Source organism: Sphingomonas sp. RS6 (genome assembly GCF_054489705.1).
The window spans coordinates 394,014-447,123 of sequence record NZ_JBTMWM010000002.1 but is presented as its reverse complement, the minus strand read 5'-3'; the positions used below and the strand labels follow the sequence as shown (position 1 = coordinate 447,123).

At 67.9% G+C, this 53,110-nt stretch carries 64 protein-coding genes (2 of these 64 only partly in view); 40 read left to right on the top strand and 24 right to left on the bottom strand.

What is annotated here, in order from left to right:
* The 7 genes from uvrC to ACX40Y_RS06920 form a co-directional block, all read right to left on the bottom strand.
* On the bottom strand, positions 1–812 hold the 5' end (the start) of the coding sequence (gene uvrC, locus ACX40Y_RS06950; protein WP_459118808.1) for an excinuclease ABC subunit UvrC. It extends 1,111 nt beyond the left edge of the window; 812 of the gene's 1,923 nt are visible here — the first part of the coding sequence; it begins with the start codon at positions 810–812; its stop codon lies off the left edge, out of view.
* A gap of 247 nt (positions 813–1,059) precedes the next feature.
* Positions 1,060–1,266 carry a hypothetical protein gene (locus ACX40Y_RS06945; protein ID WP_459118807.1) on the bottom strand — a complete coding sequence of 69 codons (207 nt, stop codon included), beginning with the start codon at positions 1,264–1,266 and terminating at the stop codon, positions 1,060–1,062.
* 37 nt (positions 1,267–1,303) lie between these two features.
* Positions 1,304–1,855 (bottom strand): F0F1 ATP synthase subunit B family protein, encoded by a 552-nt coding sequence (locus ACX40Y_RS06940; RefSeq protein ID WP_459118806.1) that lies wholly within the window; start codon positions 1,853–1,855, stop codon positions 1,304–1,306.
* Positions 1,848–2,342: a F0F1 ATP synthase subunit B family protein gene (locus tag ACX40Y_RS06935; RefSeq protein ID WP_459118805.1), complete on the bottom strand. Its 495-nt coding sequence runs from the start codon at positions 2,340–2,342 to the stop codon at positions 1,848–1,850. Before ACX40Y_RS06935 ends, ACX40Y_RS06940 begins: the two co-directional genes overlap by 8 nt.
* Before the next feature lie 22 nt (positions 2,343–2,364).
* Positions 2,365–2,577, bottom strand: a complete 213-nt coding sequence (locus ACX40Y_RS06930; protein ID WP_010544368.1) for a F0F1 ATP synthase subunit C — start codon at positions 2,575–2,577, stop codon at positions 2,365–2,367.
* A 69-nt stretch (positions 2,578–2,646) separates the two neighbouring features.
* A complete protein-coding gene (locus ACX40Y_RS06925; protein ID WP_459118804.1) occupies positions 2,647–3,429 on the bottom strand; it encodes a F0F1 ATP synthase subunit A in 783 nt (260 codons plus the stop codon).
* Positions 3,426–3,710, bottom strand: a complete 285-nt coding sequence (locus tag ACX40Y_RS06920) for an AtpZ/AtpI family protein (RefSeq protein ID WP_459118803.1) — start codon at positions 3,708–3,710, stop codon at positions 3,426–3,428. Before ACX40Y_RS06920 ends, ACX40Y_RS06925 begins: the two co-directional genes overlap by 4 nt.
* Before the next feature lie 254 nt (positions 3,711–3,964).
* Between ACX40Y_RS06920 and radC the strand changes: the two genes are divergently transcribed.
* Complete coding sequence (radC, locus tag ACX40Y_RS06915) at positions 3,965–4,648, top strand: RadC family protein (protein ID WP_459118802.1); 684 nt, start codon at positions 3,965–3,967, stop codon at positions 4,646–4,648.
* 224 nt (positions 4,649–4,872) lie between these two features.
* Positions 4,873–5,862 carry an alpha/beta fold hydrolase gene (locus tag ACX40Y_RS06910; protein ID WP_459118801.1) on the top strand — a complete coding sequence of 330 codons (990 nt, stop codon included), beginning with the start codon at positions 4,873–4,875 and terminating at the stop codon, positions 5,860–5,862.
* A gap of 66 nt (positions 5,863–5,928) precedes the next feature.
* Here ACX40Y_RS06910 and ACX40Y_RS06905 read toward each other — a convergent pair whose 3' ends face one another.
* On the bottom strand, positions 5,929–7,446 hold the full coding sequence (locus ACX40Y_RS06905; protein WP_459118800.1) for a hypothetical protein: 1,518 nt from the start codon (positions 7,444–7,446) through the stop codon (positions 5,929–5,931).
* Positions 7,447–7,628: 182 nt separating this feature from the next.
* On the opposite strand from ACX40Y_RS06905, the gene ACX40Y_RS06900 reads away from it, so the two are divergent.
* The 4 genes from ACX40Y_RS06900 (at position 7,629) to ACX40Y_RS06885 (ending at position 13,893) form a co-directional block, all read left to right on the top strand.
* A complete protein-coding gene (locus tag ACX40Y_RS06900; protein ID WP_459118799.1) occupies positions 7,629–10,115 on the top strand; it encodes a transferrin-binding protein-like solute binding protein in 2,487 nt (828 codons plus the stop codon).
* Positions 10,112–11,428 (top strand): surface lipoprotein assembly modifier, encoded by a 1,317-nt coding sequence (locus tag ACX40Y_RS06895; protein ID WP_459118798.1) that lies wholly within the window; start codon positions 10,112–10,114, stop codon positions 11,426–11,428. The genes ACX40Y_RS06900 and ACX40Y_RS06895 overlap by 4 nt, the downstream gene beginning before the upstream one ends.
* Before the next feature lie 255 nt (positions 11,429–11,683).
* On the top strand, positions 11,684–12,313 hold the full coding sequence (locus ACX40Y_RS06890) for a PEPxxWA-CTERM sorting domain-containing protein (RefSeq protein ID WP_459118797.1): 630 nt from the start codon (positions 11,684–11,686) through the stop codon (positions 12,311–12,313).
* 206 nt (positions 12,314–12,519) lie between these two features.
* Complete coding sequence (locus tag ACX40Y_RS06885) at positions 12,520–13,893, top strand: protoglobin domain-containing protein (protein ID WP_459118796.1); 1,374 nt, start codon at positions 12,520–12,522, stop codon at positions 13,891–13,893.
* Positions 13,894–14,278: 385 nt separating this feature from the next.
* Here ACX40Y_RS06885 and ACX40Y_RS06880 read toward each other — a convergent pair whose 3' ends face one another.
* Both ACX40Y_RS06880 and ACX40Y_RS06875 read right to left on the bottom strand, forming a co-directional pair.
* Positions 14,279–14,632: a restriction endonuclease gene (locus ACX40Y_RS06880; protein ID WP_459118795.1), complete on the bottom strand. Its 354-nt coding sequence runs from the start codon at positions 14,630–14,632 to the stop codon at positions 14,279–14,281.
* 107 nt (positions 14,633–14,739) lie between these two features.
* On the bottom strand, positions 14,740–18,213 hold the full coding sequence (locus ACX40Y_RS06875) for a class I SAM-dependent DNA methyltransferase (protein WP_459118794.1): 3,474 nt from the start codon (positions 18,211–18,213) through the stop codon (positions 14,740–14,742).
* A gap of 88 nt (positions 18,214–18,301) precedes the next feature.
* Between ACX40Y_RS06875 and ACX40Y_RS06870 the strand changes: the two genes are divergently transcribed.
* The gene (locus ACX40Y_RS06870; protein ID WP_459118793.1) at positions 18,302–18,580 is read left to right on the top strand and encodes a UvrB/UvrC motif-containing protein; all 279 of its coding nucleotides are present in this window, start codon (positions 18,302–18,304) and stop codon (positions 18,578–18,580) included.
* Positions 18,581–18,599: 19 nt separating this feature from the next.
* Here ACX40Y_RS06870 and ACX40Y_RS06865 read toward each other — a convergent pair whose 3' ends face one another.
* On the bottom strand, positions 18,600–19,763 hold the full coding sequence (locus tag ACX40Y_RS06865; protein ID WP_459118792.1) for a hypothetical protein: 1,164 nt from the start codon (positions 19,761–19,763) through the stop codon (positions 18,600–18,602).
* 208 nt (positions 19,764–19,971) lie between these two features.
* Here ACX40Y_RS06865 and uvrA point away from each other — a divergent pair, with 208 nt between their 5' ends.
* The 12 genes from uvrA (at position 19,972) to ACX40Y_RS06805 (ending at position 29,264) form a co-directional block, all read left to right on the top strand.
* Complete coding sequence (gene uvrA / locus ACX40Y_RS06860) at positions 19,972–22,902, top strand: excinuclease ABC subunit UvrA (protein WP_459118791.1); 2,931 nt, start codon at positions 19,972–19,974, stop codon at positions 22,900–22,902.
* A 61-nt stretch (positions 22,903–22,963) separates the two neighbouring features.
* On the top strand, positions 22,964–24,049 hold the full coding sequence (locus ACX40Y_RS06855) for a TIR domain-containing protein (RefSeq protein ID WP_459118790.1): 1,086 nt from the start codon (positions 22,964–22,966) through the stop codon (positions 24,047–24,049).
* Between the two features lie 125 nt (positions 24,050–24,174).
* On the top strand, positions 24,175–24,369 hold the full coding sequence (locus tag ACX40Y_RS06850; RefSeq protein ID WP_459118789.1) for a DUF433 domain-containing protein: 195 nt from the start codon (positions 24,175–24,177) through the stop codon (positions 24,367–24,369).
* Between the two features lie 272 nt (positions 24,370–24,641).
* Positions 24,642–24,839, top strand: a complete 198-nt coding sequence (gene relB, locus ACX40Y_RS06845) for a type II toxin-antitoxin system RelB family antitoxin (protein WP_459118788.1) — start codon at positions 24,642–24,644, stop codon at positions 24,837–24,839.
* 7 nt (positions 24,840–24,846) lie between these two features.
* Positions 24,847–25,242: a cupin domain-containing protein gene (locus ACX40Y_RS06840; protein ID WP_459118787.1), complete on the top strand. Its 396-nt coding sequence runs from the start codon at positions 24,847–24,849 to the stop codon at positions 25,240–25,242.
* A 289-nt stretch (positions 25,243–25,531) separates the two neighbouring features.
* Positions 25,532–26,824, top strand: a complete 1,293-nt coding sequence (locus ACX40Y_RS06835; RefSeq protein ID WP_459118786.1) for a hypothetical protein — start codon at positions 25,532–25,534, stop codon at positions 26,822–26,824.
* A gap of 120 nt (positions 26,825–26,944) precedes the next feature.
* Complete coding sequence (locus ACX40Y_RS06830) at positions 26,945–27,157, top strand: cold-shock protein (RefSeq protein WP_459118785.1); 213 nt, start codon at positions 26,945–26,947, stop codon at positions 27,155–27,157.
* Positions 27,158–27,231: 74 nt separating this feature from the next.
* A complete protein-coding gene (locus ACX40Y_RS06825; RefSeq protein WP_459118784.1) occupies positions 27,232–27,432 on the top strand; it encodes a hypothetical protein in 201 nt (66 codons plus the stop codon).
* 216 nt (positions 27,433–27,648) lie between these two features.
* Positions 27,649–27,819, top strand: a complete 171-nt coding sequence (locus ACX40Y_RS06820) for a hypothetical protein (RefSeq protein WP_459118783.1) — start codon at positions 27,649–27,651, stop codon at positions 27,817–27,819.
* Positions 27,820–27,895: 76 nt separating this feature from the next.
* The gene (locus ACX40Y_RS06815) at positions 27,896–28,285 is read left to right on the top strand and encodes a hypothetical protein (RefSeq protein WP_459118782.1); all 390 of its coding nucleotides are present in this window, start codon (positions 27,896–27,898) and stop codon (positions 28,283–28,285) included.
* Between the two features lie 67 nt (positions 28,286–28,352).
* Positions 28,353–28,769 carry a glycine zipper 2TM domain-containing protein gene (locus ACX40Y_RS06810; RefSeq protein WP_459118781.1) on the top strand — a complete coding sequence of 139 codons (417 nt, stop codon included), beginning with the start codon at positions 28,353–28,355 and terminating at the stop codon, positions 28,767–28,769.
* A 69-nt stretch (positions 28,770–28,838) separates the two neighbouring features.
* Positions 28,839–29,264, top strand: a complete 426-nt coding sequence (locus tag ACX40Y_RS06805; RefSeq protein ID WP_459118780.1) for an OsmC family protein — start codon at positions 28,839–28,841, stop codon at positions 29,262–29,264.
* A 505-nt stretch (positions 29,265–29,769) separates the two neighbouring features.
* Here the strand turns inward: ACX40Y_RS06805 and ACX40Y_RS06800 are convergent.
* Complete coding sequence (locus tag ACX40Y_RS06800; protein ID WP_459118885.1) at positions 29,770–30,204, bottom strand: cupin domain-containing protein; 435 nt, start codon at positions 30,202–30,204, stop codon at positions 29,770–29,772.
* Between the two features lie 112 nt (positions 30,205–30,316).
* Between ACX40Y_RS06800 and ACX40Y_RS06795 the strand changes: the two genes are divergently transcribed.
* Both ACX40Y_RS06795 and ACX40Y_RS06790 read left to right on the top strand, forming a co-directional pair.
* Positions 30,317–30,664, top strand: coding sequence for a glycine zipper 2TM domain-containing protein (locus ACX40Y_RS06795; RefSeq protein WP_459118779.1), 348 nt, complete (start codon positions 30,317–30,319; stop codon positions 30,662–30,664).
* Positions 30,665–30,801: 137 nt separating this feature from the next.
* Positions 30,802–31,230, top strand: a complete 429-nt coding sequence (locus ACX40Y_RS06790) for a hypothetical protein (protein WP_459118778.1) — start codon at positions 30,802–30,804, stop codon at positions 31,228–31,230.
* Positions 31,231–31,303: 73 nt separating this feature from the next.
* Here ACX40Y_RS06790 and ACX40Y_RS06785 read toward each other — a convergent pair whose 3' ends face one another.
* The 3 genes from ACX40Y_RS06785 to ACX40Y_RS06775 form a co-directional block, all read right to left on the bottom strand.
* Entirely contained in the window at positions 31,304–31,678 is a 375-nt protein-coding gene (locus ACX40Y_RS06785; RefSeq protein WP_459118777.1) for a hypothetical protein, read from the bottom strand.
* A gap of 139 nt (positions 31,679–31,817) precedes the next feature.
* Complete coding sequence (recN, locus tag ACX40Y_RS06780) at positions 31,818–33,479, bottom strand: DNA repair protein RecN (RefSeq protein WP_459118776.1); 1,662 nt, start codon at positions 33,477–33,479, stop codon at positions 31,818–31,820.
* 80 nt (positions 33,480–33,559) lie between these two features.
* The gene (locus ACX40Y_RS06775; RefSeq protein ID WP_459118775.1) at positions 33,560–34,372 is read right to left on the bottom strand and encodes an outer membrane protein assembly factor BamD; all 813 of its coding nucleotides are present in this window, start codon (positions 34,370–34,372) and stop codon (positions 33,560–33,562) included.
* Between the two features lie 124 nt (positions 34,373–34,496).
* On the opposite strand from ACX40Y_RS06775, the gene ACX40Y_RS06770 reads away from it, so the two are divergent.
* Both ACX40Y_RS06770 and ACX40Y_RS06765 read left to right on the top strand, forming a co-directional pair.
* A complete protein-coding gene (locus tag ACX40Y_RS06770; protein ID WP_459118774.1) occupies positions 34,497–35,339 on the top strand; it encodes a class I mannose-6-phosphate isomerase in 843 nt (280 codons plus the stop codon).
* A gap of 83 nt (positions 35,340–35,422) precedes the next feature.
* Positions 35,423–35,962 (top strand): glycine zipper 2TM domain-containing protein, encoded by a 540-nt coding sequence (locus tag ACX40Y_RS06765; protein WP_459118773.1) that lies wholly within the window; start codon positions 35,423–35,425, stop codon positions 35,960–35,962.
* Between the two features lie 55 nt (positions 35,963–36,017).
* Here the strand turns inward: ACX40Y_RS06765 and ACX40Y_RS06760 are convergent, their stop codons facing one another.
* Positions 36,018–36,245, bottom strand: a complete 228-nt coding sequence (locus ACX40Y_RS06760; RefSeq protein WP_459118772.1) for a hypothetical protein — start codon at positions 36,243–36,245, stop codon at positions 36,018–36,020.
* Between the two features lie 66 nt (positions 36,246–36,311).
* Positions 36,312–37,145: a 23S rRNA (adenine(2030)-N(6))-methyltransferase RlmJ gene (locus ACX40Y_RS06755; protein ID WP_459118771.1), complete on the bottom strand. Its 834-nt coding sequence runs from the start codon at positions 37,143–37,145 to the stop codon at positions 36,312–36,314.
* A gap of 416 nt (positions 37,146–37,561) precedes the next feature.
* On the opposite strand from ACX40Y_RS06755, the gene ACX40Y_RS06750 reads away from it, so the two are divergent.
* Entirely contained in the window at positions 37,562–37,978 is a 417-nt protein-coding gene (locus tag ACX40Y_RS06750) for a hypothetical protein (protein WP_459118770.1), read from the top strand.
* A 116-nt stretch (positions 37,979–38,094) separates the two neighbouring features.
* Here ACX40Y_RS06750 and ACX40Y_RS06745 read toward each other — a convergent pair whose 3' ends face one another.
* Together ACX40Y_RS06745 and ACX40Y_RS06740 are read right to left on the bottom strand one after the other, a co-directional pair.
* The gene (locus ACX40Y_RS06745; protein WP_459118769.1) at positions 38,095–38,496 is read right to left on the bottom strand and encodes an endonuclease domain-containing protein; all 402 of its coding nucleotides are present in this window, start codon (positions 38,494–38,496) and stop codon (positions 38,095–38,097) included.
* A gap of 126 nt (positions 38,497–38,622) precedes the next feature.
* A complete protein-coding gene (locus ACX40Y_RS06740; RefSeq protein WP_459118884.1) occupies positions 38,623–39,177 on the bottom strand; it encodes a pseudouridine synthase in 555 nt (184 codons plus the stop codon).
* Between the two features lie 303 nt (positions 39,178–39,480).
* Between ACX40Y_RS06740 and crcB the strand changes: the two genes are divergently transcribed.
* Genes crcB through ACX40Y_RS06715 form a run of 5 tightly spaced genes read left to right on the top strand, consistent with a single transcriptional unit; the run spans position 39,481 to position 42,526 of the window.
* The gene (crcB, locus tag ACX40Y_RS06735) at positions 39,481–39,861 is read left to right on the top strand and encodes a fluoride efflux transporter CrcB (protein WP_459118768.1); all 381 of its coding nucleotides are present in this window, start codon (positions 39,481–39,483) and stop codon (positions 39,859–39,861) included.
* Positions 39,858–40,961: an RluA family pseudouridine synthase gene (locus ACX40Y_RS06730; RefSeq protein ID WP_459118767.1), complete on the top strand. Its 1,104-nt coding sequence runs from the start codon at positions 39,858–39,860 to the stop codon at positions 40,959–40,961. The genes crcB and ACX40Y_RS06730 overlap by 4 nt, the downstream gene beginning before the upstream one ends.
* A gap of 13 nt (positions 40,962–40,974) precedes the next feature.
* Positions 40,975–41,634 (top strand): HAD-IA family hydrolase, encoded by a 660-nt coding sequence (locus ACX40Y_RS06725; RefSeq protein WP_459118766.1) that lies wholly within the window; start codon positions 40,975–40,977, stop codon positions 41,632–41,634.
* Positions 41,631–41,852 (top strand): hypothetical protein, encoded by a 222-nt coding sequence (locus tag ACX40Y_RS06720; protein WP_459118765.1) that lies wholly within the window; start codon positions 41,631–41,633, stop codon positions 41,850–41,852. The genes ACX40Y_RS06725 and ACX40Y_RS06720 overlap by 4 nt, the downstream gene beginning before the upstream one ends.
* A complete protein-coding gene (locus ACX40Y_RS06715; protein WP_459118764.1) occupies positions 41,849–42,526 on the top strand; it encodes an ATP12 family chaperone protein in 678 nt (225 codons plus the stop codon). The genes ACX40Y_RS06720 and ACX40Y_RS06715 overlap by 4 nt, the downstream gene beginning before the upstream one ends.
* Before the next feature lie 6 nt (positions 42,527–42,532).
* On the opposite strand, the gene gmk is transcribed toward ACX40Y_RS06715, so the two are convergent.
* From gmk to fumC, 3 genes are all read right to left on the bottom strand, one after another.
* A complete protein-coding gene (gene gmk / locus ACX40Y_RS06710; protein ID WP_459118763.1) occupies positions 42,533–43,216 on the bottom strand; it encodes a guanylate kinase in 684 nt (227 codons plus the stop codon).
* 54 nt (positions 43,217–43,270) lie between these two features.
* Positions 43,271–43,489 carry a hypothetical protein gene (locus ACX40Y_RS06705; protein WP_459118762.1) on the bottom strand — a complete coding sequence of 73 codons (219 nt, stop codon included), beginning with the start codon at positions 43,487–43,489 and terminating at the stop codon, positions 43,271–43,273.
* Between the two features lie 66 nt (positions 43,490–43,555).
* Positions 43,556–44,947 carry a class II fumarate hydratase gene (gene fumC, locus ACX40Y_RS06700; RefSeq protein ID WP_459118761.1) on the bottom strand — a complete coding sequence of 464 codons (1,392 nt, stop codon included), beginning with the start codon at positions 44,945–44,947 and terminating at the stop codon, positions 43,556–43,558.
* A gap of 193 nt (positions 44,948–45,140) precedes the next feature.
* On the opposite strand from fumC, the gene ACX40Y_RS06695 reads away from it, so the two are divergent.
* Complete coding sequence (locus ACX40Y_RS06695) at positions 45,141–45,587, top strand: hypothetical protein (RefSeq protein WP_459118760.1); 447 nt, start codon at positions 45,141–45,143, stop codon at positions 45,585–45,587.
* A complete protein-coding gene (locus tag ACX40Y_RS06690) occupies positions 45,584–46,336 on the top strand; it encodes a TorF family putative porin (RefSeq protein ID WP_459118759.1) in 753 nt (250 codons plus the stop codon). The genes ACX40Y_RS06695 and ACX40Y_RS06690 overlap by 4 nt, the downstream gene beginning before the upstream one ends.
* Positions 46,337–46,375: 39 nt before the next feature.
* Here ACX40Y_RS06690 and ACX40Y_RS06685 read toward each other — a convergent pair whose 3' ends face one another.
* Positions 46,376–46,870 carry an SspB family protein gene (locus ACX40Y_RS06685; protein ID WP_459118758.1) on the bottom strand — a complete coding sequence of 165 codons (495 nt, stop codon included), beginning with the start codon at positions 46,868–46,870 and terminating at the stop codon, positions 46,376–46,378.
* Between the two features lie 71 nt (positions 46,871–46,941).
* Between ACX40Y_RS06685 and hisB the strand changes: the two genes are divergently transcribed.
* From hisB to ACX40Y_RS06655, 6 genes are all read left to right on the top strand, one after another.
* On the top strand, positions 46,942–47,529 hold the full coding sequence (gene hisB, locus ACX40Y_RS06680) for an imidazoleglycerol-phosphate dehydratase HisB (RefSeq protein WP_459118883.1): 588 nt from the start codon (positions 46,942–46,944) through the stop codon (positions 47,527–47,529).
* The gene (locus ACX40Y_RS06675) at positions 47,529–47,813 is read left to right on the top strand and encodes a YciI family protein (RefSeq protein WP_459118757.1); all 285 of its coding nucleotides are present in this window, start codon (positions 47,529–47,531) and stop codon (positions 47,811–47,813) included. Before hisB ends, ACX40Y_RS06675 begins: the two co-directional genes overlap by 1 nt.
* Positions 47,810–48,412: an imidazole glycerol phosphate synthase subunit HisH gene (hisH, locus tag ACX40Y_RS06670; protein ID WP_459118756.1), complete on the top strand. Its 603-nt coding sequence runs from the start codon at positions 47,810–47,812 to the stop codon at positions 48,410–48,412. Before ACX40Y_RS06675 ends, hisH begins: the two co-directional genes overlap by 4 nt.
* 205 nt (positions 48,413–48,617) lie before the next feature.
* The gene (gene hisA, locus ACX40Y_RS06665; protein ID WP_459118755.1) at positions 48,618–49,355 is read left to right on the top strand and encodes a 1-(5-phosphoribosyl)-5-[(5-phosphoribosylamino)methylideneamino]imidazole-4-carboxamide isomerase; all 738 of its coding nucleotides are present in this window, start codon (positions 48,618–48,620) and stop codon (positions 49,353–49,355) included.
* A gap of 259 nt (positions 49,356–49,614) precedes the next feature.
* The gene (hisF, locus tag ACX40Y_RS06660) at positions 49,615–50,376 is read left to right on the top strand and encodes an imidazole glycerol phosphate synthase subunit HisF (RefSeq protein ID WP_121074154.1); all 762 of its coding nucleotides are present in this window, start codon (positions 49,615–49,617) and stop codon (positions 50,374–50,376) included.
* Positions 50,377–50,438: 62 nt separating this feature from the next.
* Positions 50,439–50,903, top strand: coding sequence for a hypothetical protein (locus tag ACX40Y_RS06655; protein ID WP_459118754.1), 465 nt, complete (start codon positions 50,439–50,441; stop codon positions 50,901–50,903).
* Positions 50,904–50,956: 53 nt separating this feature from the next.
* Here ACX40Y_RS06655 and ACX40Y_RS06650 read toward each other — a convergent pair whose 3' ends face one another.
* Complete coding sequence (locus ACX40Y_RS06650; protein WP_459118882.1) at positions 50,957–51,358, bottom strand: YbaN family protein; 402 nt, start codon at positions 51,356–51,358, stop codon at positions 50,957–50,959.
* 108 nt (positions 51,359–51,466) lie between these two features.
* Here ACX40Y_RS06650 and ACX40Y_RS06645 point away from each other — a divergent pair, with 108 nt between their 5' ends.
* From ACX40Y_RS06645 to ACX40Y_RS06635, 3 genes are all read left to right on the top strand, one after another.
* Positions 51,467–51,784, top strand: a complete 318-nt coding sequence (locus tag ACX40Y_RS06645) for a phosphoribosyl-ATP diphosphatase (RefSeq protein ID WP_459118753.1) — start codon at positions 51,467–51,469, stop codon at positions 51,782–51,784.
* A gap of 198 nt (positions 51,785–51,982) precedes the next feature.
* Positions 51,983–52,360, top strand: coding sequence for a histidine triad nucleotide-binding protein (locus ACX40Y_RS06640; protein WP_459118752.1), 378 nt, complete (start codon positions 51,983–51,985; stop codon positions 52,358–52,360).
* Between the two features lie 129 nt (positions 52,361–52,489).
* A protein-coding gene (locus ACX40Y_RS06635) for an amino acid permease (protein WP_459118751.1) crosses the window boundary here: on the top strand, positions 52,490–53,110 show its 5' portion. 951 nt of this gene lie beyond the right edge of the window; only the first 621 of its 1,572 coding nucleotides appear in the window; the start codon lies at positions 52,490–52,492; the stop codon falls past the right edge of the window.

The window sequence follows — 53,110 nt, the reverse complement described above, 5'->3', positions numbered from 1 at the left end:
GCCTGGCTGCCCTGGATGAAGGTCAGCGCCTTCAGCCGGTCGCGCAGGATCGCCGCCAGCTCGAAGTCGAGATTCTCGGCGGCGGCCTGCATCGCCTCGCCCAGCTTGGCCTGCACCTGGGTCGACTTGCCCTGCAGGAAATCGCGCGCATCGTTCACCAGCTCGGCATAGCCCGCCTGGTCGATCCGCCCCACGCACGGCGCCGAGCAGCGGCGGATCTGATAGAGCAGGCACGGCCGGTCGCGGCTGGCGAAGAAACCGTCGGTGCAGCTGCGCAGCAGGAACAGCTTCTGCAACGCATTCAGCGTCTGGCGCACCTGCCCCGCCCCGGCGAACGGCCCGAAATAATCGCCCTTGTAGCGCCGCGCGCCGCGATGCAGCTGCACCCGCGCAAAATCATGGTCCTGACGCAACAGGATGAACGGAAAGCTTTTGTCGTCGCGCAGCAACACATTGTAGGGCGGGCGATAGCGCTTGATCAGCTGCGCCTCGAGCAGCAGCGCCTCGGCCTCGTTGTTGGTCGTCACGATCGTCATCGATCGCGTCTGCGCCACCATCCGCTGGAGCCGCTTCGACAGGCGCTGGACCTGGGTATAGTTGGTCACCCGGTTCTTCAGCGCGCGCGCCTTGCCGACATAGAGCACGTCGCCGCGCGCATCCTGCATCCGGTACACGCCCGGCCGCGCCGGCAGCGTCGCCAGCACGTTGCGGATCGCCGCCACCCCCGCCTCCAGATCGGGGGCATCGGCGCCGCGCACCGCATAGGTGGCCTTTTCCTCGTTGAACCGCTGTGGGGACTTGGGATCATTCATCGCCGCCGATGTAGGCGCGCAAGCGAGCGATTGCCAAACCCCTAGATCCTCCCCGGCACGGGGAGGTGGGGCGCCGCAAAAAATTCCTCCCCGGCACGGGGAGGGGGACCAAGACGCGAAGCGGCTTGGTGGAGGGGGCCATCCACGAGTGCGTCCGCCGCGGCAGACCCCCTCCACCATTCGCTAACGCGAACGGTCCCCCTCCCCGTCCCGGGGAGGAATGTGCGCCCCCAAAAGAACCCCCGCCCTATTCCGCCCCGGCCGCATTCTCCAGCTGGTCGACCTCGGCCTCGATCCGTTCGATCGTGCGGTCGGCGCGGGCGCGGATGTCGCGGTCGCGGGCGCGGTCGTCGGCGGCGTGGCGGACGGCGATCAGTGCCACAAATGCAGCGAGCGCCAGTGCCACCAGGGCACCGGCGCTCAGCCAGCGATAGCTTGGTTTGGGTTCGGCCATCGACGCCCTTTAGCGCGGCGTCGCGGGCCAAGCCAGTTCAGTTGACCCGGCCAAGGCCCTTGATCGCCTGGTCGACCAGCGCCTTGTCGGCGTCGGCCCCATGCTTGTCCGCGATGATCGCAGCAGCCGCGCTGGTCGCGGCATCGGCCGCCCTGGCGCGGATCGACTGGATCGCGGCACGTTCGGCCGCGGCGATCTTGTCCTCGGCCATGCGGGCGCGGCGGGCGACGAGCTCGGCCGCATCGGCTTCGGCGCGGGCGCGCATCGCGGCGGCCTCGGCCTCGGCATTGGCGACGATCGTGCGGGCATCGGCCTCGCTCGATGCGGTGCGGGCCTTGGCCTCGGCCAGCATCGCCTCGGCTTCGGCGCGCAGCTTGGCGGCGTCATCTAGCTGATTGCGGATCGCCGCGATCTGCTTGTCGAGCATGCCGCCGACCAGCGCTGGCACGCGCTTCCACAGCACGATCAGCAGCACCGCCAGCATCGACAGCGCGACCCAGCCGGGCGCGGTGATGCCGAGCGCCGAGGGCTCGTGATGCAGTTCGGCGGTGCCGACCTGCGTGCTCAGCGAAGCGGTATGTTCAGCCATGGGCCAGCGCAGCCTTCACATTCTGTTCGACGGTGGCGCGGTCGACCGCGACGCCCGAAACGCGCGCGACGATCGCCTCGACCGCCTCGACGGTCGCCGCCTCGATTTCGCCCAGCGCCGCCTGCTCGCGCGCCGCGATCTCGCGCGTTGCCTCGTGCAGCCGGGCCTCGTCGGCCGCGGTGGCGGCCTTCACCCGGGCTTCGGTCGCGGCGGAAGCCTCGGCCTTGGCGGTTGCGGCCATCCGCATCGCCTCGGCCCGGGCGGCTTCCAGCCCCGCCTGATAGGCCTCGTCCGAAGCCCGCGCGGCATCGCGCGCGGCTTCGGCCGCGGCGATGTCCCCGGCGATGCGGGCGGCGCGATCTTCCATCGTCCGCTCGATCTTCGGGACCATCGCCTTGCCGATCCCGAAATAGATGAGGGCGAATACGATCGCGAGCCAGAACAGCTGCGAGGCGTAGATCTCACCGATCTGGGATAGCTGCGGCATGGGCCGAGGCCTCCGTTCTTGCTTACTTGACGACGAAGAGGATCAGGATCGCGACGACGAACGCGATCAGGCCCAGCAGTTCCGACGCAGCGAAACCGATGAACAGGCGGCCCTGCTGGCCGTCTGCCGCACCCGGATTGCGCAGCGCGCCTTCGAGGAACGAACCGAACACGTTGCCCACGCCCAGCGCGGCCAGGCCGATACCGATCGCCGCGAGGCCGGCACCGATGTACATTGCACCCAGATCAGTCATGTCTAGCTCCCTAGAAAATTCGGTAGAAACGATAATTCGAAACGGATCGACTTAGTGCAGGTGCACCGCGTCGTGGAGATACAGCGAGGTCAGCAGCGCGAACACATAGGCCTGGATCGCGCAGACCAGCAGTTCGAGCGCGCTTACGCCGACGATCATCGCGAAGCTCAGCAGGCTCACCAGCCAGCCCAGCGGGCCGCCGGCATTGATGCCCTGCACCACGAAGCTGCCGAACACCTCGAGCAGGATGTGCCCCGCGGTCATCGCGACGAACAGTCGCAGGCCCAGCGAGAAGGGGCGCACCATGAACGACACGAACTCAACCGGGATGATGACCGGCATCAGCCAGCCCGGCGCGCCGTGCGGCACGAACAGCGAGAAGAACTTCAGCCCGTGCTTGGCGAAACCGACGGCGAGCACGATGCCGAACGAGAAGAAGGCGAGCACCGCGGTGACGGTGATGTGGCTGGTGACGGCAAAGGTGTGCAGGCCCGGCAGGATCGCCAGCGGCAGCACGCCGACCAGGTTTGCGAACAGGATGAAGAAGAACAGCGAGAAGATGTACGGCGCGAACTTCTTGCCGCCCTTGCCGATGCTCACATTGACCATCGAATCGATGAAGCCAACCGCGCCTTCCACCATCAGCTGCCATTTGCCGGGGATCAGCTTGCGCTGCATGCCGCCGGCCATGAACACGTACAGCATCGCCGCGACGACGAGCATGAACAGCGCCGAATTGGTGAAGGAGATGTCGTAGCCGAACAGCTCGATATGGCGGCCGAACAGCGGTTCGACCTGAAACTGTTCCATCGGATCGATTTTGCCGGCGCTCACTCCGCGCGCTCCTTCGAAATCTTGTAGATGTTGCGAAACGCCACCACCACGCTCAACGTCAGCAGGATCAGCAGCGCCCAGGGGGACGTGCCGAGCCAGCTGTCGAGTGCATAGCCGATCACCCCACCGCCCAGCGGCGCGCCGATCAGTTCGGCGAGCACGCGCGAGCCCTGCGAATAGCCCTTTTCGGGCTTGCGCACCGGCCCTTCCGACGCGCGCACCGCCGCCTTCGCATCAGCGATGCGCCGGTCGAGGTCGGTACGGGCTTGGTCGTCAGTCAAGGCGAGCACGGCGATCCAGATATGAAAAAGCCGCCGCGCTTAATGGCGGGCGACAGACAGCATCGCCAACCCCCGGGGTCGCGATGTACCGGCGCTTTAGGAAGACCAATCGACCGAGTCAACCGTTGCGGACACCCTCGCGTCGTCCCGCTCGCCGCGCCCAGCTGTCCGCACCCGCCCGATTGCTGATAACAAGTTGGCGGCGCGGGACGAGATCATTGCGGATGGCGGGCGCGCCCTGCATAGTCGCGGCGATGCCCGCCGATCCTCCCGACAATAGCGGCCACCGCGCGCGCCTGCGCCAGCGTCTGTTCGAGGGCGGGCCGGACGCGCTGCTCGATCACGAGCTCGTCGAATATCTGCTCGCGCTGGCGATTCCCCGGCGCGATACCAAGCCGCTGGCCAAGGCGCTGCTCGATCAGTTCGGCGGCATCGCCGGGCTGCTCACCGCCGATGCCGCGGCGATCGCGCGCTTCCCGGGCATGGGGGAAACCAGCGCCGCCGCGCTCAAGGCCGCGCACGCCGCCGCGCTGCGCCTGCTCCATTCGCATGTGCGCGACCGGCCGGTGCTCGCCAACTGGCAGGCGCTGCTCGATTATCTGCGCGCCGACATGGCGCATCACGCGATCGAGCGGTTCCGCGTGCTCCATCTCAACACGCGCAACATGCTGATCCGCGACGATCTGATGAGCGAAGGCTCGATCGACGAGGCGCCGGTGCATGTGCGTGAGGTGATCCGCCGCGCGATCGATTTCGGCTCGGCCTCGCTGATCCTCGTCCACAACCACCCCTCGGGCGATCCCTCCCCCAGCCGCGCCGATATCGAGATCACGCGCACCATCGCCGATGTCGGCAAGCGGCTCGGCATCGTCGTCCACGATCACGTCGTGATCGGCCGCGAAGGCCATATCAGCCTCCGCGCGCGCGGACTGATCTAGAGGCACCCGAGAAAGTAGCCGAAAGCAAATGAGCCTGGGCGGGGAGATGCCGCTTTTGATTGATCCTCCGCCAAAGTGGGGTAGCCGCAGGCTGGTGGAGCGACGCCCCTGTTTCGCGCGGGCGACGGATCGGCTACGTCGTTCAAAGTCTCGACGGCCCCTCGCGCACCAAAACATCCAGACGACAGCGCCTTGGCCGAAGTCGAGACACGGGGAGAGGCAAGATGAAGCGACTGGCGACGATGTTCCTGCTCTTGGCCATCAGCGGGAGCGCCAGCGCGCAGACCGCCCCTGATCGCATCGAAACGCCGCCCGTCTCGGCCGTCACCGTCGCCGACGGCATCGAGATCAGCTACCGCGTTCACGGTCCCGCCAAGGGGCGCCCGATGCTGCTGGTCGCCGGCACCGGCATGCAGCTGATCGAATGGCCCCCCGAACTGATCGACGGGCTCGTCGCGCGCGGCTTTCGCGTCATCACCTTCGACCATCGCGACGCGGGGCAATCCACCCATTTCACCCGCGCCGGCATGCCGGACTGGGCCGCGATCTTCGGCGCGATGGCGACCGGGGGAGAGCCGCCTCTGCCCTATCGCGCGCAGGATATGGCGCAGGATATCGTCGGCCTGCTCGATCGGCTGCAAATCGAACGCGCCGATCTGCTCGGCCTCTCGGGCGGGGCGACGCTCGCCCAGCTGGTTGCGCTCGCCCACCCCGATCGCGTCCGCAGCCTCGCCCTGATCGCCGCCAATTCGGGCAATCCCGCCCATCCGCTTCCTGCCGATCCCGCGCGGATGGGCGCCGTGCCGCAGCCCCAGCCGGGATGGACCGCCGCGCAGCTGATCGACCGGCAGATCGCGGTGACGAAGGCGCTGGCAGGTCGCGGCACGACGCTGGACGAGCGCAGGACCGACGAACTCGCCCGCGCCACCGTCGCCAGGGACGCGGACCCGTTCGGCTTTGCGCGGCAGGGCGCCGCGATGCTCGTCCTGGGCGATCTCCGCGCACGGCAGGCGACGCTGCACGTTCCGACCATCGTCATCCACGGCGAGGACGATCCGCTGATCTCCTATCGGTCGGGCGAGGAGGTTGCGAAGACCATCGCCGACGCCCGCTTCCTGCTCATCCCCGGCATGGGGCATGAAGTCCCGCCCCAGCATGTCGCCGCGATCGTCGAGCAGGTCGCGCAGAACGCCGCCCGCCCGCGGAAGGACTGAACGTCCCGTCAGGCGCCTCTTCTCAAGCCGAGAAGCACCTTCGATTCAGCCCGGCCTGGAATGCCGCTATTCCGGCACCTCGCGCCGGGTGGGCATCGGCCGCTGCACCGGGGCCGGGCGCGATGGCGCGGGGCGGGCGGCGGGCGGTGGTGACGGCGGCCGGGCAGCCGGTGCGGCGGCGGGCGCGGCGACCGCCGGGCGCGGCGGCGCGGCCGGGCGGGGTGCGCTTGTCTGCGGCGCCTCGCTCCGCCCCGGCCGGCTCCAGCCCGGCGACATCCAGCCGCCGCCGCGACGCGGCATTTCCGGCGCTGCGGACGGTGCAGCAGACGGGGCGGCAGACGGGGCGGCGGACGGCGCAGCGGGGCTCGGCGCCGCCCGGGGCGGGCGCGGCGTCCAGGGGCGCGGCGACGGCCGTCCCTCGCCCGGCTCGCGATCGGGACGTTCGGCGCGCGGACGCAGATCCTCGCCCGGCTTGTTGACCGGCCAGCGTGGCCCCGGATTGGGCGCCGGCGTGGCGATCACCGTGCCCGGCCTCGGCGCCCCGTCGGGACTGCCGGGGCGATCGGGGCGCTGCCACGGGCGGCCGGGTCGGCCGGGATTGCCGGGCTGTGCGGCGCCCGGCGACGTGCCCGGGCGATCGGGACGGTCGGGGCGATCGGGACGGCCCGGGCGGTCGGGGCGGTTCGGCCGGCCCGGCTGCCCGGCACTCGGCGGCACCGCCCATTCGGGGCGATCGGCGGGTTCGGGACGATCGGGCCTGCCCGGCCGCCCCGGCTGCCCCGCGACCGGCGGCCGGCCCGGACGTCCGCCGCTCCAGCCCGGCCGTCCCGGACGATGATCCCAGCGATGACCGAGCCCCGGCGGGGGCGGTCCCTGGAACCCGCCGGCGCGCCAGCGGGCAAAGGCCGCCGCCTGGTCGCGGCGACGGCGGCGCTCGGCTTCCCAGCGCTGCCGCTGGATCAGCGCCAGATTATCGTAGCGATGGTAGCGCCAGCCCGAATCCCAGCGCTGGTCGAGGCCGATGAAGAACAGGTTGAGGTTCACCCAGCTGGTCGTGTCGACCGGCTGCCACTGGCGGTCGAGCAGCGCGTCGCGCAGCCGCCGGCCGCGCGCATACAGCCGCTCGCCTTCCTCGACATAGCCGGCGCCCTCCTCGGGCGGCACCCAGTCGCCCGAGGCTTCATAGATCGCGGCGACCTCGCTGCCCTGATAGCCGAAGCTGCGATCGGCCTCGCGCACCAGGAACGGCCCGCGCTCGCCGGGGGCGAAGAAATAGGTGTCGGTGCCGTCGGGCCCGTCCTCGACGACGATCCAATAGCCGTCGCTCGTCTCCCACGCCACCGGCTCGCCACCGTCGAACGCAAAGGCATAATCGGGCGGCGCATCGCCGAGCGCCTCCCACAGCGCGTGAGCGCGGTCGATCCAGCGATATTCGGCGCCGTCGTTCATGCCCCGGTCGCTGCCGGCGGTGATGACGCGCTCGTTCTGCGCATAAGCGGGCGCGGCGGCGGCGATCAGCAGCGTCGCGGTGCCCAGTGCGCCCATGCCCAGCGCGCCCATCCAGTTTCGACTTGATCCTCTCACGCGATCGACTCCCGCAACGCTTGTCTCACCGTCTTCGGCCCCCGCGGGTGAACGGTTGCTGACCTGCGACGATCCGTGACGCAATCGCCGCCCGCGCATGAATAATGCCGCGTTAACCAAACCTTAGACCCCAGGGGACATAAGGAGGGCGACGTAGTTCAGCGTATTATAGGGGATCTCCGATGAAGCGCGCTCTGGTGTTGCCGACAATGGCATCGGCCCTCGCCATTCTCGCCGCGTGCAGCGGCGGCGGTGGTGGGGGCGGCGTCGGCTCGACCCCCACCGCCCCCAACCCCACGCCCGCGCCGACCCCAACCCCGACGCCAACGCCGGACCCCAGCGCGACGCCCACGCCGACGCCGACCCCGGCGCCCACACCGACACCGACCCCTGCGCCGACACCGACGCCCACGCCGACTCCGGCGCCGACACCCACGCCCACGCCCACGCCCACGCCCACGCCCACCCCGGCACCGACGCCGACGCCCACCCCGACCCCGGCGCCAACCCCAACGCCCGCGCCCACCCCAACACCAACCCCGGCGCCCACGCCCACGCCAACCCCCGCTCCCATTCCCCCGAGCGCGCCGACCAACACCTCGCTGCTGTCGCTCACCGCCAGCGAAAGCTTCAACAACGACGCCACCGGCTTCAGCGGCACCTTCTATGCCGATGCCAGTTCGTGCGGCTGTCTCACTGCGGGGCTCGGGCTGACGATCGCCTATGATGCCGCCACCAACGGCTATCTGGTCAGCGACGGCGTCAACACCGAAACCTTCCTGCCCGGCGATCGTGACGCCGCGCAGTCGAGCAGCGTGCTCGACGTCTATTATCACGGCACGGCGAACAGCGATTACACGCTGTCGCTGACGCTGCCGGGCACCAGCGGCGCGCTCACCTATCGCTATGTCGGCGGCGGCTTCTGGCAGCGCGCGGACTATACCGCCGATGGCAATGCCAGCTTCCGCTTCGATTCGTTCAGCTATGGCGTCGAAACCCCCGATGCCGCGCTGCCGCGCTCGGGCAGCGGCAACTACACCGTCGATCTGGTCGGCGCGCTCGGCTATGGCGTGCTCGAAAGTCTGTCGGGCAGCGGCACGCTCCAGGTCGATTTCGCCTCGGGCAAGCTCGTCACCAGCGGCACCGTCGACGAAATCGATACCAGCACCGGCACCACCATCACCAGTTCCAGCTTCATCGGCCTGGCCCAGCTCAGCAGCAGCGCCAACAGCTTCGCCGGCAGCTTCAACTTCTCCGACGGCACGATGAACGGCGCGCTCAACGGCCGCTTCTATGGCCCCAATGCAGAGGAAGTCGGCGCCGCCTGGACCGCGTCCAACGCCAATGGCAGCGCCGCCGCCGGCGTGCTGATCGGCCGCAACACCGGCGCGCTCGGCGGCGATGCCACGCTCGATACGCTCAGCAACAGCCAGTTCTTCGTCAGCGAAACCGCAGCGCTTCAGGCCAGCTACGACGATGCGAGCGGCGCCGCCACCAGCCGTTCGGGCGCCACCGGCGCGCTGATCGTCAGCTATGACGCGACGACCGGCAACTATACCGTGATCGCCGGCAGCCGCAGCCGTGTCTTCACCCCCACCAACCCGCCCGAGGCCGCCGATCAGCTCGTGCTCGATCCGCTCGGCGGCGCGCATTATGTCCGCGCCGGCCGCTGGACGCGCACGATCAACTCGGGCGGCGTCTCCAGCTATTCGGTCGACGCCTTCGCCTATGGCCTCAAGACGGCGGACAGCGCATTGCCGCGCACCGGATCGGCCAGCTATGCGGTGACGCTCGCCGGCGCGATGACCGATGCCAGCCAGCCCGGCCTGCTTACCCTGTCGGGCAGCGGCACGCTCGGCGCGAACTTCGCCACCGGCGCGATCACCACCAGCGGCACCGCCACCGCCAGCTATACCGACGCCACCAGCACCACCACCACGACCAACGGCAGCTTCACCGGCAGCGCCACGATCGCCAGCAGCGCCAACGCCTTTTCGGGCACGCTCGGCCTGTCGCTGCTCGGCAGCCACAGCGGCAGCCTGACCGGCCATTTCTACGGACCTACCGCCGAAGAGGTCGGCGCCAGCTTCTCGCTCACCGATGGCGATGGCGACATCGCCGCCGGCAGCCTCACCGGCACCCAAACGAGCGCCTCGGCCACCGCCGCCGGCCGCACGGCGGCGACCCCGCTCGTCTTCACCTATGCGAGCTTCGCCGATCTCGCCGCCGCCCCCACCAGCAGCGACATGGCCAGCTGGATGGTGCCGTTCGGCGCCGCCACCACCGACATGCCCCGCACCGGCACCGCCAGCTATGCCGGCATCGTCCAGGGCAGCGGCAGCATCGGCGACGCCAGCTACACGCTCGGCGGCAGCAGCAGCTTCGCGGTCGATTTCGGCCGCTCCAGCGTCGCCGGCACGCTCGCGATCACCGGCACCGGCACCGGCGGCAGCGTCGATTTCGGCAGCTTCGGCTTCCAGTCGAGCGCGATGACCGGCAACGCCTTCACCGGCGCGCTGTCCGCGAGCGGCGGCAGCGGCACGCTGAGCGGCTGGTTCTTCGGCCGCGGCGCGGCCGAGATCGGCGCCAGGTTCGATGCGGTCCGCACGCTCGCCAATGGCGCGCAGGCGACGCTCTCGGGCGCGACCATCGGCACGAAGGGCGAGTGATCCGCCGCGCCGCCCTGTTCGGGCTGGTCCTGCTCGCCCCGGCCGCGGCCCATGCCCAGGGCGAGGGCCAGGCCGAGGCGACTCAGCAGCGCGAGGTCTCGGCCGCCGGGCTGTTCGCGCTCGCCGCGCGGGCCGAACCCGACGAGGCCGAGACCATGTACCGCGCGCTGGCGAAGGACCGCGACGGCGAGGTTCGCGCCGAGGCCCGCTTCCGCCTCGGCCAGTTGCTCGAACGGCTCGGCCGCAAGCGCGACGCGGCGGTCGAATATCGCGCGCTGCTCGACGAAAAGCCCGATGCCGCGCGCGTCCGGCTCGAACTCGCCCGCCTGCTCACCGAACTGGGCGACGAGGCCGCCGCCCGCCGCGAGCTGCGCCAGGTCCAGGCGACCGGCCTGCCGCCGCAGGTCGCCCAGCTGGTCGATCAGTTCGCCGCCGCGCTGCGCTCGCGCAAGCCCTGGGGCGCCAGCCTCGAAGTCGCGCTGGTGCCGGACAGCAACATCAATCGCGCCACCGATGCGGCGACGCTCGATACCGTGCTCGCCCCGCTCCAGTTGTCGCGCGACGCCCGCGAGCGGTCGGGCATCGGCGCCCGCGCCGCCGGCCAGGTCTATGCCCGCCTGCCCGTCGCGCCCGGCCTGTCGCTCGTGCCCCGCCTCGCCGGCCAGGGCGAATTCTATCGCGAGGGCCGCTTCAACGACGTCTCTGCCTCGGCGCTGGTGGGGCTCGAATGGAGCCTGGGGCGCGATCGCCTGCGCCCGTCGCTCGGCGGCACGCAGCGCTGGTATGGCGGCCGCGCCTATGCCCGCACCGCCACCGCCGCGATCGACTGGCAGCATCCGGTCGGCCCGCGCGGGCAACTGACCACCAGCGCGACGATCGCCGGCACGCGCTATCGCGACAACGGGCTCCAGGACGGCCTGCTGCTCAACGGATCGATCGCCTATGAACGCGCCTTCTCGGCACGCTCGGGCGGCAGCGTCACGCTCACCGCGACGCGACAGACGGCGCGCGATCCCGGCTATGCCACCGCCGCCGGCGGCGGCGCGCTGCTCGGCTGGCGCGAATTCGGCCGCACCACCGTCTATGCCACGCTCGGCCTGCGCCGGCTGGAGGGCGATGCCCGCCTCCTCCTCTTCCCCGAGCGCCGCCGCGACTGGAACCTGAGCGCCGGCGCCGGCGCCACCTTCCGCCGACTCGCGTTCCACGGCTTTGCGCCGATCGTGCGACTCGAGTGGGAACGCAACCGATCGAGCGTCGGCCTTTATGATTATGCCCGCAAGGCGGCGACGATCGGCCTCACCCGCGCCTTCTGATCGCGCCCGCCGCGCCGCCCGGCGCGCGGCCACGCCCGGACCAAAATCCAGCACGCACAACGGGAAGCAACAACCTCCTCGAAAAGCCGGCGCGCGGAGTCTGCGTCATCGCACATCGCCGCTCCATTATGGCACGACGAAGATGCGACGAGCCATCATCATGGAAATTGACGAGGTTTACATTTCGTATACTATCCAACGTCACCAGCCGGGATGATGCCGGCTGCAATTATCGCACAAATTGGGGGATGCAAGATGAAGAGAATTCTTGGCACCGCTCTGCTGGCCAGCACAATTTGTGCATCGCCGGCATTCGCGCAGACGCTCGCCACCGATCTCGCCACCTGGCAGGCGGTCGCCGGCACCTATGCCCGTGACACGATCTATGGTGACAATTTCAACGACATCGGTTCGGTGATGCTCGATGGCGGGCCGACGCTCACCTTCGGCGCGCCGGTCAACGTCCGCACGATCGGCGACGGCTGGGGCACCTGGTCCGGCGGCTATACCGATCAGGTGCTTTACACCAATGGCGCGAACAGCATCACGGTGAACATCGCGCCGACCACGTCGAACTTCGGCTTCTTTGCCGAACCGAACACCTTCGACGTGTTCCTGATCCAGCTCACGCTCACCGGCGGCGGCAGCGTCCAGCAGCTCGTCAATGGTGACGGCGGCGCGCTGTTCTTCGGCTGGAATGGCGGCGGCGTCTCCAGCTTCACCATCTCGACCACCGATGCCGACTTCGCCTTCGGTGACTTCTACTATTCCGCGCCCACCGGCGTGCCGGAACCGGCCGCCTGGGGGATGCTGATCGGTGGCTTCGGCCTGGCGGGCGCCGCGCTCCGCCGTCGCAGCACGAAGGTTACCTACGCCACCGCCTGAACGGCCACGGCCAAGGATTGCCTGGGGAAAGGCGTCGCCGGATCATCCGGCGGCGCCTTTTGCTTCCCCGGGGCCGCATCCGCACCATCCGTCCAGCCTCCGTACGCATCCGGAATGACCCAAGGGACAGGGGTGCGCGCACCGCCGCCGCCCGGCCGCCCGGCTATAATCCCGGAAATGCCCTGCGCATATTCCGGAGTCCGCCCATGCACCCCGAACTCGCCACCCGTCTCGATTTCGTCGGCTACACCGCAGACAAGCGCGCGCTCCTTGCCGAGGCGCGCGACACGATCCAGGCGGCGATGGTCCCCGCGCTCGACCGGCTCTACACCCAGATCGCCGCGCATCCCGAAACCGCGCGCATGTTCTCCGGCCAGTCGCACATCGCCAAGGCCAAGCAGCTCCAGGCCGATCACTGGTCGCATCTCTCCGGCGCCGCGTTCGACAGCGATTATGTCGATCGCGTCCGCCGCATCGGCGCGCGCCACGCCAAGATCGGCCTCACCCCGCAATGGTATATCGGCTCCTATGCGATCATCCTCGATTCGCTCATCGAAAGCATCGGCGCGATGGACGCCGGCCCCCGCCTCCCCTTCGGCCGTCGCAAGCCCGATGCGCGCTTCGATCGTCTCCGCGCGATCGTCACCGCCGCGCTGATCGATCTCGAAATGTCGGTCTCGATCTATTTCGAGCAGGAACAGGCCGGCCGCGCCGAGGCGATGGCCGCGCTCGAGGCCCGCGAAAAGGCGCTTGCCGGCCTGCTCGATACGATCAACGAGACCGTCGGCGCGATCAAGACCGGCTCGCAGGAGATCGCCGCCGCCTCGGGCGATCTCGCCCGCCGCACCGAAGCGAACGCCGCCAGCCTCGCCCAGACCGCCGCCTCGGTGCAGGAGATGGACCAGCGGCTCAAGGCCACCGCCGGCAATGCCCGCCGCACCGTCGAGCGCGCCGACGGCGCCAAGGCCACCGTCGATACCGGCCGCACCATCACCGAACAGGCGGTGCAGGCGATGGAGCGCGTGTCCGATAGCGCCAAGGGCATCGACAGCGTGATCGAGGGGCTGGACAAGATCGCCTTCCAGACGCGCGTCCTCGCGATGAACGCCGCGGTCGAGGCCGGCCGCGCGGGCGAGGCGGGCCGCGGCTTCGCGGTCGTCGCCGATCTCGTCTCGGCGCTGGCGATGCGTGCGGAAGAAGAAGCCGGCCGCGCCCGCGATCAGCTCACCGCCACCCAGGCGGATATCGTCGCCGCGGTCGGCATGGTCGAAAAGGTCGACGGCGCACTCTCGAACATTTCGGGCGATGTCGGCACCGTCAACGAACTGCTCGCGCAGATGGCGAGCGACAATCAGGCCCAGGCGGGCGCGATCACCGAAGTCTCGACGACGATCGGCGAAATGGACCGCGCCACCCAGCAGAATGCGGCGATGGTGGAGCAAACCTCGGCCGCGGCGCAGAATCTGGCGCGCGAGGTCGACCGGCTGGCGCGTCAGGCCAACAGCCTCAACGACGGCACCCCCGCCCCCACCCCGGGCAACCGCGCCACCGTAAAGGCCCTCGCCACCATCGCCGCCTGACCATTCCCCCCCGGCCCGCGGAGGGGGCGTGCGCAGGTCGGCGCCCCCCCGATAAGGGACACTCCCCATTCCTCCCCGGCACGGGGAGGGAGACCATGCGAAGCATGGTGGAGGGGCCCCCGGCAAGGGACGCCGCCCGAAGCCCCCTCGCCTCACCCCACCCCGACTGCTATCCCGTCGCCGAGGTCGTGCATCGAGCGCTGCCGGCAGATACCCGGAAACGTTTCGGACGTAAGCGCGGGGGCGGCCTCACCCATTCCTCCCCGGCACAGGGAGGGGCCCCCGGCAAGGAACACCCCCATTCCTCCCCGGCACGGGGAGGGGGACCGCCGCCGAAGGCGGTGGTGGAGGGGGCGCCCGGCAAGGGACGCCGCTCATAGCCCCCTCAAATCTCCGCAAAGAACGCCGGCAGCACCGTCACCTTCTCCACCATCTCCACCGTCACGCCCAGCGCCGAATCCTTCAGCAGCTGGCACAGCCGCTCGCCGTAGATCAGGTCGATCGCGGGGGCGCCGTCGCGCCGCGCCTCGTGTTTCGCGTCGGCGGTGAAGCTGCCGGTGGTGATGATCAGCCCCTTGTCGGCGCGCGCCTGCATCGCCCCACGAACGTCGCGCACCGTGGGCGAGGAAACCGATCCCTTGTAGCGCTTGCACTGGAACAGCACGTGAAAGCTGATCAGCTTGACGTTGAGCACGCCGGTGCCGTCGATCCCGCCATCGCCCGAACGCCCCGTCGACATCCTGGGCACACCCCCATTCCTCCCCGGAACGGGGAGGGGGACCATGCGAAGCATGGTGGAGGCGGCGCCCGGCAAGGGACACCGCCCGAAGCCCCCTCACGCGCCGCTCACGCCGCGTAGCGGCCATCCTCCAGCTTGCGCAGGCGGCCCATGCCGGCCAGCGCGTCGAGCACCGGCAGCACGCTGGTGGCGCGCTTGCCCTTGAAGGCGCGGGCGACGTCGTTCGCCGCCACCGGCCGGGCAGAGCGCGCCACCACGCTCGCCACCGCCACCACCTGGTCGGGCAGCGCGCCCGGCCATTCCAGCGCCTCGGCCCTGGCCTTTTGCGGGGCGTCGAGCGCCAGCTTCGCCTGTTCGGCCGGGGCTTGGTATCCCGGCGCCTGGAAATCGGGGCGCAGCCAGCGGACCTTGCCCCTGGCTTCCTCCGCCGCCCGCTCCTTGTTGAGCGCCACCAGCCGCTCCAGGATGTCCGCGTCGCTCAGGTCGACCGGCCAGCCATAGGCCTCCGCCACGCCCGCATCGATCGCGTCGTGATACTGGCGGATCAGCGAGACACAGCCGCGCTCGGCAATGTCGCGGTCCTTGGGCCCCAGCACCGTCCCCGCCCGCTCGGCGGCGCGCAGCGCCTCCAGCACATTGTACAGCTTGGTGAGCGTCAGGTCGTCGTGCCGGGCCAGCACGTCCTTGCGCAGCGCATCCAGCCGCTCGGCGGCATCGCGGATACGGGCTTTCAGGGCTTCGTCCGAGGTGTCGGGGAAGGGGAAGGGGTCGAAGCAGGTAGTAGTATTATAAACGAGATCGTTCCCCACACCTTGCCGCGCCCCGGCCGCGTCTGCCCACAGGACATGAGCTTTACTGCTAAGAATGCCCAAAATTAAAGCATCCGCAAAAGCTAAAACACGAATCTTTTGATCGGGAACGATATGATTTCCAATAAAGCTGAATATTCTATGCCGAGCGGTCTCCGTAGTTGCAATATATCTATCCATTCCCACTAGCGCCTTACGCATGGCAGGACGAGGTTCACCAAAATACCACCAGTTATCTCGATAGCTCGCTCTCTTGGACTGCTGCCTAAACGGCTTTACCGTGTTCAAAAGGTGCTGAAACAAAACAGGATAACGTCGTTCCACCTCAGCTGCAGAAAGGCCAAAAAGATCTATTACGTATTCAGGTTGCTCATTTCTTGTGAGTGCTCTGCCGTTGAGGTATGGCTTCACGACTTGCGACAAATGACCTGATGTAATTTGCAGGCTCTCGAAGTCCGTCGGCATGACTCTGAATCCACTACCTAGCGGGATCATGCCCATGAATGACACGCCCATGTTCGACCGCAATGGTCGAGCAGACGGTACATTTGCACCTATACGCAGATCAGCGTTTATCCGCCCACGCAATTCTTGGAATTTTAGACTATCGCCGTAGCCATCTGCACGAGCCTCAGCAATAATCGACAGTACTCGGCCAGGTAAAACACCAACTTCGGCGGCAGTCATTGCCACGCGTACCGCAGCGTCAGTTTCAGGATCAACCCAAGGGTGATCTGGAACCGCGAAGACCAGCGATACCGGAGGTATGCTGTGCATCGCGGTTTCAATTACCGCCCTGCTAGAGGCCTGATTGATGCTGTTGGTGGTTATGAAACCGAAGCGCCTGACAGACCCGCGAGCTCTTAAAGCGGCTGCAAACCACCAATACATCACGAAGTCAGCGTCGCCAGGCACTTTGGGCCATGACCGCCGCAGAGCTAAGAAATATCCGTCTCCGAGCCGGTCCCGCATCCTTTTGTTGCCGATGAACGGCGGATTCCCGACGATGAAATCCGCCTTGGGCCATTTCGCCGCGCGCGGGTTCACATAGCGATACAGCTCCACCCGCGCGCTTTCGTCGGGCACCGGCTTGCCCGTTACGGGGTGCAACTTCATCGTCTCGCCGTCCCAGCGCGTCACCGGTACGCCGTTCGCATCGCGCTCCAGTTCGCGGCGGTCCCATTCGATCAGCGCGTCGCGATTCTCGATCGTGCGCACGTCGCGCAGCACCGGCGGCTCGGGCATCCGGTCCTCGCCGTTCACCCGGAAATGCCATTGCAGGTATCCGATCCACAGCACCAGCTGCGCGATCGCCGCCGCGCGCGGGTTGATCTCGATGCCGAGGAAATTCTCGGGCGTGATCGTATGGCCTTCCAGCTCGGCCAGATAGCGCTCGTCGCCCAGCGCATCGAGCAGTTCGAGCACTTCGCCCTCCAGCTCCTTCATCCGCGCCATCGCGACATAGAGGAAGTTGCCGGTGCCGCAGGCGGGGTCGAGCACCTTGGTCGCGGCCAATTTGGTGTGGAACGTCTCGACGATCCGCCGCGCCTCCTCGCGCTCGCCCGCTTCGGCGGCCAGCGTCGCGGCGGTGCGGGCGCCTTCCCAATCGGCGCGCAGCGGCTCCAGGATGGTCGGCCCCACCAGCCGCTCGACATAGGCGCGCGGGGTATAGTGCGCGCCCAGCTTGGCGCGCTCCTTCGTGTTCAGCGCGCGTTCCAGCAGCGTACCGAAAATCGCCGGCTCCACCTGTCGCCAGTCGGCGGCGGCGGCGGCGATCAGGATGTCGATCTCCTTGCTCGTGACCGGCAGCGCCGTCGTGTCCTTGAACAGATAGCCGTTGAACCGGCGGACCGTCTCGCCCGCCTCGCCCAGCCCGAAGGCAAGGCCGCCCTTGTCCATCGCCTCCCACAGCTGGCTCAATTGCTGCGGCAGCAGTTCGGGCCGCTCGCGGGTCTTCTTGAGCAGCGCGCTGAAGCTCTTCTTCGGGATCAGCCCGGTATCTTCGGCGAACATCGTGAACAGCAACCGCATCAGGAACGCGGCGACACGGTCCGCATTCTGTTCGCGCGCCTCGATGTCCTTGGCCAGTTCGGCGAGCAGCGTGGCGATCTCGCGGGTGACGCGCGCCGCCTCTGCCGAGGGGTCGAGCGCCATCGGCGTCGTCCACACCGCCGCCAGCCGCTTGCGCACCTCCGCGTCGCGCAGGTCGTCCAGCGTGATGCGGTATCGCCGCCGGTCGGGGAACGGGGCGTAGCCTTTGCCGCTGCGCTGGAAATCGGCATAGACGTCGATGCAGTATCCGACATCGGTGACCAGCAGGAACGGCGGCCAGCCATGGTCGCGCGGCAGGTTCTTGGCATAGCCTTCGGCCTGGCTGGCGGCGCGCTGCATCGCGCCGGTCCATTGGCCGGTGCCGCGCTTGGCCATGCCGCGCTTGAACCGGTCGATCGCGGTCTGGCCGAAAAAGTCGCGCATCGCGGCATTTTCGCCCGCATCGACGGCGGCGATGTCGGCGGCGCTGCCCTGCTTGGCCTCCAGGATGAAGCAGTCGCGCTTGTAACAGTCGATCCAGCCATTGGTCGGCGGCGCGTCGATCTCGTTCTTGATGACGTGGCGCTCGAACACATAATCGTTGCGCTGCGTGTCGGATAGCGTCGGCTGGGGCGGCTCGACCCCCAGCAGGTGGCACAGGTCGCTGACGAACAGCTGCGTGTTCGCGCGTTCATTGCCGCCCGAAACCTGCCACTTGGCGATAAACTCGTCGATGGTCACGGCATCTCCCCCGCCCTTCTTTGGCGGTGAAACGCCCTCACCTCAAGCACCTGCGGCACTTCCCCCCGCCTCGTCCGTTCAGCCCGGCATGGACGAAAGCATCGCCACGCTCACCGCCCGGATGCACGAAGCCGCCGAGGCGATGGAGTATGAGGAGGCGCGGCGGCTGCGCGATCGGATCGCGTTGCTGCGCGGCGGGGCGGATGGCGATGCGGCGGCGGCGGCCGATACGCGCGGGCTCACCCGGCAACAGCCCGGCGCGATGGGCCTCGGCACCAGCCGCGCCCGCCCCGCGCCCCCGCCCGGCTGGACGCCCCCGCCCAAGCCCGATCCGATGACCGCCGGGCGCAATCGCCGGGGGCGGTGAACGCGGCGAGGATTGGCGCTCAGCCCTCGGCGGGCGCCGGTGACGCGCCGGGCGTCGGCGTCGCATCCGGCACGGGCGCGCCTCCCGGTGTCGGGCTCGCGGACGGTGTCGGCGTCGGGGTCGGTGTCGGGGTGGGCTGCGGTAACGGCAGCGAGCCATTGGCGATCGGCGCATCCTCCTGCGGGTCCGATCCCTGCGTGAAGCGATACGGGCGGGGCCGGGGCTGGAAGCCGATCGCATTGCACGATGTTTGCCGGATGCCCTGACTTGTCTTCAAATCCCCGCCGTTGCCGCTGAAGCTCAGTGCGACGCAATCCGCCGCGATGCCGCGCATCAGCATCAGGAACGCGCGCGGGCGGATCGTGGCCCATTTCAGGTCGCCGGCGCTGATCTCGTCAGGGTTGCTGAACAGGTCGTTTTCCGAAAGCCCCAGGCACTTGGCCGCCTGCACCACCGTCATCTCCGCGGCGTCGAACCGGCCTACGCCCCCTCGACACGCCTCGACGCCCGCCGCCACCGTCTCCAGCCCCGAACGATAGCGGGCGAAGCCGACATGCATCCCGCCGGCGATCGCCCCGGCCGCGCGCGCCGCGTTCCACGCCGCGCCCATCACATTGCCCTTGCTCACATCCTCCAGAAACTTGCGCGCGCGCTCGGCGGGCAGCGCGGCGAGCATCACCTTGATGATCCGCGCCTCGATCAGCGGAATGTTCGCCTCGAAATTCTCATAGAATCCGCTGCAACCGGCATCGCTGTCATAATCGACGGCGATGGGCGTCGGGCTGGGCGCCGGTGATGGCGTGGGCGTGGGCGTGGGCGTGGGCGTGGGCGTCGGCGCTGCGCTGGGCATTGGGGCCGGGCGGTCCGGATCGGTGGTCCGGCACGCGCCCTCGAACAGGTCGGCGGCGGCATAGTTGATCTCGTCTGCCGCGCTTTCGAGCAGCTGGGCAAAGACGTCGCCGTCCTGGCCGCTCACCGTCGTGCGCCCCATGTCGGCGGCCATCGCCAGGATGATCGTCGCGCGAAGCAGCGTCAGCCGCTTCGATTGCGATGCATTGAACGTCCGCTTGTCGAGGATGTGGCCGGGATAGCCGCCGGTGTACCGCGTTTCCTTGACGATGACGGTGCAACCCGGCGTCACCAGGATCGCCGCCGCCGCTATGGCGGTCACAATGCGCTTCATTTGCCTGTCCCCCAAAAGGCCAATGCAGCGACACGCAACCTGCTGCGATTATTTGCGTCTGTTGTCGGTTTTTCTTGTTGTCCGCAAGCCGTTTCTTCACCGGTCCGACAGCGCCCATCCCTCCCCTTGCGGACAGGTGGCGGATGCGCGTGCCGCTTCCTATCTCCCCTCTGGAACTCCGTTCAGAACAAAGCTAGAACCCTCACTCATGGCACTCACCACGATCTCCGTCCGCGGCGCGCGCGAGCACAACCTCAAGGGCGTCGACATCGACATTCCCCGCGACACGCTGACGGTGATCACCGGGCTGTCGGGGTCGGGCAAGTCGAGCCTCGCCTTCGACACCATCTATGCCGAGGGGCAGCGCCGCTATGTCGAATCGCTCTCGGCCTATGCGCGCCAGTTCCTCGAGCTGATGCAGAAGCCCAATGTCGAGCATATCGAGGGCCTCAGCCCCGCCATCTCGATCGAGCAGAAGACCACCAGCCGCAACCCGCGCTCGACGGTGGCGACGGTCACCGAGATCTACGATTACATGCGCCTGCTCTGGGCGCGGGTCGGCGTGCCCTACTCCCCCGCCACCGGCCTGCCGATCGCCGCGCAGACGGTAAGCCAGATGGTCGACCGCGTGCTCGCGCTGCCCGAGGGTACCCGGCTGCTGCTGCTCGCCCCCGTGGTGCGCGGGCGCAAGGGCGAGTATCGCAAGGAACTCGCCGAGTGGCAGAAGGCCGGCTTCAGCCGCGTCCGCATCGACGGCGAGATGTATCTGATCGAGGAAGCCCCGGCGCTCGACAAGAAGTTCAAGCACGACATCGAGGTGGTGGTCGATCGCCTGGTGGTGCGCGACGACATCGCCACCCGGCTGGCCGAAAGCTTCGAGACCGCGCTCAAGCTGGCCGAGGGGCTGGCCTATGTCGACCTGGTGGACGCCGTCGTTCCCGGCCGCGAGGACGAGGCCAGTTCGGGCGGCGCGATGAAGGGCGCGGGCATCCCGCCGAACCGCATCGTCTTCTCGGAGAAGTTCGCCTGCCCGGTCTCCGGCTTCACCATCCCCGAAATCGAGCCGCGGCTGTTCTCGTTCAACGCCCCCCAGGGCGCCTGCCCGGCGTGCGACGGCCTCGGCGAGAAGCTCGAGTTCGACGAGGACCTTGTCGTCCCCAACCACGATCTCAGCATCAAGAAGGGCGCGGTGGTGCCCTGGGCCAAGTCCAACCCGCCCTCGCCCTATTACATGCAGGTGCTGGGCAGCCTCGCCCGCGAGTTCGGCTTCAGCCTCGATACGCCGTGGAAGGACCTGCCCGGCGAAGTGAAGCTCATCATCCTCCACGGCACCGGCGGCAAGCCGGTCACCCTCACCTTCATCGACGGCCGCAAGAGCTACGACGTCAAGAAGCCGTTCGAGGGCGTGATCGGCAACCTCAACCGCCGCATGCTGCAGACCGAAAGCGCCTGGATGCGCGAGGAGCTGGGCAAGTACCAGGCGTCGCACCCCTGCGAGGTGTGCGGCGGCGCGCGCCTCAAGCCCGAGGCGCTGGCGGTGAAGGTCGCCGGGCAGGACATCGCTTATGCCACCCGCCTCTCGGTGGTCGACGCGCTCGGCTTCTTCCAGACGCTGCCCGAGACCTTCACGCCCCAGCAGCGCGAGATCGCCCGCGCGATCCTCAAGGAAATCGACGAGCGGCTCGGCTTCCTCAACAATGTCGGGCTCGACTATCTCAACCTCGATCGAACCTCCGGCACCTTGTCCGGCGGCGAGAGCCAGCGCATCCGCCTCGCCAGCCAGATCGGCAGCGGGCTGTCGGGCGTGCTCTACGTGCTCGACGAGCCCTCGATCGGCCTGCACCAGCGCGACAACGACATGCTGCTCGCCACGCTCAAGCGCCTCCGCGACCTCGGCAACACCGTGCTCGTCGTCGAGCATGACGAGGATGCGATCCGCACCGCCGACTATGTGATCGACATGGGGCCGGGCGCCGGCGTCCATGGCGGCGAGATCGTCGCCAAGGGTACGCTCGACGAGGTGCTCGCCACCGAAGGCAGCATCACCGCCGACTATCTCAACGGCACCCGCGAAGTCGCCGTGCCGCCCAAGCGCCGCAAGGGCAATGGCAAGAAGATCACCGTCCACAACGCCACCGCCAACAACCTGAAGGGCGTGACGGCCAGCATCCCGCTCGGCACCTTCACCTGCATCACCGGCGTCTCGGGCTCGGGCAAGTCCAGCTTCACGCTCGACACGCTCTACGCCTCGGCGGCGCGCCAGCTCAACGGCGCGCGCCTGCTCGCCGGCAAGCACGACAGGATCACCGGGCTCGAGCATTGCGACAAGGTGATCGACATCGACCAGTCGCCGATCGGCCGCACCCCGCGCTCGAACCCGGCGACCTATACCGGCGCCTTCACCAACATCCGCGACTGGTTCGCCGGCCTCCCCGAGGCGCAGGCGCGCGGCTACAAGCCCGGCCGGTTCAGCTTCAACGTCAAGGGCGGCCGGTGCGAGGCGTGCCAGGGCGACGGCGTGCTCAAGATCGAGATGCACTTCCTCCCCGACGTCTATGTCACCTGCGACGTGTGCCACGGCGCGCGCTACAATCGCGAGACGCTGGAGGTGAAGTTCAAGGGCAAGTCGATCGCCGACGTGCTCGACATGACGGTGGAAGACGCGGTCGAGTTCTTCAAGGCCGTGCCCCCGATCCGCGACCGCATGGCGATGCTCGCCGAAGTGGGCCTCGGCTATGTGAAGGTCGGCCAGCAGGCGACGACGCTGTCGGGCGGCGAGGCGCAGCGGGTGAAGCTCGCCAAGGAACTGGCGCGCCGCGCCACCGGGCAGACGCTGTACATCCTCGACGAACCCACCACGGGCCTGCACTTCGAGGATGTGCGCAAGCTATTGGAAGTGCTCCACGCGCTGGTCGAGCAGGGCAACACGGTGGTGGTGATCGAGCACAATCTCGACGTCATCAAGACCGCCGACTGGATCCTCGACCTGGGGCCCGAAGGCGGCGTGAAGGGCGGCGAGATCGTCGCCGAAGGCACGCCGGAGCAGGTGGCGAAGGTGGCGGGTAGTTACACCGGGCGGTATCTGGCGCCGTTGCTCAAGCCGCGGAAGGCGAAGGCGGGGAAGGTGGCGGCGGAGTGAGCTTCATAGGGGGATTAAGACAGTGGATGCCGCAAAGGAACTCTATTTAGCGTCGGATACGATGGGTGACGCGATCAAAGATTTTGAGGCCTCGATATCGCAGGATAAAATAGTTAAACTCACTGAGGTCTGCGCCGCTATTCAAGATGCTTGGAGCGGCTCCAATCTTGGATATCATGCGAACGTTTATTATAGAGAACTTAATCCACCTCCAGCGGGAGCAAAATTCAGTCCTGAATGGGGCCTGGAGCGACATTTTGGCCCTTCCAGCCATCCCGGCTTCGAGGAATTTCAGCCGTTAGAAGTCAAAAATGAAATTAATCGGCGAGCCGGAGTGTCACCTAATGACTTTGACCGACCATGTCGCAATTTGCTAAAGCAGTTTGGAGCGTTACGACGCGACATAATTTCTATTCTTACGATTGTAACAGAAGTAAATTCTGACGACTTTATTAACGAGAGTCTAAGTGAGATAAAAGGCTTGCAGCCGCTTTCAGCAGATTCCGCTAGAACGATGCTGCACCCTTCGGGCCGAAAGATATCCCGCGATACTCTTGCAATATCACAGGGGACTAGACTTGCGCCACATCAAGAGGTGTGGGCGGACGCCCTCTCTATAAGCTCCCTAGTCGACCATGCGGAACGACTTATGGAACTTTCTCGCCAGTGTGCTGCGCATCTTGCTCGGCGTGAGTCGTTCAAGTCGCCAGTGCATACCCCAGGCTCAGGTCAGACCATTTTTATTGGCCATGGCCGTTCACCAGTCTGGCGTGAGCTAAAGGACTTTATAAAAGACACCCTTCGATTGGATGTTGAAGAGTTCGGCAGAGTTTCAACCGCAGGGATTAGCACCACAGCACGACTTTCCGAAATGTTAAGCAACGCATCCTTCGCCTTTCTTATAATGACTGCCGAGGACGAGACAGGCGATGGGAAGAGAGTAGCGCGGCAGAATGTTATACACGAGGTTGGACTATTTCAGGGCAAGCTCGGAAATGAACGTGCCATAGTACTTTTAGAGGACGGGTGTGAGGAGTTCACAAATATAGTTGGATTAGGACAGATCAGGTTTCCTGCAAACCGAATTTCGGCAGTTTTCGAGGATATTAGGGCGGTTTTGAGGCGAGAAAATCTCCTTCCTAGCTGAGATAGCACGCCAAATATTCTGGCTTGACTTTCTGACGCCTGGAGGTCCGGGGACACAATACCGAACTCGGCTCCACCGACCTCGACTTCCTTGACGCCTCGCGCTGCAACTCGCATCTTCACCACATGACCACGCGCATCATCATCGACCCACAAGTCTGCGGCGGCCGGCCGATCGTCGCCGGTACCCGGATGCGCGTCAGCGACGTGCTGGATGCGCTGGCGGATGGCGTCAGCGTCGAGGAACTGCTCGCGGACTTTCCGTACCTCGTCCGCGTCTGCCGCGCCTATCCGTCGCCGCCAAGTAACCCCCAAATTTGAAACGGCCGCCTCGGCGGCTTCTCCCATCCACCGTCATTCCCGCGAAGGCGGGAATCCATTGCCCTGTGCGCCGGGGAAAGAACCGCCCATTCAGCGCCAATGGATCCCCGCCTTCGCGGGGATGACGGCGTGTCGTGGCGGATCGCGATCGCCTGCCCCGAAGCATCGACGTGGCTTCGCGCCCCCCTCTTCGCGCCTCCGCGCCTCCGCGCCTTTGCGCCTTTGCGCGCAAAACCCTTCTTCCTTCTTCCGGTTCGCGATATCCTCCGGCCATGCCCGAAGACGACTCCGACTTCCCGGACTCCGATTACGCGCCGCCGGGGCCGATCCCCTCGCCGGAAGCCTATGACGCATGGTTCCGCGCCAAGATCGAGAAGGCGCTCGCCGACCCCCGACCCAGCATCCCGCACGAGGTCGTCATGGCGCGGGTACAGGCGATACTCGACCGGCACAAAAAGCCGCAGGACTGACGCCCCCATGCCCCACCTCCCCACCAACCCCGCCCATCTCGGCCGCGCCGCCAGCGCCAGCGTCGAGCCCGACTTCACCGGCCCGGACTGGTACGACGCGTATATCGCCCGCCACGAAGCCGACGGGATCGACGGCCGCCTCGTCTCGCAGTTCGATTTCGCGGAAAGCTGGGATAGCTGGGAGATGCACCCGCACGGCGCGGAACTCGTGATCTGCACGGCGGGCGCCTGCACGCTCCACCAGGAACATGCCGATGGCAGCAGCGAGCGCGTGACGCTCGCGCCCGGCGACTATGCCATCAACCCGCCGGGGACATGGCACACCGCCGATGTCGCGTCGGGCGAGACCTGCACCGCGATCTTCATCACCCCCGGCATCGGCACCACCCACCGGCCGCGCTGAGCCCCAAGGCCCCCTCACCCTTCCGCCGCTTCGCGGCTCCCTCCCTCTCCCACAAGGGGAGAGGGAGAAGCGGCGCCCTGCACCCTCTCCCCTTGTGGGAGAGGGGAGGGGCCCGCCGCCCGAGGCGGTGGGAAGGGTGAGGGGGCGATTTGCAGCGCAAATCGCGCGGCGCGCCGCGCCGCTCACCCTCTCCCGCCCCCAAAAAGAACAAACCAACAACAAAACCCTGTCCTACACCCCCTGTTTCGGCATATCTGGCAAGTCGCCTTGGCCTTCCAGGAGACGCACCATGACCCGCCATGTCGAAATCCTCGCCTCGCATCCCGGGGGCGACGATCTGTTCTGCCTCGACGAACTGGTCGATACCGGCCCGATCCCCGCGCGGCGCGAGCGGCAGGATGGCTGGACGCCCGAGCGGCAGGCGCTGTTCCTCAAGCTGCTGTCCGAAGGGCACACCATCACCACCGCCTGCGACGCCGCCGGCATGTCCACCAGCTCGGCCTATGCGCTGCGGCGATCGGCGGCGGGGGCGGCGTTCGCGGTCGCGTGGCAGGCGGCGCTGCTGCTCGCGCGCGAGCATCTGGCGGATCGGCTGATCGAGCGCGCCGTGCATGGCAGCGTCGAGACGATCACCCGGCCCGATGGCTCCACCCTCACCCGCCAGCGCCACGACAACCGGCTGGCGATGCACATGCTCACCCGGCTCGACCGGCTGGCCGATGGCGATGCCGGCGCGGTCGATCATGCCGCCGCGCGGCTCGTCGCGGGCGAGTTCGACCAGTTTCTCGCGCTGATCGAACGCGGCGGCGGCGCGGCGCGTGCCGGGCTGTTCCTCGCCCAGCGGCTGGAGGGCGCGGCGGCGGCCGACGATCTCGCCCCGCTGCGCGCGCTCGCCCGCGCCGATGCCTGGCTGCGCAGCGGCGGCGCGGGCGGGGACGGCGCGGACACCGCCGATCTTGCCGATCTCGATCCGGCGCAGCGCGCGCACTGGACCGCCGAGCAATGGGCGCGGGCCGAGGCGGCGGGGCTGCTCGTCCTCGCGCCGCCGCCCGCCGCCGCCGATGCCCCCGCGCCGCAATACGCGCACGAGTGTGAACTTTGGCAACTTAGACAGGCCGACAATCCCGATGGCGCGCCGGTCTGGTGGGACAGCGAGCTGTGCGAATGGCGCACCAGCTTCCCGCCCGATCCGCTGTTCTATGGCCATGAGGAGGGCGAGTATGGCGACCCCGATTATTCGCGCACGCTCTCGTCCGACGAGCTGGAGGTGATCGAAGGGCCGCTGCGCGCCGCCCGCGAGGCGAAGCTGGCCGAGGCCGAGCGGCTGCGCGATGCCTGGTTCGCCGATGGCGTCATCGTCGAAGAGGTCGATGACGCGCCCGCGCTGCCCGCCGCGCCCCCGCCGCCGCCCCCGTCCCTGCCGCCCACGCGCTCCGCCGGCCCCGCGCCCAAGCCCCGCGCGCGTGCCAAGCCGCAGCGCAAGCGCGCGGCAAAGCCGGCGCGCAAGCCGTCGTCGCGGCGGCGCGGCCGGGCGCAATCGGCGGGCGCGGCATTGCAATCGGCGCCGCATGCGCCCACATAGGGGCTGCTACAGTCGCAAATCGTCGGTTACTGGTGCTTTGCGGCTCCGCTTTCCTTCTTTCCCTGCCCCTGAAGCACGAGGCTTCCCACACGCGGGGCGCCGACAATCGAAGGAAAACGTATGAGCATCACCGGCACCGTCAAATTCTTCAATGCCGACAAGGGCTATGGCTTCATCGCGCCGGATACGGGCGGCAACGACGCCTTCGTCCATATCAGCGCGGTCGAGCGCGCGGGCATGATCACGCTGCAGCAGAACCAGCGCGTGAGCTACGAGCTCGAAGAGGATCGTCGCGGCAAGATGGCCGCGATCAACCTCCAGGCGGCAGACTGAAGTTCCAGACGGCGGCACCCTCCCGGTGCCGCCGTTTTCGTTTCGACGATCCTCAAACCTCGCGGGAGCATGTGATGACCGATAGCGAACTCTTCCGTGCCCGTGCCGACGAAGCGGGTGCCCTCGCGGCCGGCAGCGATCTCGACAATGTCCGCGACCGCCATCTGCGCTCGCAGGCTGCGTGGGAAGCGATGGCCGTCCGCGCCGAGCGCGTCGCGACCGAACGGGCCCGCAACGAAGCGGCGAAGCAGGCCGCGAGCGCGCTGGTCGACTGACGCCGGGCTTGAATGTTGGGGTCGCGGGCCCCATCTCTCTATCCAGACGCAGCTGCCGCACCTTCGATGTGCCGGCCGTGGTTCGTTACGGAACCCGCTCGCGTCTTGTCGGTTCTGCATGTCACCAGTCCGGGGCGTTTGCGCGCCCCTCGCCGCCGTGCATCCGCCCGTCCCGGGCGCCGACTGCAAATGATAAAGAGAAAAAACAGGAATAGAATGAACTTCTTCGATCGTATTCAGGAAACCCAGATCACCCGCACGCCGACTTCGTCGATCTTCCCGCTGGCCGCCGGCACGTCTGCCCGCCGCCGCGGCAAGCCCACCCCGCTCCAGGCCGCGGCGCAGCGCCGCATCGCCCGGGCCGCGGTGATGGAAGTGCTCGGCTGATCTGACTGTCTAGCCGGAACGGCGGGCCGGCCTGGCCGTTGACGGGGCACAACCCCTTCAACTTCAGGAACCCCCGATGCCCGCCACCAAGACCCCGGCCACGAAAAAACGGACCACCCGGTCCAGCACCAAGGCCAAGCAGGCCGCCGCGCGCTCGCCGAGCCGCACCGGCCTCGCCGCCGCCGCGCTGGCCGGCGCCACCGCGCTCGGCGCGCTGGTCGCCGGCGTGTTCGCCCTCCGCCGCCGCAGCGCCGCGGAACCGGGCACCGTCCCCACCGATCTCACCGGCGCTCGCCACCCCGATGGCAGCGAGCGGGCGATCGAGGCGTTCCGCCCCGATCCCACCGCCCCCGTCCCCGCCGCGGAGCGCGACGCCCTCCGTCCGGCCCTGGCCGGCGCCGCCGCCCCCACCCTCGTCGCCGGCCAGGCCGACGATCTCCGCCGCCTCGACGCCGCCCCCTCCTGAAGGTCGCACGCAACTTTCCGGCCCCGCCGAACATTGGCGTTCCACGCTTTCAAGGGAGACAAGAACAATGCGTATTCTGTCGATTGGCCTCGCCGCCGCCGCGGCGACGATGGTTTCGGGCTGCATGGGCGACGGCTATGGCGGCACCAGCTCCGCCAGCTATGGCGGCTACCGCAACTATGACTGGAACCGCCCCGATCCCTCGTACAACGGCTATGAAGCCGACCGCTACTACCGCGACGACCGCCGCTACCGCGAGCGCCGCCTGTCGCAGGACGACCGTATCTACCGTGGTCGTGACGGCCGCTATTATTGCCGCCGCCCGGATGGCACCACCGGCCTGATCGTCGGCGGCGTTGCCGGCGGCGTGCTCGGCAACCTGATCGCCCCGGGCGGCTCGCAGACGCTGGGTACGCTGCTCGGCGCCGCCGCCGGTGCCGCCGCGGGCCGGGCGATCGAGCGTGACCAGGTGAAGTGCCGTTGATCTGAGCGACTGCCGGCGGGCCGCCATCGGCCGCGCCCGCCGGCATGCCCGAACCGGGAGGAACCGACGATGACGACCCGCACCGCCACCGCCCGCTACACCGGCTTCGGCAAGCCCGGCAAAGGCCAGCTGACCAGCCAGTCGGGCGTGCTCGATGCGACGCCCTACGGCTTCAACACGCGCTTCGCCGACGAAAAGGGCACCAACCCAGAGGAACTGATCGCCGCCGCCCATGCCGGCTGCTTCACCATGGCGCTCAGCTTCGCACTGGCCCAGGCCGGGTTCGACGACGGCACGCTGGAAACCACTGCCGCCGTGACGCTGGACAAGGATGGCGACAGCTTCACCATCACCCGCTCGGCGCTGTCGCTCAAGGCAGAGGTGCCGGGGATCGACGAGGCCCAGTTCGCCAGGCTGGCAAAGGACGCGGAGCAGAATTGCCCGGTATCGAAATTGCTCAAGGCAGAGATCACGCTCGACTGGCAGCTCGCCTGATCGATCGGGGCGCCGCCGCCGTCCGTCGTCCGCCGGCGACATCAAAAAGGGGGACCGGCATCGCTGCCAGCCCCCCGGTCGCCGGCCTCGACCACGGATGCCGGATGGCATCCATCGCCCGGTGTCGGCGGCATGCACCACCCGCGTCGGCAAGGAGCACGGGCGCTGCGTCGGTCGCCTTCAGAAGCGCCGCTGGCTGAGCAGCGGCATTTCCTTTTGCGACCCGCTTCTCCGTTCGCCGGTCGGCGGCGGAAAAGACGGTCGGCGTTCGATTGCAATCAGGTTGCGGACAACCCGTCGCCTCGTTTCGCCTTTCGGGCATGTCGGCACGGTTTCCGAATGGCACCAGTCCCGATATGTCCGTGCAGGCCGTTGAATTTCCGATGATTTCTCATTGTCCATCGCATCGTCTGCAAGTGAATGGTCTCACCTCCGGCGAGTCGCACCAAGCGCGAAAGCGCCCGTTCCACCTGTTGATAACGTGGATAACGGGGATAAACCGGCCCTATCCGCCGCCCGGTGCCCAGCCCGGCGCCGCCAGCTCGAAACCGGCAAAATCGAACGCCGGCACCACCGCGCAGCTCACCAGCGCCCAGCCCCGCGGCGCTTCCGCCGACTGCCAGCAATGGGCGGGCACCCGGCATTGCGGCGCCTCGCCGCCGGTCACATCGCCGCCGAGGATGATCGCGTCCCCGGCACGCTCGTCCCCGCTCGCCGCGATCCGCAGCTCGATCGGCGATCCGGCGTGCCAGAACCACAGCTCCTCCGCATCCACCCGGTGCCAGTGCGACCGGGCACCCTGTTCGAGCAGGAACAGGATCGCCGTGCCCACCCCGCGCCCGCCGTCCGCCGATGCGCCCCGCCAGGTCTCGCGATACCAGCCGCCCTCGGGATGCGGCGCGAGGCCAAGCTGTTCGATGATCCGCCGCGCCTCGTCCATTCGCATCCTATCCCTTTCCTGAACGGCACGTCGTTCGTCGTTCATGCAACCTGCTGCAGAAGCAGGACGTTGCACCACCGTATTCCAATTCCTTCAATGCAGGAGTTTGTTCATGCGTAAACTGATGCTCGCATTTGGCGCCGCGTCGCTCACCCTTCCGGCCGCCGCCGTCGTGCTGCCCAGCGCAAAGGCCTCGGCTGCGACCTTGTCGCAGGACCGCCACTACCACAAGAAGAAGAAGCGCTACGCCTATCGCGAATGGCGCGGGCGCGACGGCCGCCGCTATTGCCGCAAGCCCGACGGGACGACCGGCCTTGTGATCGGCGGCGTCGCCGGTGCGCTGGTCGGCCGCACGATCGATACGCGGGGCGATCGCACCGCCGGGACCGTTCTTGGCGGCGTTGCCGGCGCCCTTGCCGGTCGCGAGATCGAACGCAGCGGCGATCGTCGCTGCCGCTAAGGTCCAGCCCTTTTCTGAGCCTGCCGCCCCGGTCGACGCCCAGCAACGTCGGCCGGGGCGATGCCGTCTGGCACGCGCGTTGACAGCGACAGGCGGATCGCTGAAGCTGCGCGGATAACTCCCGAAGGAGGCGCACAATGGCCGGCAAGAAGGACAAGAAAAGCGCGAAGGACACCGCGAAGGGGGCCTCGCTGTTGCCCAAGTCGATTGCCGGGGTGAAGCTGCCCAAGGAGGCGCGGCGCCAGCTGACCGATCTCGCCAAACACCCTATCGTCGCCGATCTGCTCGCCGCCGGCCTCGTGGCACTCGCTGCGCGTATCAAGGGCGAGCTCGAACCGCAGGCCAAGACGAAGGCTGACGCACCGGCCGATCCGCCCGCGCCGCCGACGCCGCTCGCACCGCCGCCTGCACCCGAACCTCCTGCTACCCCGTCACCACCCAAGCGCACCCGCAAGCCCGCCGCTGCCAAGGATGCCGCCGCTGCCCCGGCCGCAAAGCCGCCGGTCCGCCGCACCCGCAAGCCGGCATCCCCCAAGCCGAAAGCGCCGCCCGCCGGCGACTCCTGAACGGCTGCCCAAACGAAACAGGCCCCGCCGCGATGGCGAGGCCTGTCCCGGGGGATTAGCGAAATGAAGGCGGTCAGCCGCGATGATGGTTGCGGTCGCGCTTCTCGATCCGGATCTTGGCGGAGAGCGAGTCGAACCGGCGATCAAGGTCGCGACGCTCCGCCATCGTCAGGCCGGGACGCGAGGCGCGGTAGCGGGCCTCGAGCCGCACCAGCGAGCGATATTCGCCCCGCAGCGCCGTCGCCTCGCGGCGGCTGAGCGCGCCCGAACGGACGCCCTGATCGATCCGCTTGTCGAGCCGTGCCTCGCGCTCGTTGATGCTCTGCCAGCCGCGTGCCTGCGCATAGGCCGGGGCATGGGGGGCCGGGGCATGGATCGGCGCGGCAACGGCGGGAACGGCAGCGGCGGCAACGCCCAGACTGGCGACCATCAGCATGAACTTGTTCACCTGAAACTCCTTTTCTTCACTGGGCCGCCTCTGCGGCCGAAGGACGTTATCGAACGCCGCTGTCGCGCAACTGTCCCGCAATTCGTCCTATTGTGTCACCGTTTGTCGCAACGGCGCGGCGTTCGTTCAGCTTCGCCGGTCAGGCGACGAGCAGTCGTTCGGCCTGGGCGCGCGCCTCGGGGGTGATCTCCGCACCGGAAAGCATGCGCGCGATCTCCTCGCGCCGCTGGTCGCGGTCGAGCGGCGTCACGCCGGTGCGGGTGACGATGCCGTCGTGCCGCTTGGCGATCAGCAAATGGCGCCGGCCGCGCGCCGCCACCTGCGGGCTGTGCGTCACCACCAGCACCTGCGACCGGTCGGCCAGCCGCGCCAGCCGTTCGCCGATCGCGTCGGCCACCGCGCCGCCGACGCCGCGATCGACCTCGTCGAAGATCAGCGTCGCCGCGCCGCCCTCTTCGGCCAGCGCCACCTTCATCGCCAGGATGAAGCGCGAAAGTTCGCCGCCGCTGGCGATCTTCATCAGCGGCGCGAACGGCGCGCCCGGGTTCGTCGAAACCTCGAACTCCACCCGGTCCATGCCGGCGGCGCTCCATTGCCCCTCGTCGAGCGGCTCGACCATTGTGCGGAACCGCGCGGCATCGAGCTTGAGCGGCCGAAGTTCGGATTCGACCGCCGCGTCGAGCCGCGCCGCCGCCTCGCTGCGCGCGGCCGACAGCGCCTGCGCCGCCTCGCGATACGCTTGGTGCGCCGCCGCCGCCGCACGTTCGAGCCGGTCGATCGTCGCGCCGCCGCTGGTCAGCCGGTCGAGCCGGTCGGACAATTCGGTCAACAGCGCCGGCAGTTCGTCAGGCTGCACGCGGTGCTTGCGCGCGATCGCCCGCAGCTCGAACAGCCGCGCCTCATCGGCTTCGAGCGCCGCTGGGTCGAACGCCAGCGCCTCCGCCGCATGGTCGACCTGCGCCTGCGCCTCGGCACCGTCGCCGATCGCGTGGTCGATCGCCGCCAGCGCCTCGGCCAGCGCGGGATGATCGTCGGACACGCGCTCGAGGATGCGCGCCGCCTGCCGCAGCCGCGCAAGCCCGCCATCCGAGCCTTCGAGCAGGTCGGCAATCGCCTGAAGGTCGCTGGCAATCTTCTCGCCGCGCTGCATCGTCGCGCGCCGCTCCGCCAGTCGTTCCTCCTCGCCTGCCTCCGGGGCGAGCGCGGTCAGCTCGGCGACGGCATGGTCGAGCCACTCGCGGTCGCGCTCGGCGGCATCCTGTTCGGCGCGCGCGACCGCCAGCGCATCTTCGGCCTCGCGCCAGGCGCGGTGCGCGATCGCCACCGGCCCGCCGTCGCAGCGGCCAAAGGTGTCGAGCAGCAGTCGGTGACCACGCGGATTGAGCAGCCCGCGATCGTCATGCTGCCCGTGGATCTCGACCAGATGCGGCGCCAATTCGCGCAGCAGCCCGGCCGAGGCGGGCTCGTCGTTGATGAACGCCCGGCTGCCGCCGTCGGCCTTGACGACGCGCCGGATCAGCAGCGGCTCACCCGGCTCCAGCGTCATCGCATTCTCGGCGAACAGGCTGGCGATCGCGCCGTCGGCCGCAGGCGGCAGGAAGCTGGCGACCACCACCGCCTGTGCGGCGCCCGTGCGGACCAGCCCGCTATCGGCACGCGCCCCCAGCGCCAGCCCCAGCGCGTCGAGCAGGATCGACTTGCCCGCCCCGGTCTCGCCGGTGAGCACGCCGAGCCCCTCGCCGAACTCCAGGTCGAGCGCCTCGATCAACACGACGTCGCGAATGGAAAGCGCAGTCAGCATCGGCGCCCCCTATCGCAGGAACACACAAGGAACGGAAGCCGCTTTACGCACATCGGCGCGGCCGCCACCGTTCGCTCGCCTCAGCTCGCGGGCTTCGCCTTGGTTTCGGCGGCGAGCTTGTCCTGGTTTTCCTGCATCAGCTCATAGGCGTGCTTGTACCAGTCGGTGCCCGGATAGTTGGCACCCAGCACCGCCGCCGCCTTTTCGGCCTCGATCGGCACGCCCAGCGCCAGATAGGCTTCGGTCAGCCGCATCAGCGCCTCGGGCACATGCGTCGTCATCTGATACTGGTCGACCACGGTGCGGAAGCGCAGCACCGCCGCCAGCCACTGGCCGCGCCCTTCGTAGAAGCGCCCGATCTCCATCTCCTTGCCGGCCAGATGGTCGCGGACAAGGTCGAGCTTGAGCCGCGCATCGGCGGCATATTTGGAATTGGGATAGCGGCGAATCAGCTCGCCCAGCGAATCGAGCGCCTGCTGCGTGATCTTCTGGTCGCGGGTAACGTCGCTGATCTGTTCGTAATAGGAGATACCGATCAGATAATAGGCATAGGGCGCGTCGCGGTTGCCGGGATGCACCGCCAGGAAACGCTGCGCCGACGCGATCGCCTCAGGATAGTCACGGTTCAGATAATAGCTGAACGCACCCATTAACTGCGCGCGGCGCGCCCATACCGAATAGGGATGCTGGCGCTCCACCTCGTCGAACAGCGCCGCCGCCAGCTTGTACTGATGCTGGTCGAGCTTCGCCCGGGCCGTGCTGTACAGCGTGCCGACGTCGCGCGCGACATAGGGCAGATCCTTGACGCCGCTGCTCTTGGCACAGCCGGCGACGGAAAGGGCGAACACCGGGATGAGCGCAATGGCGCGCGCGCGGGAGATGGGACTACGCATAGGCGGCGGTTCTTAGACCGGGGGCGTGGCCGCAAACAATCCTTTTCGGGGCGGGATTGCGGCGGAACGCGCATCGGGCCACATGCGCTTCGATTCCAATCGATCCAGCCCAAGGGGAAATCAGGTGCCAGCGACTCTCCTCGCCACCCATCGCGTCGAAAAGCCGTGGGGCCGCCACACATTGTGGCCCGGCTTCGCCGATCCTGCCGCCGATCGCGATCCGATCGGCGAAGTCTGGTTCCAGACGCCGGGCGACAGCCAGCCCGATCTGCTCATCAAATATCTGTTCACCAGCGAAAAACTGTCGGTTCAGGTCCACCCGAACGACGAACAGGCCCAGGCCGTCGGCCTGCCGCGCGGCAAGGACGAATGCTGGGTGATCCTCGCCGCCGAGCCCGATTCGACGATCGCGATCGGCACGCGCGAGCCGGTCGACCGCGAAACGCTGCGCGCCGCCGCGCTCGACGGGTCGATCGAACAGCTGGTCGACTGGAAGCCGGTCAAGGCCGGCGACTTCTTCTATTCGGCCTCGGGCACGATCCACGCGATCGGCGCGGGCATCACGCTGATCGAGGTGCAGCAGAACAGCGAGACCACCTATCGCCTGTACGATTATGGCCGCCCGCGCGAACTGCATCTCGACGAAGGGATCGCCGTGACCGATCCGGTGCCGTTCGTGCCGCATCCGATGCCGGGCAAGGTCGCCGAGGGGCGCACGATCATGGTCGAGGGGCCGAAATTCGTGCTCGAGCGCTGGACCGGCGGCCATCGCCGCTTCACGCTTCCCGCTGGCGTCACCGGCTGGCTGATCCCGGTGACCGGCAACGGCGTCGTCGACGGCGTCGCGTTCAAGGCGGGCGAGTGCCTGACGGTCGAGGGCAGCGCCGAGCTTCAGGCCGATGTCGGCAGCGATCTGCTGTTCGCCTATTCGGGCGACACCCGCATCGCCAGCATGGACGCTGGCTGAACCGCCGGTAGTTTTCGGTTCACGCAACCGCCATTGGCGGCGGCACGTTTGGACACGCATCGGAAATGATCAGGAGTGATCTGATGCGTTTGCTTTTCGTCGCCGCCGCCGCGGCCCTCACCCTCCCCGCGGCCCCCGCCCTGGCGCAGGGCCGCCACGAGCGCGAGGCGCGACAGGACTGCCGACACGATCTGCGCCATGCCGACAGCCGCCGCGAATATCGCCGCGAGGCGCGCGACTGCCGTCAGGACATTCGCGAGGCACGTCGCGACGACAATCGCCGCGCGTGGCAGCGCGATTGGCGCCGCTATCGCAACTATGACTATAACCGCCTGCCGCCGGGCGAGCGCGCCTACTATGCCGATCAATATTATCGCGACGGCCGCTATTATCGCGAGCGCCGGCTGACCCGCAACGATCGCATCTATCGCGGTCGCGACGGCCGCTATTATTGCCGCCGCAACGACGGCACGACCGGCCTGATCGTCGGCGGCGTCGCCGGTGGCCTGTTCGGCAACGCGCTGTCGAGCGGTCGCAACGCCACGCTCGGCACGCTGCTCGGCGCCGCCGCCGGCGCGGCACTCGGACAGTCGGTCGATCGCGGCAACGTCCGCTGCCGCTGAGGCAGATCGCCTGAACCATGCGGGGCCCGGTTCGCCGGGCCCCTTTTTCATGGCCTCAGATGAACCCGCCGGTCAGCATCAGCCGCAACCCGCTGATGACGAGCAGCACCAGGTTGAAGTTCCGCCCGCCCGTGTGGCGCGACAGCATGCCGACCACCGCGCCGGTGAGCGCGATCGGAAAGGCGATCCAGTTGATCAGCGGCACGAAGGGGAACGGAATGATCCCCACCAGCGCAAAGGGCAGCGCCACCAGCCCGATCAGCAGCGAAAGTGCGTTGAACATCGCCGGCATATGGGGCGGCGCAAGTGTGTTATCAAGATAGCACAGGATCCGACCCAGCGCCGCGCGTCAATCGTTCAGCCACGCCGCCGTGATGGCGCCGCGATGCCCCTCCGGCGCCAGCGCGGCGCGCAGCGCCTCCAGCAGCGGCGGCAGCGCCTGGGTGAAGGCATAGGGCGGATTGACGATGAACAGCCCCGCGCCGTTATAGATGCCGGGCTGGTCGGCATCGTACAGCCAATGCTCGACGGAAAGGAACTTCGGGATGCCGAGCCGGCGCAGCTTGCCCTTCCATTGCTGGTGCGTCGCGCGGTCCTTCAGCGGATACCAGATCACCGTCACGCCATGCGCCCATTTGCGGTGCGCCGCGGCCAGCGTCGCGGTGATGCGGGCGCGCTCGTCGGTCTGCTCATAGGGCGGATCGACCAGCACCACCCCGCGCGGCGTCCGGGTCGGCAGCAGCGCCAGCCACAGCTCATAGGCATCGCGCTCATGCACCGCCGCCGGCGTGCCTCGCATCGCGGCGCGCAGCGCGGTCGCATCCTCGGGATGCTTTTCGTTGAGGACCAGCGCATCCTGCGACCTGAGCAACTGCGCCAGGAACTGCGGCGATCCGGGATAGAGCTGCGGCGCATCCGCCCCGTCATTCACCGCCCGCACGGCGGCGCGATAGTCGTCCAGCAAGGGGTTCGCATCGGCAAAGGCGCGCACCACGCCCTGCGCCGCCTCGCCGGTACGCTGCGCCTGCTCGCCGCCCAGGTCATAGAGCCCGCAGCCGGCATGGGTGTCAATCAGCGTCAGCGCCCCCTGCTTTTGCTGGAGCCCGCGGACCAGCGCGATCAGCAGGCTGTGCTTGACGACATCGGCGCTGTTGCCGGCATGGAAGGAATGGCGATAATTCATGGAAATCCGGAAACTGCCTGCCTCTGTACGCGCGCCCGCGCGATCGAGCCGGTCGCGCGACGATGCGAGCAACCCGGCGCCTGTACGCGGCCAAGCCCCCGCGCGCGAGGCTTGAAATCAGCTTTCGCGCCCGGCGGCAACCGGCGACGCGCCGCAATCGCGCCAGCGCTGTCCATGCCATCGTAAAAGAGGGTCAAGGGTCTTGCGCGTTCGGCTTCAGCCCCATCGTTGCCGGACGGCAGGCGCCGCCCCGGTAGCGGTCTTTTCAATCCTCCCCCGGAGAGGGAGGGGGACCGGCGAAGCCGGTGGAGGGTATTCGCCGCGTGCGACATCGATGATCTAACGGATCGTGGCATCGTATCGCAAGTGGACACGGAGCGTTGCGTTTCCGAACCGCGCGCTACATCCTGCCTGCGATGCACAACCTTAGCAAAGCACGATTCCGCGCTCTTTTCGTGGCGATCCCGCTTCTCGCATCCTCCATCGTCCCAACGATGATTTTTGGGCTCGTCGCGGACCAATGGGGTACGAACCTGCTTTGGGGAAGCTACTTCGGCTTGGGTTGGTGCCTCTCGGCGTTTTGGACCGGCGGCATCTTTAATGACCATCTTTCAACGGCGGTTGGGTTGATTTGGGGATGGTTGGCCTTGATGCCCCTCTATTTCGCGGCGGGTTGGCTATGGGAGCGAACCACGGCGAACGCTCGAAGAATCGCAGTCGGAGCATTGTTGGTGTCAGCCGTGCTGATGGTGCCAGCGAAGGCGGTGATGGATTTGGATCAGCGCGGTATTCACCTGCCAGACTACGCGTCACATCTGGCCACTTCTTTTTAAGAACGTCTGCTACACGCGGTTCTGTACGGTGAAGCAGTCGGTTTCGAATCCACCACCTTTCAGACATTTCGAAGCCATTCGCACCGAGTAACCGAAAGCACCCAGCGGGGGTCATTTCATTCCTCCCCCGGAGGGGGAGGGGGACCGGCGAAGCCGGTGGAGGGGTAGTCGCCGCGGGCGACATCGACGATGTGACGGATCGCGGCTTCAAGGTCGGACAGGATGAACTGCGCGGGAATCCTGAGTACCCGAACGCCCTGCGAGCGAAGCCAGCGATCACGGATCGCGTCTCGCTCTGGCTGGTCGCCCCGAGCATGGGCTTCGCCGTCGACTTCGACGGCGAGGTTGCGCGGCGGACAGAAGAAATCGAGGACATAGATGCCCGCCGGATGCTGACGGCGAAAGCGCAACCCTTCAGGGCGGGTTCGAAGCGCCTGCCACAGGAGGACTTCGGGCAACGTCATCCGCCGACGCAGATGCCGGGCAAAATCCTGGGTTTTCTTCGGGCCGTGGAGCATGCGGCGACTACCCCTCCACCAGCCTGCGGCTGGTCCCCCTCCCCCTCCGGGGGATTAAAGAAAACATCATCCGCACATCCACGCAATGACTGCTTTCCACCAACTTCGGATACTCACGCGCCCCCCCTACCCCCGGCCAGCGACCTCCACGAACGCCCCCGGCGCGATCCCCGCGACTGACCAGTCGCCGATCGACCAGCGGACCAGCCGCAGCGTCGGCAGGCCCACCGCCGCCGTCATCCGGCGTACCTGGCGGTTGCGGCCTTCGCGGATGGTGATCTTCAGCCAGTTGTCGGGGATCGACTTGCGTGCACGGATCGGCGGATCGCGCTCCCACAGGTCCGGCGGGTCGATCCGCGCGACCTCGGCGGGCAGGGTCATGCCGTCCTTGAGCAGCACGCCCTTGCGCAACTGCTCCAGCGCCGCCGGCTGCGGATCGCCCTCGACCTGCACCAGATAGGTCTTGGGCATCTTGAAGCGCGGATCGGCGATGCGCGCCTGCAGCCGCCCGTCGTCGCACAGCAGCAACAGCCCCTCGCTGTCGCGGTCGAGCCGCCCGGCGGGATAGACGCCCTTCACCGCGATATGGTCGGACAAGGTCGCGCGCACCGTCGGCGATCCGCGATCGGTGAATTGCGACAGCACACCATAGGGTTTGTTGAACAGGAGCAGCCGGGCCATCCCCTGCGCATAGCGTCCGGCCGCGGCGCTGTCTTGCGGCACATGCCGCCGCCGCGAACCGCTTGCGCCGGCGCCATGTTCATGTTATGTTCCATTTCTAGCGCCTTTATGGCGCCCGCTCTTTGACATCCGTATCTTCCTCCCGCACGCGGCGAGACGCTGCCGGCCGTCCATCGACGGAATCGTGCACGAGCGTGAACTTTGGCAACTTTGACGTTGCCGGGCGCGCCGCTGTCCCGCGCCGGCGGGCATGGTCTCACCGCCAAACTTCCCCTTTCCCCCGTTTCACGCTAGGGGCGCGCAATGCCCAATTTCCTTCTCGTGATGCTCGGCGGTGCCATCGGCTCCGCGGCCCGCTACGGCGTCGGCCGCGTGGCGATGGCGATGGGCGGTTTTGCGTTTCCCTGGGGCACGCTCGCCGCCAATATTCTCGGCGGGCTGCTGATGGGGGTTCTGGCCGGCACCCTCGCCCGCATCGGCCAGGGCGGCGAGCCGTGGCGCCTGCTGCTCGGCGTCGGCGCGCTCGGCGGCTTCACCACCTTCTCGTCCTTCTCGCTCGAAACGATGAACATGATCGAGCGGGGCGACCTGCTCACCGCGCTCGGCTATGTCCTCGTCTCGGTGGTCGGCGCGATCGCCGCGCTGGCGGTCGGCCTTTATCTGGTCCGGGCGATCACGGCATGAGCGGCGGCAGCGACGTTCGCCAGTTCACCGTCGGCCTCGACGATGACGGCATCCGGCTTGATCGCTGGTTCAAGCGGCATCTGCCCGATGTGAGCTTCAACCTCGTGTCGCGCTGGGCGCGCACCGGCCAGCTTCGCGTCGACGGATCGCGCGCGACGCCGGGCGACCGCATCGCCGAGGGCCAGACGATCCGCGTGCCGCCCGCCGAGCCGGCCAAGCCCGCTGCCGCGGCACGGCCCAAGTCGAACCGCCCACCGCTCAGCGACGAACAGGTCGAACTGGCGCAGTCCATGGTGATCCACCGCGACGCTGCCGCGATCGTGCTCAACAAGCCGCCGGGCCTTGCGACCCAGGGCGGCACCAAGACGTTCGAGCATGTCGACGGCCTGCTCGACGCGCTCCAGTTCGACGCGGAGGGTCGGCCCAAGCTGGTCCACCGGCTCGACAAGGACACCTCCGGCGCGCTACTCGTCGCGCGCAACGCGCGGGCAGCGGCGTTCTTCGCCAAGAGCTTCTCCGGCCGCACCGCGCGCAAAATCTACTGGGCGCTGGTGATGGGCGTTCCGGATATCGAGGACGGCTTCATCGAGCTGCCGATCGGCAAGCAGCCGGGCACCGGCGGCGAGAAAATGCAGGTGGACATGGAGGAAGGCTCGCCCGCCCGCACCCGCTACCGGGTGATCGAGCAGGCCGGCAATCGCTGCGCCTGGGTCGAGCTCCAGCCCTTCACCGGCCGCACCCACCAGCTGCGCGTCCACATGGCGGCGATCGGCCATCCGATCGTCGGCGACGGCAAATACGGGCTTCAGGAGGCGTTCCTCACCGGCGGCATCAGCCGCAAGATGCACCTCCATGCCCGCCGCATCCGCATCGACCATCCCGATGGCGGGCGAATCGACGTGCGGGCGGAGCTGCCGCACCATTTCGCCGAATCGATGCAAACGCTCGGCTTCGATCAGGCGGTCGGCGACGCGCTCAAGATCGACGACGGCCCGCCGCCGATGAGCAAGGAACTGCTCAAGCAAAAGGCCAGGGCGCACGCCAAGACCGTCCGCAAGGAACGCCGCGGCGAACGGCGCGGCCGGGGCGCGAAGAAGTGAGGGCGCCGCGCGCATGAACCGCCTCGCGCTGTTCGATTGCGACGGCACGCTGGTCGACAGCCAGGCGAGCATCTGCCTCGCGATGGAGCATTGCTTCGCCGGCCAGAAGCTGGCGCCGCCCCCGCGCGAGGCGGTCCGCCGCATCGTCGGGCTCAGCCTGGTCGAGGCGATCGCCCAGCTGCTGCCCGAGGCCGATGACGATCTCCACCGCCACCTCGCCGAGGCATACAAGCAGGCCTATTTCGCGCTGCGCACCGCCGGCCATATCGAGGACGAGCCGCTCTATGACGGCATCCTCGAGACGATCGAGACGCTGGATGCCAATGGCTGGCTGCTCGGCGTCGCCACCGGCAAGTCGGATCGCGGCCTGATCCGCGTGCTCGAAGCGCATGGCCTGCGCGCTCGCTTCGTCACGCTCCAGACCGCCGACCGCCACCCGTCCAAGCCGCACCCGTCGATGATCGAAGCGGCGATGGCGGAAGCCGGCGCCGCGCCCGAGACGACGGTGATGATCGGCGACACCAGCTTCGACATGGCAATGGCGGTGGCGGCAGGCGCGCATCCGCTGGGTGTTGCATGGGGCTATCACACTCCCCATGATCTGCACGCGGCCGGCGCGGTGCGGGTCGTCGAGCATGCGTCGGGCATTGCGGCGCATCTGGAGGGGTTATGACCGAAGCGGATCGTGTGGCGCGCAATCGCTATTTTCTGATGACCGGCGCCAACATGGTCGGCGTCGCCGGCGCGGTGCTCGGCCTGCTGATCGCCGGCCGCGCGCAGACCACCGAACTGACGATGCTGGGCGGCACGCTGCTGCTCGCCTCGCTCTGGGTCATGGCGGTAATCCCCCGGATGCTCGCCCGCCGCTGGAGGACACCGCCCGAAGCATGAAACGTTTCTGGAAGACCGTGACGATTGCTGACGGCGCCATCGAACTCGATGGCCGCCCCGTCCGCACCCCCGCCCGCGCCGCGCTCGCTTTGCCGACGCCGCCGCTCGCCGAGGCGGTGGCGGCGGAATGGCGCCAGGTCGGCGAGACGGTCGATCCCCGCGCGATGCCGCTCACCGGCCTCGCCAATGCGGCGATCGATCAGGTCGCACCAAACCCCGCCCCCTACGCCGCCGATCTCGCCCGCTACGGCGAGAGCGACCTGCTCTGCTACCGCGCCGACCTGCCCGAGCCGCTGGTCGAGCGCCAGGCGGCGGCATGGGATCCGCTGCTCGACTGGGCACGCACCCGCTACGACGTGCATTTCGAGACGACCGCCGGCATCATGCACCGCCCCCAGCCGCCCGCGACGATCGCGCGGCTGAACGAGGTGGTCGCCGCGCTCGATCCCTTCCGTCTCGCCGGCCTGTCGCCGCTGGTGACGATCACCGGCTCGCTGGTCGCCGCGCTCGCGCTGCTCGAAGGGGCCGCCGATCGCGACACCGTGTGGCGCGCGGCCCAGCTCGACGAGGACTGGCAGGCCGAACAATGGGGCGAAGACGACCTCGCCACCCGCGCCCGCGAGGCACGCCGCGCCGATTTCGACGCGGCGGCGCGGTTCCTCAGCCTTCTCTGAACCGCCTCAGAGAACGTCCGCTTCCCCGGTCGGGTCGCCGCGCTTCATCAGCCCGCGGATGAAGCCGATCAGGCCGGTCTGACGCGAGCGCTTGAGCCGTTCGGCCTTCAGGATGTTGTGGACCGCCTCGAAACAGGCATCGGCATCGTCGTTGACCAGCACATAGTCATAGCCATCCCAATGGCTGACCTCGTTCGCCGCCCGCGCCATGCGGTGGGCGATCACCTCGGGCGAATCGGTGTTGCGGCCCTCCAGCCGCCGGTGCAGCTCGGCCATCGACGGCGGCAGGATGAACACGCGCACCACGTCGCCGCCCATCGTCTGGTGCAGCTGCTGCGCGCCCTGCCAGTCGATGTCGAACAGCATGTCGCGGCCGGTGGCGAGCACCGCGTCGACCGGGCCCTTGGGCGTGCCATAGCGATGCTTGAAGACGTGCGCCCATTCGATGAAATGGTGCTGCGCCACCATCTCGCGAAACCGGTCGACGCTCACGAACGTATAGTCGACGCCGTTGACCTCGCCCTGCCGCGGCTCGCGCGTGGTGACCGAGACGGAGACGGCGAGATCGGGTTCCGCCGCCAGCAGCTTGCGGGCGATGGTCGACTTGCCCGCGCCCGATGGCGAGGAAAGCACGAACAGCACCCCGCGGCGATGGAATCCATGCGGGTCGTTCTGTTGCGAATGGGCCATGCGGGCCTTTGGCGTAGCGGCGCCCAGGCCGTCAAGCCCGGGCGCCGCGTCAGCTCATGCGCCGAGACCCGTATCGGGACCGTGTTCGACACTCAACTTGCGCTTCAGATAGGCCGCGCCGATCGCCCCGGCGCCCAGCACGAACGCCGCCGGAACCACGCGCTTGCCGACTTCCCACACGGCAACGCCGACCGCTGCGCCCAGCGCGCCGCCCTCGCCGTCCCGGCGATCGATCTTGCTGCCGATCCATCCTGCGATTGCCTTGCCGATCATCTTCGTCTCCTTCGCCCGGATCAACGGGAAAGCTGGACGCGCGTTCCCGCCGCTTGCCGCAGCCGTTCAACGGCCCGTCATCGTCTCCGGCCGGACGAACCTGTCGAACGTCGCCTCGTCGACCAGCCCCAGCGCCAGCCCGGACTCCTTCAGCGTAAGCCCCTTCTCATGCGCGTGCTTGGCGATCTTTGCGGCATTGTCGTAGCCGATCGCCGGCGCCAACGCGGTCACCAGCATCAGCGAGCGATCGACCAGCTCCTTGATCCGCGCCTCGTTCGCCACCGCGCCGTCCACCGCGCGCTCGGCGAAGTTGGTCATGCCCACCGACATCAGCGTGATCGAACGGAGCACGTTCGCGCCGATCAGCGGCTTGAACACGTTGAGCTCGAAATGGCCCTGCATGCCGCCCACGGTGACGGCGGTGTGGTTGCCGATCACCTGCGCCGCGACCATCGTCAGCGATTCGCTCTGGGTGGGGTTGACCTTGCCCGGCATGATCGAACTGCCCGGCTCGTTCGCGGGCAGTTCCAGTTCGCCCAGCCCCGAACGCGGACCCGAGCCGAGCAGGCGGATGTCGTTGGCGATCTTAGTGAGCGACACCGCCAGCGTGTTGCAGACGCCGGAGAGGTTCACCAGCTGATCCTTGGTCGCCAGCATCTCGAACTTGTTGGGCGCCGAGACGAACGGCAGGCCGGTGATCCTGGCGATCTCCGCCGCCACATCCTCGGCATAGCCCGGCGGCGAGTTGAGCCCGGTGCCCACCGCGGTGCCTCCCAGCGCCAGCTTGAACACATCGAGTTCGAGCACGCTGTGGAACCGCGCCCGCGCAGAGTCGAGCATCGCCGCATAGCCCGAAAATTCCTGCCCCAGCGTCAGCGGCGTCGCGTCCTGCAAATGGGTGCGGCCGATCTTGACGATATGGTCCCATTCGCGCGCCTTGCGGTCGAGCGAGGCGTGCAGCCGCTCGAGTGCCGGGAACAGGTCAAGCGTCACCGCGCGCGCCGCAGCGATGTGCAGCGCAGTCGGGAAGCTGTCGTTCGACGATTGCGCCATGTTGACGTGATCGTTGGGGTGGATCGGGCTCTTGCCGCCGCGATTTCCAGTGAGGATCTCGTTGGCCCGGCCGGCGATCACCTCGTTGACGTTCATGTTGGTCTGGGTGCCGCTGCCGGTCTGCCAGATCACCAGCGGGAACTGGTCGTCGAGCTTGCCGTCGATCACCTCCTGCGCCACCTGGTCGATCACTTGCGCGATCTCGGGGTCGAGCCCGTGCTTAACATTCACCCGCGCCGCTGCCTGCTTCACGATCGCCTGGGCATGGACGATGCCGATCGGCATCCGCTCCTCGGCCCCGAACGGGAAGTTCTGGATCGATCGCTGCGTCTGCGCCCCCCAATAGGCATTGGCGGGTACGTCGATCGCGCCGATCGAGTCGGTTTCGGTGCGGGTGTCGGTCATCGGTCCTCCAGACTGCGGAAACGTCGCGTCACAGCAACTGGGCATCGCCGCCGGCATCGGCAAGGCCGGCGGCAACCGGCTGCGAAACAATATGTAACTTGATCCGAACGGAGCCCCGGCGAACAGAATTCGTTCTCGTTACCACCGCCACCGGCGCATCCACGACGCCGGGGCAAGCAGGAGATGAGCCATGATGACGCTGTTATCCCTCGCGTTGATTGCCGGCGCGGCGACCGTCGCCGAACCCGCCAGCGGGATCGCGCATGTCGAGCGCCTCGATCACGCCAGCGGCACGGTCGATGCACGCTACCGGCTGGATCTCGACATCAGCCACCGCCAGATCGGTGCCGTCGCCCCGGGCGGCCGCGCCGGCACGCTGCGCTGCGTATGGCAGGCCGATCTGATCGTCGATCGCACCGCCGCCCGCGCCGACGGGTCGGTGCTCCGCCGCAACGTCCGGCACGATGCGATGATGTCGGGCAGTCGCCCCGGCTGGTGCACCGCGCAGCGCGAAGCAATCCGCCGCGAGGTTGCAGCGCGGTCGAACGCGATGCAGGAACAGATGATCGAGCTTGCCCGGCGCGATATCGATGCGCTCCGCGCAGAGCTCGACGATCTGTCGAATAGGAATATCGGATGAATCAATCGATCGGCCTCCGGGCCGGCTGTACCGCGTTATTGTTTCTCGTTGCCCTGCCGGCGGCACATGCGCAGGTTCTGCCTTCGCTGTCCGGCGGGGTCGAGCTTTCCACCGACGAAAGCCGCCGCGGCATCAGCTGGAGCGAAAACCAGCTGACCGGCTCGGCCGATGTCAGCGCCGGCATCCTCGGCTTCGACGCCTCGGCGCGGGTGGCGATGACGCGCGAATCGGTGCGCCATGGCGGCGCCGACACCGTCGTCGATCTCGAGGCGGGCCGCCAGTTCGGGCTGGGGCCGGTCAATCTGCGCGGCTTCGTCACCGGGCACCTGTTCACCGGCGCCGCGCGCAGCATGGATTATTTCGAATTCGGCGGCACCGGCAGCTTCACCTTCGGCCCGCTCCAGGTGAATGGCGGCGCCACCTATGCGCCCGATCAGGGGCCGATCGGCGGCGACAATCTCTATCTGCACGCAGGCGCCGCGATCGGCATTCCGTCGACGCCGTTCACCCTGTCGGGCTCGGTCGGCCACAGCTCGGGCAGCACCGACGATTCCCGCTCGGCACGACTGCGGCCCGATGGCGATTATTCGGACTGGCGGATCGGGGTCGAACATATCAGCGGCCCGCTGACGCTCGGCGTCGATTATGTCGGCACCGATATCAACACCGATGCCGTCAGCAGCTCGCCCTATGCCGATCTGCGGCACGCGGGCGACCGTGTGATGGGCCACGCGCGCCTGTCGTTCTGACGATCCCGCCCGGCCCGCCGCGTGCGGGCCGGAACCGGGTCATTTCTTCCGCTTGAAATCCACCGAGACGACGTTCGATCCGTCATCGGCGGGCTTCACCACCGGACCCTCGCCGTCATTCTCGGCATCGTCATGCTCGTGCGGCTCGGGGCCGTCGGGGCCATCCTGCGCCTGGAAGCGCAGCTCGAAATTGACCGCCGGATCGTGGAATCCGGTGATCGCGACGAACGGGATCACCAGCGTCGACGGGATCTGGTTGAAGCTCAGCCCCACCGAGAATTTGCGGTCGTCGACCGTAAGGTCCCAGTAACGGTGCTGGAGCACGATCGTCATCTCGTCCGGGAAACGCTCCATCAGCCGCTGCGGGATATCCACCCCCGGCGTCTGCGTCTTGAACGTGATGTAGAAATGATGCGCGCCCGGCAGGCCGCCCGATTCCGCCACCGATCCGAGCACACGGCCCACCACGGCGCGCAAGGCTTCCTGCACGATCTCGTCATACGGAATCAAACTATCGGGCACATTCCCTGTCATGCTCCTTTGGGTAGCGGCTGAAAATGCGGGGTCAAGATTGCATGCGACGCTTGCGCCGCTATGTGCAGCGCATGCGCACCGCGACGATCAGCCGAAAGACGAGCGAAACCTCGATCGACGTCACCGTGAACCTCGACGGCACGGGGGCCTATCACATCGAAACCGGCATCGGTTTTTTCGATCACATGCTCGAACAGCTCAGCCGCCACTCGCTGATCGACCTCGACGTGAAGACCGTGGGCGACCTCCATATCGACCAGCACCACACGGTGGAGGATACCGGGCTCGCGATCGGCGAGGCGATTGCCAAGGCGCTGGGCGACAAGAAGGGCATCCGCCGCTATGCCGACGCGCTGTCGCCGATGGACGAGACGCTGACCCGCGTGGCGATCGACATTTCCGGTCGCCCCTATCTCGTGTGGAAGACCGAATTCTCGCAGAAGAAGCTCGGCGAGATGGACACCGAGATGTTCGAGCACTGGTTCCACAGCTTCGCCCAGACCGCCGGGCTGACGCTGCACGTCGAGACGCTGTACGGCAGCAACAACCACCATATCGCCGAAGCCGCGTTCAAGGGCTTGGCGCGCGCACTGCGCGAGGCGGTGGAGATCGATCCCCGCAAGGCGGGCGTGATCCCGTCGACCAAGGGCGTGCTGTGATGATCCTGGTGCTGCTGACCTACAAGGTGGACATCGCGCAGATCGATTCGCTGCGCCCTGCGCATGTCGACTGGCTCAAGCAGGGCGTCGCCGACGGCCGCCTGCTGGTCGCGGGCCGCAAGGTGCCGGTGACCGGCGGCTTCTTCATGGCGCGCGGGTCGCTCGAAGAAGTGCAGGCCTGGGCGGCGGGCGATCCCTTCGCGACGGCAGGCGCGGCCGAATATGCCTTCATCGAAGTCGCCCCGAGCATCCTCGCGCCGGGGCTGGAAGCGCTCGGCCAGTGAGGGTCGCGCTGATCGATTACGGCGCGGGCAACCTCCACTCGGTGCACAATGCGCTGAAGGCGGCGGGTGCGACCGACATCGCGGTGACGGCCGATCCGATCGTGGTGCTGGGCGCCGACCGGGTGGTGCTGCCCGGCGTCGGCGCGTTCGGCGCCTGCGCCTCGGGCCTGCGTGCGCTGCCGGGCATGATCGAGGCGCTGGAGGCGCGAGTGCTGCGCGACGCGGTGCCGTTCCTCGGCGTGTGCGTCGGTATGCAGCTGCTGGCGACGACCGGCGAAGAGCTGGGCAGCCATGCCGGGCTAGGCTGGATCCCCGGCACGGTGCGGCAGCTGCCCGCCGGTCCGGAACTCCGCGTGCCGCACATGGGCTGGAACGACGTGGTGCCGGTGGCCGACCACCCGCTGATCGAGCGCGGCGAGGCCTATTTCCTCCACAGCTTCGCGTTCGACGGCGACGCGGTGCTCGCCACCACCGAACATGGCGGCCCGGTGACCGCCGCGATCGGCCGCGACAATATCGTGGGCCTGCAGTTCCACCCCGAGAAGAGCCAGCGCTACGGCATCGCGCTGCTCGAACGGTTCCTGGCGTGGAAGCCGTGAGAACCATTCCCCTCCTCCCCCTTAACGGGGGAGGATACCGTAGCTTGGCGCGTCAGCGCCTAGCGAAGGTTGGAGAGGGTGAGCGCGGCGTAGCCGCGCGCGCTTGCCAGGCAAGCGCAACCCCTCTCCCGCTGCGACTAGGCTCGCTTCGCTCCCCAAGTCTCGCGGCCTCCCCCGCAAGGGGGGAGGCAGTTTGGAAGAAATGATGACCCTGCACATCTTCCCCGCCATCGATCTCAAGGCCGGTCAGGTCGTCCGCCTCGCCGAAGGCGATATGGCGCGCGCCACCGTCTATGGCGACGACCCCGCCGCCCAGGCCGCGCTGTTCGCCGAGGCCGGCGCCGAATGGCTGCACGTGGTCGATCTCGACGGCGCCTTCGCGGGCGAATCGGTCAACGGCCTCGCCGTCGCCAACATCCTGGCGAAGACGCCCGCCAAGGTGCAGCTCGGCGGCGGCATCCGCACCCATGAGTCGATCGCCCGCTGGCTCGACATGGGCGTCACCCGCGTCGTGATCGGCACCGCCGCGCTGGAGAATCCGGACCTCGTCCGCGAAGCCGCCCGCGCGCATCCCGGCCAGATCGTCGTCGCGGTCGACGCGCGCGACGGCATGGTGGCGACACATGGCTGGGCCGATGTGTCGGACGTCAGCGTCGTAGATCTCGCCCGTCGCTTCGAGGATGCCGGCGTCGCCGCTTTGCTCTTCACCGATGTCGGCCGCGACGGGCTGCTCAAGGGGTGCAATGTCGAAGCGACGGTGGCGCTGGCCCGCGCCGTCTCGATCCCGGTGATCGCCAGCGGCGGCGTCACCGACATCCACGACATCCATGCGCTGCGCGGCCACGTGAGCGACGGCATCGAAGGCGTGATCTCCGGCCGCGCGCTCTATGACGGCCGGCTCGACCTGGCGAAGGCAATCGCGGCGGGCCGGGGGGCCGCATGAGGTTCACGCGAAGGCGCGAAGGCGCTAAGATTTTTTGCGCGCAGAGGCGCGGAGACGCAGAGGAGGCGCGAAGCCGCGCGGCGTCAGCCGCCCTCAATGCAGCAGCAGCGCGCGATGTCCTTTCGGGTGCAGTGCCGCTAGCGCGGCAGGCCCCCCTCTGCGTCCCTCTGCGCCTCTGCGCGAACCAAAAACCTTCTTTTCTTCGTGCCTTCGCGCCTTCGCGTGAAACCCATCCTGCCCAAACGCCGGAGCCCCGAGCATGACTGTCCGCGCCCGCGTCATCCCCTGCCTCGACGTGGCGAACGGCCGCGTGGTGAAGGGCGTCAACTTTGTCGAGCTGCGCGACGCCGGCGATCCGGTCGAGCAGGCCCGCGCCTATGACGCGGCGGGCGCCGACGAGCTGTGCTTCCTCGACATCACCGCCAGCCACGAGGCGCGGGGCACGATCCTCGACGTGGTGCGCCGCACCGCCGAGGTGTGCTTCATGCCGCTCACCGTCGGCGGCGGGGTGCGCAGCGTCGAGGACGCCCGCGCGCTGCTGCTGGCCGGCGCGGACAAGGTTGCGGTGAACAGCGCCGCGGTGTCGCGCCCCGAAGTGGTCGCCGAGATCGCCGACCGCATGGGCAGCCAGTGCGTCGTCGCCTCGGTCGACGCGCGACGGACCGGCGACGGGCGCTGGGAAGTGTTCACCCATGGCGGCCGCCGCGAAACCGGCATCGATGCGGTCGAGCACGCGCTGCGCCTCGCCGAGCTGGGCGCGGGCGAGCTGCTCGTCACCTCGATGGACCGCGACGGCACCCGCGACGGCTATGACCTCGAGCTGATCCGGACGATTGCCGACCAGGTGACGGTGCCGGTGGTCGCCTCGGGCGGCGTCGGCGGGCTGGACGATCTGGTGGCGGGCATCCGCGACGGCCACGCATCTGCGGTGCTGGCGGCGTCGATCTTCCACTTCGGCCAGGCGACGATCGCCGAGGCGCATGCCGCGCTGGCGGCGGCGGGGATTCCGGTGAGGGGGTAGGTTCGGCTGGCGACCGGCGAGGCGCCAGTTGCAGCGCGCCTGTCTGCTGCTAAGTTTTGTTCGTGAGCCGGACAGCATCCTCAGCCCATCGCTTCCCCCTCTGGCTGAGCGCGCTCTTCCTGTTAGCGCTGGCTGGTTGCAGCTATGCATATCCCATAGATGTTGATTTCGTTGGCGGTGAAATCGTCTTCAGCGCGGAAGATCGTAGTTCAGGTTGCCTCTCTCACTTTGAAGTTACCAGTGAAGCGGGCGATCTCATGTGGAGCTTCGACAAACCCCTGAAATTTTCGGAATGTCGCAGCGACTTCCCTCTAAAATATGGCGCAACGCCGGAAGATGCCACAGATTCTAAGCCAGCCAAGAAGCTGATGCCAAATGTTAGATACTACGTCTATGCGACGGATGGCGACACCTATTATGGAAGCTTTCGGTTCCGGCGCGTCCTCTCCATGGAAAGCGATCCCGAAAAAGGGCGTGATGGACCAAATTTCCGAAGCGTAACGATAGCGCCAGCAAACAATAGCTGAGGCAGCCTTGGCCCCGTCCAGCCCTCTGCATACCGTTCGCTACCGCACTTGCTCTAAACCGCCGTCGGCCGGCTCAGCACATACCAGGCACACCCCAGCATCGCCGCCGCCACGCCGACCGCCAGCCACGGTCCCGGCCGTGCACCCCAGGCGAACAGGCCGTAGCCGAGCGCCATGCCGGCGCAGGCCAGCGCCTTCCCCCTGCGCGGGATCGCGCCCTGTTCGCGCCACGCCACCAAAGTCGGCCCGAATCGCGGATGGTCGAGCAGCCACGCCTCCAGCCGCGGCGAGGAGCGGGCGAAGCAGCCGGCGGCGAGGATCAGGAAGATCGTCGTCGGCAGCAGCGGCAGCAGCGCGCCGATGAAGCCGAGCGCAACGAACACGAATCCCAGCACCAGCCACAAGGGCCGCGACAGCCGCCCCTGCTTTGCCTCCGACTCGCGGTCCTGCACCATCGTCATTCCACCCTGCTGCCGCGAATCGCTCGCAATTACCATAAGGGAAGCGCCGCAGTCGCGCGCCGCAGGATTGACAGCGCCGCCCCGCTCCCGCAGCCGGTGGGCATGGCCGACCTTCTCGACACGCTCGAACAGACGATCCGCGACCGCCGCTCGGGCGATCCTTCGACCAGCTATGTCGCCAAGCTCACCGCCCGCGGCCGCGCCAAGATTGCGCAGAAGCTGGGCGAGGAAGCCACCGAAGCGGTGATCGCCGCGATCCAGGACGATCGCGCGGAGGTGGTGAAGGAATCGGCCGATCTGATCTTCCACCTGCTCGTGCTGCTGGCCGACATGGACCTCAGCCTCGACGACGTCCGCGCCGAGCTGGCCCGCCGCGAGGGCGTATCCGGGATCGCCGAAAAGGCGGCGCGGAAGGCGTGAAGAGCCCCCCACATTCCTCCCCGGAACGGGGAGGGGGACCATTCGCGCAGCGAATGGTGGAGGGGCCGCCGCGGCACGCGGCGGAGTCCTGCGCTGCCAGCGAGCCCCGCGCCTGTCGGCGCGGCCCCTCCACCACGCGGCTGCGCCGCGCGGTCCCCCTCCCCGTTCCGGGGAGGATCTGAACGACGGAGCCCCACAATGCCGATCGACCCGACCAAGCCCTATGACGACCAGAACATCTTCGCGAAGATCCTGCGCGGCGAGATCCCGGCGAAGAAAGTCTATGAGGACGATCACGCCCTCGCCTTTCACGACATCAATCCGCAGGCGCCGCATCACATCCTTGTGATCCCGCGCGGCGCCTATGTCAGCTGGGACGATTTCTCCGCCAATGCGTCGGAGGCCGAAATGGCCGGCTTCGTCCGCGCGGTCGGCGCCGTCGCCCGCGCGGCGGGGCTCGTCGAACCCGGCTACCGCCTGCTCGCCAACACCGGGCTCCATGCCGGCCAGGAAGTGCCGCACCTGCACGTCCACATCTTCGCAGGGCAACCGCTCGGGCCGATGCTCGCGCGCTGATTGCGCCCGGGCGCAACATTGTTTCACGTCAGCACGCGGTAGGGGATTGCGCGCCCCGCTTTTGCGGCTAGGCTCGCGCCTTTACCAATTTGGGGGCGGCGCCGCGCGTGCCGCAAAGGGGACCAGTCGATGATATTCGGGCGCGTAAAGCCTCTCGATGCCATTCTAGCCACAGCCGAAAAGAAGTCGCTCCATCGCTCGCTCGGTCCGATTCAGCTGACGCTGCTCGGTGTCGGGGCGATCATCGGCACCGGCATCTTCGTGCTCACCGCGGAGGCCGCGCAAAAAGCCGGGCCGGGCATGATGATCTCGTTCGTCATCGCCGGCTTCGTCTGCGCGGTCGCCGCGCTCTGCTATTCCGAACTCGCCTCGATGGTGCCGGTCTCGGGCTCGGCCTATACCTATACCTATGCCGTGATGGGCGAATTGCTCGCCTGGATGGTCGGCTGGGCGCTCGTCCTCGAATATGCCGTCGCCGCCTCGGCGGTGTCGGTGGGCTGGTCGGGCTATATCGTCGGGCTGCTGCGCGACACGATCGGGCTCGCGATCCCGCCGGCGCTCGCCGCAGGGCCTTATGCTGGCGGCGTGGTCAATCTGCCCGCCGCGCTGATCGCGATGCTCGTCACCTGGCTGCTGATGGTCGGCACCACCGAAAGCGCGAAGGTCAACGCCGTGCTGGTGGCGATCAAGATCGGCGCGCTGTCGCTGTTCTGCATCATCACGCTGCCGCTCATCAAGGGCGGCAACTTC

Bases quoted from the DNA above. Each gene is read 5' to 3' on its own strand.
- ACX40Y_RS06945 (WP_459118807.1), bottom strand. From the start codon at position 1,266: ATGGCCGAACCCAAACCAAGCTATCGCTGGCTGAGCGCCGGTGCCCTG.
- ACX40Y_RS06940 (WP_459118806.1), bottom strand. From the start codon at position 1,855: ATGGCTGAACATACCGCTTCGCTGAGCACGCAGGTCGGCACCGCCGAA.
- ACX40Y_RS06935 (WP_459118805.1), bottom strand. From the start codon at position 2,342: ATGCCGCAGCTATCCCAGATCGGTGAGATCTACGCCTCGCAGCTGTTC.
- ACX40Y_RS06930 (WP_010544368.1), bottom strand. From the start codon at position 2,577: ATGTACATCGGTGCCGGCCTCGCGGCGATCGGTATCGGCCTGGCCGCG.
- radC (WP_459118802.1), top strand. From the start codon at position 3,965: ATGCCCGCCGATCCTCCCGACAATAGCGGCCACCGCGCGCGCCTGCGC.
- ACX40Y_RS06910 (WP_459118801.1), top strand. From the start codon at position 4,873: ATGAAGCGACTGGCGACGATGTTCCTGCTCTTGGCCATCAGCGGGAGC.
- ACX40Y_RS06900 (WP_459118799.1), top strand. From the start codon at position 7,629: ATGAAGCGCGCTCTGGTGTTGCCGACAATGGCATCGGCCCTCGCCATT.
- ACX40Y_RS06890 (WP_459118797.1), top strand. From the start codon at position 11,684: ATGAAGAGAATTCTTGGCACCGCTCTGCTGGCCAGCACAATTTGTGCA.
- ACX40Y_RS06885 (WP_459118796.1), top strand. From the start codon at position 12,520: ATGCACCCCGAACTCGCCACCCGTCTCGATTTCGTCGGCTACACCGCA.
- ACX40Y_RS06880 (WP_459118795.1), bottom strand. From the start codon at position 14,632: ATGTCGACGGGGCGTTCGGGCGATGGCGGGATCGACGGCACCGGCGTG.
- ACX40Y_RS06870 (WP_459118793.1), top strand. From the start codon at position 18,302: ATGGACGAAAGCATCGCCACGCTCACCGCCCGGATGCACGAAGCCGCC.
- ACX40Y_RS06865 (WP_459118792.1), bottom strand. From the start codon at position 19,763: ATGAAGCGCATTGTGACCGCCATAGCGGCGGCGGCGATCCTGGTGACG.
- uvrA (WP_459118791.1), top strand. From the start codon at position 19,972: ATGGCACTCACCACGATCTCCGTCCGCGGCGCGCGCGAGCACAACCTC.
- ACX40Y_RS06855 (WP_459118790.1), top strand. From the start codon at position 22,964: ATGGGTGACGCGATCAAAGATTTTGAGGCCTCGATATCGCAGGATAAA.
- ACX40Y_RS06850 (WP_459118789.1), top strand. From the start codon at position 24,175: ATGACCACGCGCATCATCATCGACCCACAAGTCTGCGGCGGCCGGCCG.
- relB (WP_459118788.1), top strand. From the start codon at position 24,642: ATGCCCGAAGACGACTCCGACTTCCCGGACTCCGATTACGCGCCGCCG.
- ACX40Y_RS06840 (WP_459118787.1), top strand. From the start codon at position 24,847: ATGCCCCACCTCCCCACCAACCCCGCCCATCTCGGCCGCGCCGCCAGC.
- ACX40Y_RS06835 (WP_459118786.1), top strand. From the start codon at position 25,532: ATGACCCGCCATGTCGAAATCCTCGCCTCGCATCCCGGGGGCGACGAT.
- ACX40Y_RS06830 (WP_459118785.1), top strand. From the start codon at position 26,945: ATGAGCATCACCGGCACCGTCAAATTCTTCAATGCCGACAAGGGCTAT.
- ACX40Y_RS06825 (WP_459118784.1), top strand. From the start codon at position 27,232: ATGACCGATAGCGAACTCTTCCGTGCCCGTGCCGACGAAGCGGGTGCC.
- ACX40Y_RS06820 (WP_459118783.1), top strand. From the start codon at position 27,649: ATGAACTTCTTCGATCGTATTCAGGAAACCCAGATCACCCGCACGCCG.
- ACX40Y_RS06815 (WP_459118782.1), top strand. From the start codon at position 27,896: ATGCCCGCCACCAAGACCCCGGCCACGAAAAAACGGACCACCCGGTCC.
- ACX40Y_RS06810 (WP_459118781.1), top strand. From the start codon at position 28,353: ATGCGTATTCTGTCGATTGGCCTCGCCGCCGCCGCGGCGACGATGGTT.
- ACX40Y_RS06805 (WP_459118780.1), top strand. From the start codon at position 28,839: ATGACGACCCGCACCGCCACCGCCCGCTACACCGGCTTCGGCAAGCCC.
- ACX40Y_RS06800 (WP_459118885.1), bottom strand. From the start codon at position 30,204: ATGGACGAGGCGCGGCGGATCATCGAACAGCTTGGCCTCGCGCCGCAT.
- ACX40Y_RS06795 (WP_459118779.1), top strand. From the start codon at position 30,317: ATGCGTAAACTGATGCTCGCATTTGGCGCCGCGTCGCTCACCCTTCCG.
- ACX40Y_RS06790 (WP_459118778.1), top strand. From the start codon at position 30,802: ATGGCCGGCAAGAAGGACAAGAAAAGCGCGAAGGACACCGCGAAGGGG.
- recN (WP_459118776.1), bottom strand. From the start codon at position 33,479: ATGCTGACTGCGCTTTCCATTCGCGACGTCGTGTTGATCGAGGCGCTC.
- ACX40Y_RS06775 (WP_459118775.1), bottom strand. From the start codon at position 34,372: ATGCGTAGTCCCATCTCCCGCGCGCGCGCCATTGCGCTCATCCCGGTG.
- ACX40Y_RS06765 (WP_459118773.1), top strand. From the start codon at position 35,423: ATGCGTTTGCTTTTCGTCGCCGCCGCCGCGGCCCTCACCCTCCCCGCG.
- ACX40Y_RS06760 (WP_459118772.1), bottom strand. From the start codon at position 36,245: ATGTTCAACGCACTTTCGCTGCTGATCGGGCTGGTGGCGCTGCCCTTT.
- ACX40Y_RS06755 (WP_459118771.1), bottom strand. From the start codon at position 37,145: ATGAATTATCGCCATTCCTTCCATGCCGGCAACAGCGCCGATGTCGTC.
- ACX40Y_RS06750 (WP_459118770.1), top strand. From the start codon at position 37,562: ATGCACAACCTTAGCAAAGCACGATTCCGCGCTCTTTTCGTGGCGATC.
- ACX40Y_RS06745 (WP_459118769.1), bottom strand. From the start codon at position 38,496: ATGCTCCACGGCCCGAAGAAAACCCAGGATTTTGCCCGGCATCTGCGT.
- ACX40Y_RS06740 (WP_459118884.1), bottom strand. From the start codon at position 39,177: ATGGCCCGGCTGCTCCTGTTCAACAAACCCTATGGTGTGCTGTCGCAA.
- crcB (WP_459118768.1), top strand. From the start codon at position 39,481: ATGCCCAATTTCCTTCTCGTGATGCTCGGCGGTGCCATCGGCTCCGCG.
- ACX40Y_RS06730 (WP_459118767.1), top strand. From the start codon at position 39,858: ATGAGCGGCGGCAGCGACGTTCGCCAGTTCACCGTCGGCCTCGACGAT.
- ACX40Y_RS06725 (WP_459118766.1), top strand. From the start codon at position 40,975: ATGAACCGCCTCGCGCTGTTCGATTGCGACGGCACGCTGGTCGACAGC.
- ACX40Y_RS06720 (WP_459118765.1), top strand. From the start codon at position 41,631: ATGACCGAAGCGGATCGTGTGGCGCGCAATCGCTATTTTCTGATGACC.
- ACX40Y_RS06715 (WP_459118764.1), top strand. From the start codon at position 41,849: ATGAAACGTTTCTGGAAGACCGTGACGATTGCTGACGGCGCCATCGAA.
- gmk (WP_459118763.1), bottom strand. From the start codon at position 43,216: ATGGCCCATTCGCAACAGAACGACCCGCATGGATTCCATCGCCGCGGG.
- ACX40Y_RS06705 (WP_459118762.1), bottom strand. From the start codon at position 43,489: ATGATCGGCAAGGCAATCGCAGGATGGATCGGCAGCAAGATCGATCGC.
- fumC (WP_459118761.1), bottom strand. From the start codon at position 44,947: ATGACCGACACCCGCACCGAAACCGACTCGATCGGCGCGATCGACGTA.
- ACX40Y_RS06695 (WP_459118760.1), top strand. From the start codon at position 45,141: ATGACGCTGTTATCCCTCGCGTTGATTGCCGGCGCGGCGACCGTCGCC.
- ACX40Y_RS06690 (WP_459118759.1), top strand. From the start codon at position 45,584: ATGAATCAATCGATCGGCCTCCGGGCCGGCTGTACCGCGTTATTGTTT.
- ACX40Y_RS06685 (WP_459118758.1), bottom strand. From the start codon at position 46,870: ATGACAGGGAATGTGCCCGATAGTTTGATTCCGTATGACGAGATCGTG.
- hisB (WP_459118883.1), top strand. From the start codon at position 46,942: ATGCGCACCGCGACGATCAGCCGAAAGACGAGCGAAACCTCGATCGAC.
- ACX40Y_RS06675 (WP_459118757.1), top strand. From the start codon at position 47,529: ATGATCCTGGTGCTGCTGACCTACAAGGTGGACATCGCGCAGATCGAT.
- hisA (WP_459118755.1), top strand. From the start codon at position 48,618: ATGACCCTGCACATCTTCCCCGCCATCGATCTCAAGGCCGGTCAGGTC.
- hisF (WP_121074154.1), top strand. From the start codon at position 49,615: ATGACTGTCCGCGCCCGCGTCATCCCCTGCCTCGACGTGGCGAACGGC.
- ACX40Y_RS06650 (WP_459118882.1), bottom strand. From the start codon at position 51,358: ATGGTGCAGGACCGCGAGTCGGAGGCAAAGCAGGGGCGGCTGTCGCGG.
- ACX40Y_RS06645 (WP_459118753.1), top strand. From the start codon at position 51,467: ATGGCCGACCTTCTCGACACGCTCGAACAGACGATCCGCGACCGCCGC.
- ACX40Y_RS06640 (WP_459118752.1), top strand. From the start codon at position 51,983: ATGCCGATCGACCCGACCAAGCCCTATGACGACCAGAACATCTTCGCG.